The sequence below is a fragment of the Negativicutes bacterium genome (genome assembly GCA_021372785.1).
Classification (GTDB): Bacteria; Bacillota; JAAYKD01; order JAAYKD01; family JAAYKD01; genus JAJFTT01.
In genome coordinates, this window is sequence record JAJFTT010000036.1 from 57,672 (window position 1) to 114,934 (window position 57,263).

General features: G+C 49.3%; 59 protein-coding genes, 1 tRNA gene and 1 pseudogene (2 of these 61 cut by a window edge). 3 read left to right on the forward strand and 58 right to left on the reverse strand.

Annotation, left to right across the window (positions count from 1 at the left end; genetic code table 11):
- The 26 genes from LLG09_04925 to LLG09_05050 all read right to left on the reverse strand — a co-directional run.
- A protein-coding gene (locus tag LLG09_04925) for a DUF4438 domain-containing protein (GenBank protein MCE5196455.1) crosses the window boundary here: on the reverse strand, positions 1-731 show its 5' portion. The gene continues 136 nt to the left of window position 1, outside the view; only the first 731 of its 867 coding nucleotides appear in the window; it begins with the start codon at positions 729-731; the stop codon falls past the left edge of the window.
- Positions 732-888: 157 nt separating this feature from the next.
- Positions 889-1,530 carry an RNA polymerase sporulation sigma factor SigH gene (gene sigH / locus LLG09_04930; GenBank protein ID MCE5196456.1) on the reverse strand — a complete coding sequence of 214 codons (642 nt, stop codon included), beginning with the start codon at positions 1,528-1,530 and terminating at the stop codon, positions 889-891.
- 374 nt (positions 1,531-1,904) lie between these two features.
- Positions 1,905-1,981, reverse strand: a tRNA-Pro gene (locus tag LLG09_04935).
- Positions 1,982-2,134: 153 nt separating this feature from the next.
- On the reverse strand, positions 2,135-3,853 hold the full coding sequence (recN, locus tag LLG09_04940; protein ID MCE5196457.1) for a DNA repair protein RecN: 1,719 nt from the start codon (positions 3,851-3,853) through the stop codon (positions 2,135-2,137).
- Positions 3,854-3,856: 3 nt separating this feature from the next.
- Complete coding sequence (argR, locus tag LLG09_04945; protein ID MCE5196458.1) at positions 3,857-4,315, reverse strand: arginine repressor; 459 nt, start codon at positions 4,313-4,315, stop codon at positions 3,857-3,859.
- 15 nt (positions 4,316-4,330) lie between these two features.
- On the reverse strand, positions 4,331-6,220 hold the full coding sequence (gene dxs, locus LLG09_04950) for a 1-deoxy-D-xylulose-5-phosphate synthase (GenBank protein MCE5196459.1): 1,890 nt from the start codon (positions 6,218-6,220) through the stop codon (positions 4,331-4,333).
- A gap of 10 nt (positions 6,221-6,230) precedes the next feature.
- Positions 6,231-6,671, reverse strand: coding sequence for a divergent PAP2 family protein (locus LLG09_04955; protein MCE5196460.1), 441 nt, complete (start codon positions 6,669-6,671; stop codon positions 6,231-6,233).
- Between the two features lie 26 nt (positions 6,672-6,697).
- On the reverse strand, positions 6,698-7,582 hold the full coding sequence (locus LLG09_04960; GenBank protein MCE5196461.1) for a polyprenyl synthetase family protein: 885 nt from the start codon (positions 7,580-7,582) through the stop codon (positions 6,698-6,700).
- Positions 7,563-7,826, reverse strand: a complete 264-nt coding sequence (gene xseB, locus LLG09_04965) for an exodeoxyribonuclease VII small subunit (protein MCE5196462.1) — start codon at positions 7,824-7,826, stop codon at positions 7,563-7,565. Before xseB ends, LLG09_04960 begins: the two co-directional genes overlap by 20 nt.
- Positions 7,795-9,054 carry an exodeoxyribonuclease VII large subunit gene (gene xseA, locus LLG09_04970; protein MCE5196463.1) on the reverse strand — a complete coding sequence of 420 codons (1,260 nt, stop codon included), beginning with the start codon at positions 9,052-9,054 and terminating at the stop codon, positions 7,795-7,797. The genes xseB and xseA overlap by 32 nt, the downstream gene beginning before the upstream one ends.
- Before the next feature lie 14 nt (positions 9,055-9,068).
- Complete coding sequence (locus LLG09_04975; GenBank protein MCE5196464.1) at positions 9,069-10,034, reverse strand: O-sialoglycoprotein endopeptidase; 966 nt, start codon at positions 10,032-10,034, stop codon at positions 9,069-9,071.
- The gene (gene nusB, locus LLG09_04980; GenBank protein MCE5196465.1) at positions 10,027-10,485 is read right to left on the reverse strand and encodes a transcription antitermination factor NusB; all 459 of its coding nucleotides are present in this window, start codon (positions 10,483-10,485) and stop codon (positions 10,027-10,029) included. The genes LLG09_04975 and nusB overlap by 8 nt, the downstream gene beginning before the upstream one ends.
- A gap of 255 nt (positions 10,486-10,740) precedes the next feature.
- On the reverse strand, positions 10,741-11,298 hold the full coding sequence (efp, locus tag LLG09_04985) for an elongation factor P (GenBank protein MCE5196466.1): 558 nt from the start codon (positions 11,296-11,298) through the stop codon (positions 10,741-10,743).
- A 33-nt stretch (positions 11,299-11,331) separates the two neighbouring features.
- Positions 11,332-12,411 carry a Xaa-Pro peptidase family protein gene (locus LLG09_04990; protein ID MCE5196467.1) on the reverse strand — a complete coding sequence of 360 codons (1,080 nt, stop codon included), beginning with the start codon at positions 12,409-12,411 and terminating at the stop codon, positions 11,332-11,334.
- Positions 12,412-12,528: 117 nt separating this feature from the next.
- Positions 12,529-13,014, reverse strand: coding sequence for a prepilin-type N-terminal cleavage/methylation domain-containing protein (locus tag LLG09_04995; GenBank protein ID MCE5196468.1), 486 nt, complete (start codon positions 13,012-13,014; stop codon positions 12,529-12,531).
- Positions 12,953-13,597, reverse strand: a complete 645-nt coding sequence (locus LLG09_05000; GenBank protein MCE5196469.1) for a hypothetical protein — start codon at positions 13,595-13,597, stop codon at positions 12,953-12,955. The genes LLG09_04995 and LLG09_05000 overlap by 62 nt, the downstream gene beginning before the upstream one ends.
- Complete coding sequence (locus LLG09_05005) at positions 13,594-14,142, reverse strand: PilN domain-containing protein (GenBank protein ID MCE5196470.1); 549 nt, start codon at positions 14,140-14,142, stop codon at positions 13,594-13,596. The genes LLG09_05000 and LLG09_05005 overlap by 4 nt, the downstream gene beginning before the upstream one ends.
- Entirely contained in the window at positions 14,139-15,116 is a 978-nt protein-coding gene (locus LLG09_05010; protein ID MCE5196471.1) for a hypothetical protein, read from the reverse strand. The genes LLG09_05005 and LLG09_05010 overlap by 4 nt, the downstream gene beginning before the upstream one ends.
- A 4-nt stretch (positions 15,117-15,120) precedes the next feature.
- A complete protein-coding gene (locus tag LLG09_05015; protein ID MCE5196472.1) occupies positions 15,121-15,657 on the reverse strand; it encodes a prepilin-type N-terminal cleavage/methylation domain-containing protein in 537 nt (178 codons plus the stop codon).
- A complete protein-coding gene (locus LLG09_05020; GenBank protein MCE5196473.1) occupies positions 15,620-16,021 on the reverse strand; it encodes a hypothetical protein in 402 nt (133 codons plus the stop codon). Before LLG09_05020 ends, LLG09_05015 begins: the two co-directional genes overlap by 38 nt.
- On the reverse strand, positions 16,018-17,100 hold the full coding sequence (locus LLG09_05025; GenBank protein ID MCE5196474.1) for a hypothetical protein: 1,083 nt from the start codon (positions 17,098-17,100) through the stop codon (positions 16,018-16,020). The genes LLG09_05020 and LLG09_05025 overlap by 4 nt, the downstream gene beginning before the upstream one ends.
- The gene (locus tag LLG09_05030) at positions 17,097-17,477 is read right to left on the reverse strand and encodes a prepilin peptidase (GenBank protein ID MCE5196475.1); all 381 of its coding nucleotides are present in this window, start codon (positions 17,475-17,477) and stop codon (positions 17,097-17,099) included. The genes LLG09_05025 and LLG09_05030 overlap by 4 nt, the downstream gene beginning before the upstream one ends.
- Positions 17,474-17,851, reverse strand: coding sequence for a type II secretion system GspH family protein (locus LLG09_05035; GenBank protein ID MCE5196476.1), 378 nt, complete (start codon positions 17,849-17,851; stop codon positions 17,474-17,476). The genes LLG09_05030 and LLG09_05035 overlap by 4 nt, the downstream gene beginning before the upstream one ends.
- Before the next feature lie 20 nt (positions 17,852-17,871).
- Positions 17,872-18,969: a type II secretion system F family protein gene (locus LLG09_05040; GenBank protein MCE5196477.1), complete on the reverse strand. Its 1,098-nt coding sequence runs from the start codon at positions 18,967-18,969 to the stop codon at positions 17,872-17,874.
- Between the two features lie 140 nt (positions 18,970-19,109).
- The gene (locus tag LLG09_05045; protein MCE5196478.1) at positions 19,110-20,783 is read right to left on the reverse strand and encodes a GspE/PulE family protein; all 1,674 of its coding nucleotides are present in this window, start codon (positions 20,781-20,783) and stop codon (positions 19,110-19,112) included.
- Positions 20,784-20,805: 22 nt separating this feature from the next.
- Positions 20,806-21,183, reverse strand: coding sequence for a hypothetical protein (locus tag LLG09_05050; GenBank protein ID MCE5196479.1), 378 nt, complete (start codon positions 21,181-21,183; stop codon positions 20,806-20,808).
- Positions 21,184-22,229: 1,046 nt separating this feature from the next.
- Here LLG09_05050 and LLG09_05055 point away from each other — a divergent pair.
- The gene (locus LLG09_05055) at positions 22,230-22,943 is read left to right on the forward strand and encodes an ABC transporter ATP-binding protein (protein ID MCE5196480.1); all 714 of its coding nucleotides are present in this window, start codon (positions 22,230-22,232) and stop codon (positions 22,941-22,943) included.
- Complete coding sequence (locus tag LLG09_05060; GenBank protein ID MCE5196481.1) at positions 22,936-24,540, forward strand: hypothetical protein; 1,605 nt, start codon at positions 22,936-22,938, stop codon at positions 24,538-24,540. The genes LLG09_05055 and LLG09_05060 overlap by 8 nt, the downstream gene beginning before the upstream one ends.
- A gap of 203 nt (positions 24,541-24,743) precedes the next feature.
- Here the strand turns inward: LLG09_05060 and LLG09_05065 are convergent, their stop codons facing one another.
- From LLG09_05065 to LLG09_05195, 27 genes and pseudogenes are all read right to left on the reverse strand, one after another.
- Positions 24,744-25,958 carry a U32 family peptidase gene (locus tag LLG09_05065; protein MCE5196482.1) on the reverse strand — a complete coding sequence of 405 codons (1,215 nt, stop codon included), beginning with the start codon at positions 25,956-25,958 and terminating at the stop codon, positions 24,744-24,746.
- A gap of 7 nt (positions 25,959-25,965) precedes the next feature.
- Complete coding sequence (gene mltG, locus LLG09_05070; GenBank protein ID MCE5196483.1) at positions 25,966-26,964, reverse strand: endolytic transglycosylase MltG; 999 nt, start codon at positions 26,962-26,964, stop codon at positions 25,966-25,968.
- A gap of 155 nt (positions 26,965-27,119) precedes the next feature.
- Positions 27,120-27,530 (reverse strand): DUF1292 domain-containing protein, encoded by a 411-nt coding sequence (locus LLG09_05075; protein MCE5196484.1) that lies wholly within the window; start codon positions 27,528-27,530, stop codon positions 27,120-27,122.
- Between the two features lie 152 nt (positions 27,531-27,682).
- Complete coding sequence (ruvX, locus tag LLG09_05080; protein ID MCE5196485.1) at positions 27,683-28,102, reverse strand: Holliday junction resolvase RuvX; 420 nt, start codon at positions 28,100-28,102, stop codon at positions 27,683-27,685.
- Positions 28,099-28,389 (reverse strand): IreB family regulatory phosphoprotein, encoded by a 291-nt coding sequence (locus LLG09_05085; GenBank protein ID MCE5196486.1) that lies wholly within the window; start codon positions 28,387-28,389, stop codon positions 28,099-28,101. The genes ruvX and LLG09_05085 overlap by 4 nt, the downstream gene beginning before the upstream one ends.
- Positions 28,390-28,479: 90 nt before the next feature.
- Positions 28,480-29,724, reverse strand: a complete 1,245-nt coding sequence (locus LLG09_05090) for a methionine gamma-lyase family protein (protein MCE5196487.1) — start codon at positions 29,722-29,724, stop codon at positions 28,480-28,482.
- On the reverse strand, positions 29,717-31,009 hold the full coding sequence (gene hflX / locus LLG09_05095; GenBank protein MCE5196488.1) for a GTPase HflX: 1,293 nt from the start codon (positions 31,007-31,009) through the stop codon (positions 29,717-29,719). Before hflX ends, LLG09_05090 begins: the two co-directional genes overlap by 8 nt.
- 442 nt (positions 31,010-31,451) lie before the next feature.
- Positions 31,452-32,879, reverse strand: coding sequence for an MATE family efflux transporter (locus tag LLG09_05100; GenBank protein MCE5196489.1), 1,428 nt, complete (start codon positions 32,877-32,879; stop codon positions 31,452-31,454).
- Positions 32,880-33,065: 186 nt separating this feature from the next.
- A complete protein-coding gene (locus tag LLG09_05105; protein ID MCE5196490.1) occupies positions 33,066-34,010 on the reverse strand; it encodes a DUF1177 domain-containing protein in 945 nt (314 codons plus the stop codon).
- Between the two features lie 80 nt (positions 34,011-34,090).
- A pseudogene (locus tag LLG09_05110) lies at positions 34,091-34,666 on the reverse strand (ribonuclease HII).
- A gap of 62 nt (positions 34,667-34,728) precedes the next feature.
- A complete protein-coding gene (gene ylqF / locus LLG09_05115) occupies positions 34,729-35,601 on the reverse strand; it encodes a ribosome biogenesis GTPase YlqF (GenBank protein ID MCE5196491.1) in 873 nt (290 codons plus the stop codon).
- A gap of 23 nt (positions 35,602-35,624) precedes the next feature.
- Complete coding sequence (gene lepB, locus LLG09_05120; GenBank protein MCE5196492.1) at positions 35,625-36,140, reverse strand: signal peptidase I; 516 nt, start codon at positions 36,138-36,140, stop codon at positions 35,625-35,627.
- Positions 36,141-36,253: 113 nt separating this feature from the next.
- Positions 36,254-36,601 carry a 50S ribosomal protein L19 gene (gene rplS / locus LLG09_05125; GenBank protein MCE5196493.1) on the reverse strand — a complete coding sequence of 116 codons (348 nt, stop codon included), beginning with the start codon at positions 36,599-36,601 and terminating at the stop codon, positions 36,254-36,256.
- An 81-nt stretch (positions 36,602-36,682) separates the two neighbouring features.
- Entirely contained in the window at positions 36,683-37,471 is a 789-nt protein-coding gene (gene trmD / locus LLG09_05130) for a tRNA (guanosine(37)-N1)-methyltransferase TrmD (GenBank protein MCE5196494.1), read from the reverse strand.
- A 9-nt stretch (positions 37,472-37,480) separates the two neighbouring features.
- The gene (gene rimM / locus LLG09_05135; protein MCE5196495.1) at positions 37,481-38,023 is read right to left on the reverse strand and encodes a ribosome maturation factor RimM; all 543 of its coding nucleotides are present in this window, start codon (positions 38,021-38,023) and stop codon (positions 37,481-37,483) included.
- 337 nt (positions 38,024-38,360) lie between these two features.
- Entirely contained in the window at positions 38,361-38,606 is a 246-nt protein-coding gene (locus LLG09_05140) for a KH domain-containing protein (protein MCE5196496.1), read from the reverse strand.
- A gap of 24 nt (positions 38,607-38,630) precedes the next feature.
- Positions 38,631-38,873 (reverse strand): 30S ribosomal protein S16, encoded by a 243-nt coding sequence (gene rpsP / locus LLG09_05145; protein ID MCE5196497.1) that lies wholly within the window; start codon positions 38,871-38,873, stop codon positions 38,631-38,633.
- A 58-nt stretch (positions 38,874-38,931) separates the two neighbouring features.
- A complete protein-coding gene (gene ffh / locus LLG09_05150) occupies positions 38,932-40,284 on the reverse strand; it encodes a signal recognition particle protein (GenBank protein MCE5196498.1) in 1,353 nt (450 codons plus the stop codon).
- Between the two features lie 16 nt (positions 40,285-40,300).
- Positions 40,301-40,654, reverse strand: coding sequence for a DNA-binding protein (locus LLG09_05155; protein MCE5196499.1), 354 nt, complete (start codon positions 40,652-40,654; stop codon positions 40,301-40,303).
- 194 nt (positions 40,655-40,848) lie between these two features.
- A complete protein-coding gene (gene ade / locus LLG09_05160) occupies positions 40,849-42,645 on the reverse strand; it encodes an adenine deaminase (GenBank protein ID MCE5196500.1) in 1,797 nt (598 codons plus the stop codon).
- Between the two features lie 112 nt (positions 42,646-42,757).
- Positions 42,758-44,083, reverse strand: a complete 1,326-nt coding sequence (locus tag LLG09_05165) for an alpha/beta fold hydrolase (protein ID MCE5196501.1) — start codon at positions 44,081-44,083, stop codon at positions 42,758-42,760.
- A 108-nt stretch (positions 44,084-44,191) separates the two neighbouring features.
- Positions 44,192-44,911 carry a M48 family metallopeptidase gene (locus LLG09_05170; protein ID MCE5196502.1) on the reverse strand — a complete coding sequence of 240 codons (720 nt, stop codon included), beginning with the start codon at positions 44,909-44,911 and terminating at the stop codon, positions 44,192-44,194.
- Positions 44,908-46,506 (reverse strand): NUDIX domain-containing protein, encoded by a 1,599-nt coding sequence (locus tag LLG09_05175; GenBank protein MCE5196503.1) that lies wholly within the window; start codon positions 46,504-46,506, stop codon positions 44,908-44,910. The genes LLG09_05170 and LLG09_05175 overlap by 4 nt, the downstream gene beginning before the upstream one ends.
- Before the next feature lie 233 nt (positions 46,507-46,739).
- Positions 46,740-46,943: a hypothetical protein gene (locus LLG09_05180; GenBank protein MCE5196504.1), complete on the reverse strand. Its 204-nt coding sequence runs from the start codon at positions 46,941-46,943 to the stop codon at positions 46,740-46,742.
- 20 nt (positions 46,944-46,963) lie between these two features.
- A complete protein-coding gene (locus LLG09_05185; protein MCE5196505.1) occupies positions 46,964-48,553 on the reverse strand; it encodes an L-lactate permease in 1,590 nt (529 codons plus the stop codon).
- Positions 48,554-48,913: 360 nt separating this feature from the next.
- On the reverse strand, positions 48,914-49,711 hold the full coding sequence (locus tag LLG09_05190) for a tryptophan-rich sensory protein (protein ID MCE5196506.1): 798 nt from the start codon (positions 49,709-49,711) through the stop codon (positions 48,914-48,916).
- Between the two features lie 303 nt (positions 49,712-50,014).
- Complete coding sequence (locus LLG09_05195) at positions 50,015-51,862, reverse strand: DUF4153 domain-containing protein (protein MCE5196507.1); 1,848 nt, start codon at positions 51,860-51,862, stop codon at positions 50,015-50,017.
- 484 nt (positions 51,863-52,346) lie between these two features.
- Between LLG09_05195 and LLG09_05200 the strand changes: the two genes are divergently transcribed.
- Positions 52,347-52,994 (forward strand): hypothetical protein, encoded by a 648-nt coding sequence (locus LLG09_05200; GenBank protein ID MCE5196508.1) that lies wholly within the window; start codon positions 52,347-52,349, stop codon positions 52,992-52,994.
- 125 nt (positions 52,995-53,119) lie between these two features.
- Here the strand turns inward: LLG09_05200 and LLG09_05205 are convergent, their stop codons facing one another.
- The 5 genes from LLG09_05205 to LLG09_05225 form a co-directional block, all read right to left on the reverse strand.
- On the reverse strand, positions 53,120-54,061 hold the full coding sequence (locus tag LLG09_05205; protein ID MCE5196509.1) for an alpha/beta hydrolase: 942 nt from the start codon (positions 54,059-54,061) through the stop codon (positions 53,120-53,122).
- 82 nt (positions 54,062-54,143) lie between these two features.
- Positions 54,144-54,821 carry a CDGSH iron-sulfur domain-containing protein gene (locus LLG09_05210; protein ID MCE5196510.1) on the reverse strand — a complete coding sequence of 226 codons (678 nt, stop codon included), beginning with the start codon at positions 54,819-54,821 and terminating at the stop codon, positions 54,144-54,146.
- Between the two features lie 28 nt (positions 54,822-54,849).
- Positions 54,850-55,488, reverse strand: coding sequence for an HAD family hydrolase (locus LLG09_05215; protein MCE5196511.1), 639 nt, complete (start codon positions 55,486-55,488; stop codon positions 54,850-54,852).
- A 413-nt stretch (positions 55,489-55,901) separates the two neighbouring features.
- Positions 55,902-56,414 (reverse strand): DUF340 domain-containing protein, encoded by a 513-nt coding sequence (locus tag LLG09_05220; protein MCE5196512.1) that lies wholly within the window; start codon positions 56,412-56,414, stop codon positions 55,902-55,904.
- 27 nt (positions 56,415-56,441) lie between these two features.
- On the reverse strand, positions 56,442-57,263 hold the 3' portion of the coding sequence (locus LLG09_05225; GenBank protein ID MCE5196513.1) for a DUF3100 domain-containing protein. Its footprint extends 66 nt past the window's final position; the window shows 822 of its 888 coding nt (coding positions 67-888); its start codon lies off the right edge, out of view; it ends in the stop codon at positions 56,442-56,444.

The window sequence follows — 57,263 nt, forward strand, 5'->3', positions numbered from 1 at the left end:
ACCACAACGCCGACGGTCACCGCACCTTTGAGATAACCGCGTCCATAACTGGTATCGCAGTCACGCAGAAGCACCAAATCGCCGAAGCGCAGCTTCGCCAGACCGAATTGTTGGAATGATTCCGGATCGGCCGTCATAATGTCGTAATCACCCGTGTCTGCCGTAGAGGAACCGATGCCGGAACCCATCAAATAGGCCGGAACTTCCGTCACTACCGGAATCTGCAGCACACCATCCACGAGCCGGAGATCCATTTTTTCCAAAAGATCCGGGTCGCAGTTTTTAACCATGACATCCGGCGCATCTTCGATTTTCAAGCCTAAGCCGATGCTTTTCACCATAATTTTGTCGCCGATCACCATTTTTTCCAGATCCTCCGGTTTAAACCAGACCAAGGTATGCTCAATGCCGCCATGGAAACCGGTGACATAACCAAGAGCACCCTTCGCGTCACCGGTCACTGCTTTGGCCGTATTGCCAACACAGGAAAAAGCGTTGAGACCGCTGTTTTTGTCCGGATCGTCCAGCTTCATACTGACACCCGGCTCCACATGATCGGCGACCAGGTCCATGCAAGAGTCACCGATCGCAAAATTATAGGTGATTCCGCCGGTTCCCGGCAGGGGAATCGCCTGTCCGGTGGTGGCGATGCGATAAACATTGGGTTTCTTTGGCTGAGAAATTTCTCCAATCACACCAATCATAGGTAATTTTTCCCGATTTGTTTTCATTCTTTAACGCCTCCTCACATTGAATATAATTCAATTCTTGCATTGCAGACAGTACTCCTTCCCTTTCTGCAAGGAATCATCTATTTTCCTACATCAATCGAGGACATAAAAAAAAACCGGCCGCAGTATCTGCAGTCGGATTTGTTTTAGTAAGAAGTTAATCGGATACGGACGGTTTCATCTTTAAGCCGATTTTGCGTTTGATCCGGCAGAGCGCATTGTCTACCGCTTTGGTGGAGGTTTTGAGTTGATGCGCAATTTCCTGATAGGAAGCCTTTTTTAAATAAAGCAAGAAAACATTGTATTCAAACTTACTGAGGGTATCCATCAGCTGGTTCTTGATGGAGGTCAACTCTTCCCGATTCATCACAACTTCTTCCGGGTCGGTCATCCGCGTACTGGGAATCATATCGATCAACGTACGGTCGGTTCCGTCATCATAAACGGGTTTGTTCAAAGAAATATAGGAATTCAGGGGTGAGTGTTTTAAGCGGGTTGATGTTTTTACAGCCGTAATAATCTGACGTGAAACGCATAATTCGGCAAAATGCTTAAACGGAATCCCTTTTTCATATTGGAAATCGCGAATTGCCTTATGTAAACCAATCCAGCCTTCCTGCAAAATATCTTCTTGATCCGCTCCGGTGAGGAAATAGGGTTTGGCTTTACTGCGAATGATATGCCTGTATTTATGCAGCAGATATTCGGAGGCATATTCCTGACCTTGTTGTGCCAATAGAACGACTTCTTCATCCTTCATCGTTTTTAAAACCTGATTTTGAGAAAGGTGTGCAAACATAGCGTATCCTCCATTCGTACCCTTTTGCTTATCATAAAGAGAAAGGCTTAAGAAGTCAAGTAAACGACACTATTTAACATAATGTTACATTTAAATAGAAAGGTATTCAGCAGAGGAATGTCGACTAAAAAGAAAAACCGCTGTCCCGGCGGTTCCAAAGCAACGATTTCAAGTTTTCCAAATCACTTCTATAATATACCCGATCTGCCCGTCAAAGTCAAGGAAGAAAGCAGCCAAAAACCAGAATTCACGGCTGATTTTTTCTGAATTTTCTGTTGCGGCCTGTCGGGGGAAAAGAGAAGTACAACTTGTCAGAACCTGCCGGTCAACAAAAAAGGAAGCGAAGTCTATCGACTCTGCTTCCTCTTAACATCTGGTCGGGCTGCCGCGATTCGAACGCGGGGCCTCTTGAACCCCATTCAAGCGCGCTACCAAACTGCGCTACAGCCCGTTGAAAAGAACAACGTTATTATACCGAACTGAAGCGAAAAAAGCAAGTGCAATTTGCAAAGAGTTTCGTAGGATTTCCCTGGAAAACGAGCGGGTCTGATCGTTTTATTGCCATAATTTAGAAAGACGACGTTTTTTTGCTTGGAATATTCCATTATGTCAGGATGCGTTTCCAGTTTTTAGCTCGGTTGATCAAATCCTGCGCCAAGTTTTGCGCGGAAGCATTCTCCGGATCTCCTGCCATTAAGCGTGTCAGCTCCCGGAGAACTTCAGCATTGCTTAAGGTTTTCAAAATAGTATAGGTACGGTTATCAGCTTCTTCTTTCCGGATCAGGATGTGCTGATCCGCCATTGCGGCAACCACCGGCTGATGGGTCACTAAGAGCAGTTGATAATTTCGGGCCAAACGGGCGAGCTTCTCAGCTACTTTTTGCACCGTCTCACCGCTGATACCGGTATCGATCTCGTCAAAAATCACAAGGGGAATCTCCTCGTTCAGCATCACACAGCGCAGTGCCAGCATAATACGGGACAGTTCACCCCCGGATGCGATTTTCAGCAAGGGTTTGAGCGGCTCGCCAAGGTTCGTGGAAATCATGAATTCGCAGCCTTCGCTGCCCTCCGCGCTAAAACGGACTTGATCATCGGCTTCCGTTTCGCGTATGAATTGAACAACAAAGCGGCACTTCGGCATGGAGAGATCAGCCAGTTGGACCATGACGGAACGGCTTAATTGATCGGCCAGACGCTGCCGGGAAAGATTCAGGTCTGCCGCCAGTTTTGTCAGCTGTCCGCGATTCGTTTCCAGTTCGGCACGATATTTTTCTATTTTCTCTGCGTTTTTGTCCGCTTCGCTTAAGCGTTGGCAGATCGTTTGCTCATACGTTAAAATATCGGCAATCGAGTTGCCATACTTGCGTTTCAGCTGAGCAATTTGGCTCAAGCGTCCTTCCGTTGCTTCCAAACGCTGAGGATCGTCTTCCAAAGCATCTTTATATTGCTCAATTTCCGCGGCAATTTCCTGCAGCAAATAAAAACAGGAGGCCAACTGTTCGCTGCTGCTTTGCAGCGTACGATCGGATTGTAAAATAGATTCCAATTCGCGCATGGCAATGCGCAGAGCGGAAATTGCAGCATAGCACCCGGGTTTATCTTCCTGCAACAGTCCGTAGATCTTTTCGAAACCCGCGCGATTGCGCTGAGCATGCTGCAGGCGTCTTCTTTCCTGAAAGAGGCTTTCTTCTTCCTCCGGCTGCAGCTTGGCTATCGCAATTTCATTTTGCTGATACAGCCAGAGCTCTTTCATCTGTAAACTCTCACGTTCCCCGTTTTGCAGTGTCTGCAGCTGATGCAGATTGTCCCGCCATTGACGGTACACCTGCCTGTATTGCTGCAGAAGCAGGCGGTGCTCATGATCACCGGTCTGGTCGAGAAAGATCAGGTGATTTTTTGGATTAAATAATTGCTGATAACCATGCTGACCGTTGATTTCAATCAGAAAATCCGATAATTGGCGCAGAATATTCAGGCTGGCCGGCTTGCCATTGATGCGAATTTGACCTTTGCCTTTGTCATTCAGTTCACGCCAAATGCTGAGCAGATCACCGTCGTCATCCTCCAGATCCTGCTCCCGCAAAATGACAGCCAGGCGGCTGCCTGCGCTGACCGTAAAATAACCGGTCACAGTCATTTTTGTCTTGCCGGTGCGGATGGCCCCGCTGTCGCCGCGGGAACCCAGCAGAAAGGCAATGGCATCAAATAGAATCGATTTGCCGGCTCCTGTCTCTCCGGTAAAAACGGTTAAACCTTCGGCAAGATCCAGCTCCAGCTCTTCGATCAGGGCAAAATTTTGTATGATCAATTTTTGCAGCATTTTTTACTCCATGATTTCATAGATGCGCGCGATAAAAGGTTCAATCTGTTCCGGCAGGCGCATAATTACCAGAATGGTATCGTCGCCGGCCAAGGTTCCCACTACATTTTCCCAACCCATAGCGTCAAAAAGGGCGGCGATGCTATGGGCATTGCCCGGCATTGTTCTCAGAATGATCATATTGCCGGCGTAATCGATGGAAACCAGGTTATCCAGCAAGGCTCGTTTCACCTTTTCCAGAGGGGGTGTAATTTGACCGGCAACACCCGGTAAGGCATAGCGGGAATGTCCGTTGTCCATTGTGACCTTCAGTAAACCAATTTCTTTGATATCACGGCTGATCGTCGCCTGTGTCACGACCATCCCATGCTTTTCACGCAGCAGATCAACCAGTTCCTCCTGAGTCTCAACAGAAATGGTTTTAACTATTTGTCTGATCAGTGTGAGTCGTTTTCCTTTCATTGAAGCCACCTCCATTTATTCCTGCTCTGTTTGAAAGAACACTTTGAAACACTGCGCTAAACTGTCTGCATCCAGTTGTAAGGATTGATAGAGCTGCTCGGTGCTTCCCTGTTGGATGAAACGATCCGGAATGCCAAAGAGCCTGCATTTTGGATAAATATGATTTGCCTGACAGAATTCCAGGATTGCCGAACCAAAACCGCCGCAGGTTGTGTTATCTTCCACGACGGCGATTTCTGTCGCTGCAAAGAGCAAGGTTAAGAGCGGCTCTGTCGGCAGTGGTTTGATCATACGCAGATTGATTAAACCGATCCGCTGACCATCCTCTTGTTTTAAGTTCCGTAAAGCGGCTTCGGCCGTGAAAGTGATCGGTCCGCAGGCGATAACCAATTTCTTCTCTGCGGCGATGAATACCTGCGGCAGAGCGACTTCTGCCGGTAATAAAGGGTGCTCCGCTTCTGCTGCGGCTTCCTTGTCAAAAGCGCCCTTCGGGAACCGCAGGGCGACCGGTGCGTGCAGCTGTAAAGCGTAGCGCAGCATTGCCGTCAGATCCGATGGTTTGAGCGCAACCAGCAGCGTCATGTTCGGGATCAGACGCAGATAGGATAAATCAAAGACACCATGATGAGTCTCGCCATCCTCCCCCACCAAACCGGCACGGTCCAGCACCAAGACAACGGGCAGATTCTGCATGGCAACATCTTCAATGATTTGATCGAAGGCACGCTGCAAAAAGGTGGAATAAATAGCGACGATCGGCTTTAATCCCTGCACAGCCAGACCGGCGGCAAAAGTCACGGCATGCTGTTCCGCAATCGCAACATCAAAAAATCGAGTTGGATAGCGTTCGGCAAAGCTACTCAAACCGGTTCCATCCGGCATCGCTGCTGTGATTGCCACCACACTGGCATCTTCTTCCGCAACTTCCAGCAGACTCAGGGCAAAAGCATCGGTAAATCCCGGTTTGGCAGGCACAGTATTCCTGCCGCTGACCAGGTCGAAGGGTCCGGTGCCATGAAAACGCCGCGGTGATTTTTCCGCCGGCGGATAGCCTTTGCCTTTGGTTGTGATCACATGCAGCAAAACAGGCGACTCCGAGCGTTTGGCTAATTCCATGGCTTCCAGCAACTGACCGATGTGATGACCGTTGATTGGTCCCAGATAAGTAAAACCCATTTCTTCAAACAGCATACCGGGAACGAAAAATTGCTTGACCGATTCCTTGACACGGTCGATCAATTCAATTGCCGGCTGGCCGATTGCGGGAATCCGTTCCAAAATTCGTTTGGCATCATCCTTCGTGCGGTAATAACGCGGCGCGGTGCGGATATTGTTCAGATATTCCGATAAAGCGCCTACATTCTGTGCAATTGACATTTCATTGTCGTTCAGAATCACAATCAGCTTCGTATGATTTCGGCCGGCGTGATTCATCGCCTCCCAGGCCATACCGCCGGTCATGGAACCGTCCCCGATCACAGCGACTACCTGAAAGTCCTTTTTTTGGACATCGCGGGCCAAAGCGATTCCCAGAGCGGCCGAAATTGAAGTGGAACTGTGACCGGCATTGAAGATGTCATGGACGCTCTCCGAACGTTTGGGATATCCGCTGAGACCACCGAATTGCCGCAGAGTGGGAAAGTCAGCATAACGCCCGGTCAGCAGTTTATGCACATAGCTTTGATGTCCGACATCCCAAATGATTTTGTCGGTTGGCGATTGGAATGCTTTATGCAGCGCAATCGTCAGTTCGACGACACCCAAATTGGAAGCCAGATGGCCGCCGGTTTTACTGACGGTTTCTAAAAGATAATTTCTGATTTCTTTTGCCAGCAGGTTCAGATCGCTCGTGCTGAGCATTTTCATTTTTCTGGGTGAGATTGTGGGCAGCAGTTTATATTTCATAGTTGTGACCTCATACCAAAAATCCAATGATGATTCCCAAAATACCGCCTGCAAGAACTTCAATTGGCGTGTGACCAAGAATTTCTTTCAATTGCTTGATCTGCAGATCCTGCAGATCCGGGATTGTATAGATAATGGAATTAAGCAGTTTCGCCTGATCTCCGGCGGCGCGCCGCACACCGGAGGCATCATACATCACAACAATCGAGAACACGGTGGAGACAGCAAACAGAACGCTGTCAACCCCTTGATATCGTCCGATCGTGGTCGTTAAAGCAACTACCGCTGCCGTGTGAGAACTTGGCATACCACCGGACTTGGAAGCTAACCGCCAATTCCAACGGTGATCCAATAAAAAGTAAACAAAAACTTTCAAAACTTGAGCCAGGATACTCCCGATGAAAGCAGCGACGATATAACGATTTGTTAACAGCTGATGCCAAACGTTCATTTCATTCACCACATATTTTCATAAAATTAGGTCTGCCTCCGGTGCAGCCATTCAAATAACAGCAAAAGCGGCTGCTGCCTGACAGGCAGCGCCTGCAACAGCAGCAGCAGCTTCTCATATTCTTTTTCACACAGGCTTTGCGCCTGAATCAGCCCAAAGCAGCTGACATAAGTAAATTTATCGTTTTTCAAATCGCTGCCAATCGGCTTACCCAGGAGAGCTTCCTCACCGGTCATATCTAAAATATCATCCTGGATTTGAAAAAATAAGCCAAAATGATTGCCTAACTCCTGCCATAGTTTTTCCTCGGCCGCATCGGCTTGCGCCAGGATGGCGCCGGTCAGGAACGCTGTCTTTAGGAGTGCACCGGTCTTCAATTCATGCATCCGGCGCAGATCTGCCGCTTGCCGGAGCTTGGAAGACTGCATATCCAAAACTTGACCGCCGATCATGCCATACCGCCCGGCCGAACAGGCAAAAAGCCGCACCAGACGTAAGGCGGTCGCAGCATCGTAAGCGCTTTGCTGTGCCCCAAACGCCAAAATCTGAAATGCCTCGGTCAAAAGTCCGTCTCCGGCCAGCAACGCCAGCGCATCCCCGAAAACTTTGTGATTGGTCGGCTTGCCCCGACGCAGATCGTCGTTGTCCATACAGGGCAAGTCATCGTGAACCAAAGAATAAGTATGTATACATTCCAAAGCGCAGGCTGGATAAATCGCCCGATGCCAATCATAACCATAGGTATCAAGCACCAAAAGAGGAATCAGCGCCCGCAAGCGTTTGCCGCCCGAGAGCAGACTATAGGACATTGCCGCATCAATCGGCTGCAGATCAGCCGGCGTGTTCTGAAAAGCCCGCTGCAAGGTAAGCTCAATCTCCGCCAGCATTGTTTCAAACGATTTGGGGATCATGATTCTCACCTGTTAAGGCAAAAGGCTGCAGCACCACTTCACCCTGTTCATTCACTGTAATTTTTTCGATTTTTTGCTGGGCTGAATTCAGATCATTCTGACAAAAACGAGACAATTTCACCCCTTCTTCAAAGCATTTCATTGCTTCCTCCAGTGAGAGGTTACCGGTTTCCAATTGGCGGACTATGTTTTCCAATTGCTGCAATGCCTCCTCAAAAGTCAGCTGTTCCTTTTTCTTTGTCATGTTTGCTACCTCCCGTCAATGGTTCATCCATTTCCAAAATCCGTGCGACAGCGCTGCCGTCGGAAAAATGAATCCGAATCTCATCACCCAACACAATTTGCGTCAGAGAAGAAATCACCGTCCGGCTGCCTTCATGCTGACACATGGTGTAGCCGCGTGAAAGAATGCGTAAAGGGCTCAAGGCATCCAGTTTCCCATTCAGCAGGGCAAAGCGAGAATTTTTCTGAGCCAGAAAAACCAGCATGGCGTGCTGTAAACGTTGGCTGGGGCCACGCAGGGCATCTTGTTTTCTGCGCAGCCAGCCGAGAAAGAGTTCCGGTTCCAGTTTATTTTGATAAAACAGCAGTTTTTCCTGCTTTTGCCGGAAGATGCTGTTGACGGCGGACTGCAAACGCCGGTTGAAGTCCGCTACTTCGTCTCTTAAACCGGCCAACTCCGGCACGACCAATTCCGCCGCTGCCGAAGGAGTAGGGGCGCGCAAGTCAGCGGCAAAATCGGCTAGGGTAAAATCCGTTTCGTGTCCGACTGCGGAAACGATGGGAATTTGCGATGCCGCGATGGCGCGTGCCACCACTTCCTCATTGAAAGCCCATAATTCTTCCAGAGAACCGCCACCGCGTCCGACAATCAAAACATCGGCTAATTGCCGGTGATTAAAAAGCTGAATCGCTGCCGCGATTTGCTCCGCGGCACCGGGTCCTTGCACTAAAACCGGTGCCAATAAAATATTGACTCCGGGGCAGCGCCGCGTGATCACGTTGACAACATCGCGAAAAGCGGCGCCGGTAGGGGATGTGACAACGCCGACCCGTTTGGGCAAGAAGGGCAAAGGTTTTTTTCGATTTGCGTCAAATAAACCCTCCGCAGTCAACCGCTGCTTCCTTTGTTCCAAAGCCAGTGCCAGAGAACCCATGCACAACGGTTCCATCTGGGTGGCGTAGAGCTGATATTGACCGTCTCTTTCATACAATGAAACAGATCCGCGCAGAAGGACTTTCATGGCGTTATCCGGTCGGAAGCGCAGCAAGCGTGCTCTGCTACTGAACATCACGCAGCGGATGCTGGACTGAGCGTCTTTTAACGAAAAATACAGATGACCGGAATTCTGCAATTTAAAATTGGAAATTTCACCTTCCACCCAAATATCTTGCAGAATCGGAACCTCATCGAGCAGAGACTTCACAAATTGATTCAGCTGTGAAACAGTGAGGTGTTCTCTTGCTTCCATGCCATTCTCCTTCCTTATTCCCGTAAGCCGCCGGTCGAAAACGCCTCTGCCGCCAAAAAAGCGATGCCAACGGCATTATCGCTGCTCAATTCCGGTGATGCAAAATAAAGATGCGCACTGACAGCAGGATGTTCCAGTTTATGACGCAGCCGATCCCGCAGATAACGATTCGCCGTGACGCCGCCCACCAGCAGGACATCTTTGATTTTTGTTGTTTCGATCGCGCTGCGGATCATTTTCTCCAGAGATTTCACCACGCAGTTTTCAACGGCGCGGGCGATTTCGGCAGGTTCTGCCGCAGACTGCAGCAGGCGCATCGCCTGGCTTTCCGCACCGGAAAAGCTGAGTTTGCCCTGATGATAAGCGGCCGGAATAACGCTCAGGTTTTCATGGGAGGTTTGCGCCAGTTTCTCCAGGGCAGGTCCGGCCGGAAACGGAAGCCCCATGGCGACTCCAATCCGATCGATCAGCTGTCCGGCGCTGATATCGTCAGTCGCGGCAAGAATTGTTTCCCTGAAGTGATGCTCCTCTTGCTTTACCAGCAGAAGTTCGGTCGTTCCGCCGGAAAGATGCACCGACAGAAATTGCGGCAGGTCAGGTTCACCGGCACTGAATAAACCGGCTTTGATGTGTCCTTCCTGATGACTGTAGGTGTAGAGCGGAATCTTCAGCATCTGACTCAAGACAGCGGCGAATTGATTACCCACCAAAAAGACAGGCATATAGGAACCGGGCAGTGAGCGCGGCTGATTGCTGACACCAATGGCAACCGGCGGATAATCCGGCCTTTCCAACTGCAAAAACTGCTGGCTGATACTGCGCAAATGAGCAAAGACCGCTTCCGATTGCCGCAATCCACGTTCACCCATGGCCACGGAAAGTAATTGTCTTTGCTGATGCAGCAACTGATGATCCAAAGTAACAGCAGCCAAAGAAGTTGTATAGTTGCTGGTATCAATCCCCAAAACCCATTCATTCATTTTCTGCTCCGTCAGGTTTTGTTTCTTCCCCGGGCTTGTTCTGCAATACTTGCATATGCTGAATCACATTGCCCAGAATACCGTTAATGAAACGGGAAGCCTCCTGCGTACTATAAATTTTAGTAATTTCAATTGCCTCATTCACCGTCACACCGACCGGTACATCATCCATAAACATCAGCTCAAACAAAGCAAAGCGCAGAATAGAACGTTCCAGTTTTGCGATACGGTCCATTTTCCAATCTACCGCAAATTCATTCAAGGTATCATCCAGCTGAGACTGATGCGCAATGACACCGTCGATCAGTTGATGAGCGAAAATCAGATCGTTCTCGGTCAGTTCAGCCGCATCTTCTAAGGCTAATGGTAAAGCTTCTTCCGGCGAAATATCATGAAATTCTCTTTGGAACAAGGTCTTCACCGCTGTTTCACGGGCAACACGTCTGGACATAAAACACTCTCCTTAAACGCCGCCATAGCAGAATTTTGTGGCTGCGGCGGTCATTAATAATTTATTATAGCAAATTCCATTTTGGAAAGCAACTGAATCCAACTCGATTTTTCAAATATCTTCTGAATATGCATAAAGATACAGATTTTTTAAGCCAGGGAAAACAGGAAGCTGCGGCGCCTGTCGGATTGATTTCGACAGAAAAACGGTCACCGTTGCAAACGATGACCGTCAGTTTCAGGAAAACAGCAGCTGTTATACTCTGGAAAGATACTCGCCGGTACGAGTATCTATGCGAATTTTATCCCCCTCGTTGATAAAGAAGGGAACCCGCACCGCAGCACCGGTTTCCAATTTAGCCGGTTTGCTGCCGCCGGTAGCGGTATCGCCTTTGACACCGGGTTCACACTCTGCAATCTTCAGCTCGACAATATTCGGCATTTCCACACCAATAACCGTCCCGTCATAAATTTGAACCATCAAATTCATATTTTCGATTAAATACTTGATGCCATCGCCAATTTGCTCGGCTGTCAGTTCCATCTGTTCGTAAGTGGTGGTATCCATAAAGGTATAAAAATCACCGGAGGCATAGAGATATTGCATTTCATGCGTATCGATTCTGGCTTTGTTCAATTTTTCCCCGGCATTAAACGTTTTCTCCTGTACGGCGCCTGTTTTGACGTTTTTCATTTTTGTCCGTACAAAGGCAGCGCCTTTTCCCGGCTTCACGTGCTGAAACTCCACAACAGACCATACACTGCCATCAATTTCTACGGTTACACCATTTCTTAAATCGTTTGTACTGATCATTGGCTTCTCCTCCGCTTCCTAATTGGTTTATTATCAGTCTGTTGAATCCGAAAGACAAATCAAGGCCTTGCTGGTGTGGTTGAAATTCCGGTATCCTGTATTGGTCACCATTACCATGTCTTCAATACGAACCCCACCCCATTGAGGAATATAAATCCCCGGTTCAATCGTAATCACATGTCCCGCCTGTAAAACAACATTGCCTGTTTTGCCGCAGCTGGGTGCTTCATGCACATTTCTGCCAACGCCATGACCCAAACCGTGACCGAAATAATCTCCATAGCCTGCTTTTGTAATCACAGAACGGGCAATCTGATCGAGCTCTTTGCCCATCAGACCGGGTTGTACGGCAGCCAATGTCTGCATGTGGGCATCCAGAACGATCTGATAGATTTTTTCCTGCTCCCGGCTGGCGGTTCCGATTAGCACGGTGCGCGTCATATCGGAACAATAACCTTGATATTTGGCGCCAAAATCCAATGTCAGGAAATCGCCGTTTTGCAAGATCCGATCGGTCGGCTGACCATGCGGCAAGGAAGACCGCGGGCCGGAAGCAGCTATGATCTCAAAAGCTAAACCATCGGCTCCCTGCTCCCGCATAAAGCGTTCCATTTCCAAAGCAACTTCGCGTTCTGAGAGTCCGGCATGCAGGTAAGCAAGCAGGTGCAAAAAGGTTTGTTCACTGATATCAGTGGCAGTCTGCATTTTAGCCAACTCATCTGCCGTTTTCACCATACGAAGATTTTCGATATAACCGGTGAGTGGAATAAAAACAGACTGCGGGTTTTGTTTGATCATAGAGGTTGCCTGTGCATAGGTTAGGTTTTCTTGTTCAAAACCAACCTGAGCGATCTTTTCCTGCAGCAATAATTCTTTTACAGTGTTTTCCAGTGATTCATTTTGACGAATCAACTCAAAATCCGGCGCCTGCAGCGCTGCTTGCTCATAATACCGAAAGTCCGTGATCAGAAAGCTGTGTTCCGCCGTGATCAGCAGCCAGCCGGATGTACCGTTAAAGTTGCTCAGGTATGCGCGGTTTTCCGGGTGAGTAACGAGAACCGCTTCATAACCATCCCGCTGCATCGCTTGCCGCAGCTGCGATAAAAAGCTCATAATGATCCTCCTTCTCTGCAGTTTTCAAATCAAAGCTAATTTTACCATATTCTTGCTTGGGCTTCAACCGGAAAATTAAGATAGTAAAGCAGGAAGATTGTCAGATTATGTGGAGAATCAACTTTCTCTGATCACAACCCGTCCGGTCACCGGCTGAATGACAATTTGCAGCGTCTCACCCAGGCGGTTGCGCAGCGTGATACTGCCACCCATATTGATATTGCCATTGGCAAGAAAAGTAAAATCAAGCTTGCTGACCGTCACATCGCTGCGTATTGGGTAAGCAGGCTTGAGCACAAAAACTCCCCGATATCTGGCAAGCCGCTGCCGTCCATCGCTGCCTGTTGAACAGAGGATGCGGATACTGCTATTTTCTTTGAGAGCGATCAGCCTGGTCTGACGGATTTGCGCTGCGATTTCATTTGCCGTGCTTTGCAGATGCAGGGTCGCCGTCAGCCGTTGATAATTTGGCATGGCCAAACCCAGCAGCATGGCGAGCAGCGCCAGGACGAGCATCAATTCAATCAGCGTATAACCTTTTTTAGCGCTGCGCAAAGGGATTCGGTTTGGATAATTCCGAGAAAAAAGCTTCTGTATCCGCATCGGCTAAGCCTCCCTGATCCAGCAGAATTTTACCTTCCGATTCAAACTGAAGCAGCGGCTCCTTTTCTGCCCCAGTCTCTGATTGGGAGATGCTCCAGCTGTCCGAAATAATTAAACGGTCATAAGCGTACCAGCGCCGCAGAAACCGCATTGTCTGCCCATAGCTGCCGACGATTTCCAAATGAAAAGCAATTTCAGGTTTGGCCTGACCAGAATCCGAAGCAGCGGGATCGCTTAATTCAATCAGCCGGATCACCACGCCGCTTTCTTCCGCCTGATCCGAGAAAAATTGCAGGAATGCCGCGCCGGAAAAAGCTGTGTCTGTCCAGAGCTCCGATCTTGACAAAGCTTCCCGCAGCTGCTTAATTTCCGAATTCAATGGTTCCGCTGCTTGCTCTTGATCGAGTCCTGATTCTGCGGCGGTCAGCGCCTTTTGGTATAAGTCCCTGCAGACACGATATTCATCCAGGATCGGCAGATAGAAATGCTCCAGCAGAATCAAACAGAGCAGAAGGAAAAACAATCCGAGCAAAGAACGTTCGCGCCTGGATAAAAGAAGCGGCTTAAGCGGATTCGTGCTCATGACGCGTCCCTGTTTTTCGCCAAACCCAGACGCAATGTAAATTCCCAAATTTGGCTGGCCGGACTGAAATCGTCACTGTTTCTCTGCAGTTTTGTGAAGTTGCAGACAGCGTAAAACGACTGTCGTTCCATGTTTTGCAGCAAGAGCGTAATCTCCTGCAACTGTCTGCTGCTGCCGGACAGTTCAATTTCATTCTCGAAATAATCAACCCGCTGCAAGATCACTGCCGATGGCAGCAATTGCATAATCTGCGCAAGCAGCGGCAACGCATGCCGGTCTGCAGAAACGTCTGCCTGCGCCGCATGAACTGCAAACTCTTGCTGCAGCCGGTCGCGTTCTGCGATCAAAACGCTGAGTTCCTGGCGCGGGGTGCTCTGCAGCAGCAGTTCTGTTTGTTGCTGCAGCTTTTTGCTTTCTTGTCGCAGCAGAAGGCCGCTGCCCAAGAGAAAACAAAGCGCAGCGGCGATCAAACAAATCAACAAGCAAACCCGCCGGGAGTGTTCCGGCTGACGGCGCAAAGACTGCGGCAGAAAATTGATTCTCATCGCACTTCCCCCCGTTCCGAAGATTTCAGCAGTAAGCCATAGGCTGCAATCGCAGCGGAGTTCCATTCGGGGCAGAGCAAACCTTTCGTTTGAGCAAAACGTTCCCGAAAAAGCGCCGCCAGTGATATCACGCGCACAGCATTGCCGTCGGGCAGCAATTGGCGTAATTCTGTCGTTATCGCTGCAAATTGATCTTCCCAGTCCTGCGGCAGCAGCAGATAGAGTTCACTCAGCAGGATATTCTTCGTTTCGCTTCGATAAAAGTTTAAAAAGGCTGCCGCATCCTGCAGGAGCTGCGAAAAAACAACCGGCTGCGGATCGGTCCGGTTGACAGCAGCGGTCAGATTATGCTGTCTGCGCAGAATACCGTCACGAAAAATACTCCATTCGATCGCAGCACAGGAAAAATCCAAAATCGCCTGATAAACAGTCGCCTTTGCAGGTATTACCAAACAGCCATAGAGGGTGTTTGCACGTAGATCCAGCGTTTGCAGCTGCCTGCCGGAGGCATGCAGGCGCAGCAACAAAGCGGAAATCGGCTCTTTGGGCAGCGCATAAACGACCAGTTGAATTTGCTTGTCTGCTTTCCTTTGCTTTTCTTTGGTCGGATAAACCGCAAAATCGCAAAGACATTCTTCTGCAGTCCAACCGAAATATTGTTCGACTTCGTTGGCTGCGACTCTTTTCAGATCGCTGTTTTTCATATAAGGCATCGGCGGCAATTCTTTCAGCCTGATCGGATAACCCGTGCAGCAAAGAGAAATCGTTGCCTGTCTGCCCGGATCAAGCTGATCAAGCTGCCGGCAAAGAGCGGGCAGGCAATCGCTGTCTTCCCATAGATTGAAGGCAGTAGAAAAGGAACGAAGGCAGGCACCCTGTTTTCGCCTTATCTCCCGCAAAACGCCATATTGCTTGGTCCCTCCCAAATCGAGACCAAACTGCAGTAGATTACGCGAAAAATCTAGATTTTTCATGGTTTCACCTCGTTCTTTTAAGACAATTCCGCAGGTAGAAGGATTGCTCTGCCCGGAAGGGACGTTCCGTTGCGGCAGTAAAAACCACCCGCAATAATTGCCTGCCATGACGGCTTACCAGATACGCGCTGAACTCTTCCAAATAAAGCGCAGCCTGGATTTTTCCGGATGTGGAAGCGGTACGAATTTCTTCATAGAAAATCTGCGCAGTCTGGTTCAGATAAAAATCAACCGCTTTGTTCTGCTGATCCGTGCTGTCCCAATAGGACATGCGCAAGATTGGGCTCGACTGCCCGGTTGGCGGCAGAATTTCCGCGCTTTGCGCAAAGGAAGCATAATGGGCAACACGTTTCAGCGCGGCATCGGCTTGTTGCTCCGCCTCGTTGCTCAGGCTCTCCTGCCGCCAGAGCCGCAGGCTGCTGTTTTCCGCATCTGCCAACGTGATGAAGAGCATCGCCGCGATTGCCAAAGCCAAAAGTAGTTCCACCAGTGTAAAACCGTGTTTAGGGCGAGTAGAAAAAATCGAGCGAGGTTTCCGCATCTTCTTGAACGCCTCCGATCTGAGCCACACGCAGCCGCAGGGTTACTAAATTTCCGTCCGCCTCAACCTCCAGGATTTGCCAAATTTTGCGGTATGCTGCCGTAGCGGTAATTTCTGTTTCAATCAGTTGATGTTGCGGGGAAGCATCGATTTGCTGCAAGACGGATGCAGCGGAAAAAGCGTAGAATTCTTCCAAAGCAGACCGTAGGATCCTGTCTGTCTGCTCCGTGCTGAAAGCGGTTCTCAAATCCTGATTGCTCTGATTGTTCAAAAGGAAGATCGGTATCAGCAAGAAACCAACCAGCGCCAGTGACAGGATTGCCTCCAAGAGGGCGATCCCTTTTTTATGCTTTTTCTGTTTCATCTTGATTCAGCTGCCAGCGCGGAAAAAATATGCCGATATTCCGTGCAATAAACAATATTTTGCCAAAACAAGACTTGATCGGTTTTTATTCCGCTTAAATTGAACCAATAAAGCAATTCCGCCAGGACATTCGCATCGGGTGCTGCGCTGAGATTCGCCTGCTGCAGAATCAGCTGGTCGGCATAGAGAAAACCGGTGCAGTGAATGATCTGTTCCGGGCGCGCCAATATGGTCAGCGAGCGCAGGCAATACAGAGAAGGCAGATTAATCTCTGCGCCTGCCGCAGTCAGATCAAGCAGCAGGTTATCTGCAGCCAGCAGGGTGTCCGACGGCTGCTCTAAGTGAAATTCCTGCTCGTTTGCGATATAGAGTAATTGCTTGGCTTGCAGGCCATTCTGCGTTGGAACAAAATAGGTCAGCAGCTGATTTTCTTCCGCTAACGCCTCTGCCATGCCGGAGATGCCCGCCGCCGCTAAAATCGGCTGAAACAAAACTTCTGACGGTTCGATTTCTGTTTTCCGCTGCACGCGGTGGAACAGGGGCGGATAAGCTGCCGCCAGGTTAACTTCGATTGTCGCTGTGTCGGTTGTCAGAATCACACCTTCCTGCAGTGCCGTGTCGGAAGCAAAAAAAGAACCGCTGCCTGTGACAGGATCTGTCACCCAGGCAACCGGCCGCTTAACCTCGGTGGCAGCAAGCAATAAAACACCGTGCAATCGGTAGTAAGTTTGCCGATACTGCCCGATGGTATCAATAACCAATTCTCGGCTGCCCGGATTATAATTTAATTCCGCCTGACAGCTGCCCTCGTTCAGACTGAATTCTGTCACGATGCTTGCCGCACCGCTCCAGCCTTTGGCTTGACAGTTTTGCCTGACGGTCATCATCGCCCACTCCCAGGCACTTTGGGCATTGTAAAGAGCAAAAGTTTCGTCGTGTTGGTTGCGGGCTAGCCAGATTTGCATGCGGTCGTAACCGAAAACTGTGACGGCAAGAAAAATCAGCAAACTGCAAGAAAGCAAAGTCAGAGTAAGAATGCCGCCGCGTTTTTGCTTAGACGGCGCAATGAATCTGCTCATCGCAGCCTCTTTTGTTCCAAAAATAGAACCGCAAAAAACAAAGCCAACGTGATCAGACAAGTTGAGATCAGCAAAGCCAAAGGGGTTGCTGATAAAAACCAGCAGAACGTCCACGCCGCAATGCAACAGACCTCCAGCCAGAAATAGCGCGCTGCGATCGGCTGCCGGCAATAACGACAGCGCCCCTTGAGAAACAACCAGCTAAACACCGGAATCAAATCCAGCGGTGCCAGGAGATGACCGCAGTCGCAGCAATGCGACCGACCCATCAACGATTCGTGACGCGGCAAACGCCAGACCAGCATGTTGAGAAAAGAACCGATACAGGCAGCCAATACGATATAGAAAGGTAAAAAAGGAAAGTAGACGGTATTCATTCTGTAAAATTCACCCTGCTTATTTCAGTTTCTCCATCTTTGATGATGATTTGTTTGGGTTTCGAACTTTTGTCAAGGATATAAGTCAGGCTCAGGTCTTTCACCTCCACCTGGTAGGCGGCAAAGTCAGCCTGATCAAGAGGCCCATTTTCCGGCAGCACATGGCTGATCCCTTTCAATTCATCGATGAGCATAGCCCGTTCCATCGCGGCGATAACCTGATACGCATCCAATTCTGCTTTCGTGATGCGCGCCTCCTGATAAGTAGCAAGCACTCTTGGCACAGCCAAAGTGCAGAGCAGCGCTAGAATTCCTAAAACAACGAGAATCTCAACCAAGGTAAATCCGGACTTTCGTCCTCGCTTTTCTTTCATAACCACCCTTCTTTCTTTCTTTATCCAATCAGACCGATTCCTTGCCACTGATTCAGCATCGGCAGTAAAATCGAGACGGCAATCCAGCCCACAAAAAGAGAAATGATCAGAATCAAAATTGGTTCGATCAGGCGGCTGATCTTTTCAGAGGTCATCCGGATTTCCAAATCGTAATAAGCAGCCGCTTCCTGCAGCAATGGCGCTAAACCGCCGCCGTTCTCTCCTACACGCAGCAGTGAGATGAAACCTGGCGGGAGATAAGGAAACGATGCCAAACCGGCGCTGAGAGATTGACCCAAGCGCACCTGCTGACTCGCAGCGGCAATTCCTTGCCGCAGCAGCAGCGATCCCATTACTGCCGCAGCCAATTCCAATGAAGAAAGCATTTCGTTGCCGCTGTCCAATAACAGAGCCAGCGTGCGCGAAAAATGACTCCACTCCTGTTTACAGACAAGAGCTCCCAAGAGAGGCAAATGATAGAGCATTGCTTCCGTTCTGCAGCGAAAGCTCGCCCGACCCCAGAAGTAACGAAGGGTTAAAGCAAAAAGCAGAAGCAGCAGTAAAAGCAAAGGCCAAAAGGTTTGCAAAAAACCAGAGGTCCGCAACAGCAGCCGTGTGGCCAAAGGCAATGTTTCCGGTGTCGCTGACGAGAAGGCAAGTAAGCTTGGGATTACGAAGGAGATGAGAAAAATACAGACTGCAATTGCTACTGTCAGTAAAACAACCGGATAAAGCAAAGCGTTTTCTACTTTGCGTCTCATTTCGTCTTCCAGTAAATAATAAGCCGCCAGTTGTCGAAAAACACTCTCCCACTGACCGCTTCGCTCTCCCGCTTTCAGCGAACTGACGAAGAATTGCGGTACGCCGGGAACCCAATGCTGCAAGGCTTGCGATAAGCTGTTGCCTCTGTCCAAAGCTGCGATCAGACTGGTATAAAAAGAACGCTGATCCTGCCGCCTGGCTTCCTCATTGAAAATGATCAGAGCATCCCGCAAAGTCACACCCGCCGACAACAAATGAGCCAACTGATTGGCGAATACATGCAGCTCATAAAGCGTGAAAGAATGGCTTCGCTGCCAATGAGCAAGCCATTTCCGCCAGGTCTTGGCCGGATTCACCCGGACGAGATAATTTCGTTCCTGCCGCAGCTGCCCGGCAGCGGTCTTTTGCGAATCGGCCCACAGTGTCCCTTCCTGTGCTGTTCCATCCGGAAGGATAATACGATAACAGAATAATTCCAGCGTCTCCTCACCTTCTCTTACTTTGATTTACTTTGATTCGTCTGCGGCAGCAGCTTGTATACTTCCGTCAGTGTTGTCTCACCATGAAAACACTTTTCCAAAGCATCCAGATAAATCGGCAACATGCCGGCTCGGCGGGAAGCTGCTCTCAAGGTTGTGATATCCGCTTTCCTCAGCGTCAATGCCCGTAATTCATCCGTATAAGCCAGCAATTCAAATACACCGGTCCGGCCGATATAACCTGTGCCGCTACACTTGCTGCAGCCGGTCGCTTCCTGAATCAATCTCGGGGGCAGTTCCCTGCCCGCTGGCAGCAGATGGGCATAGGCACTGCTTTCAGCAGCTGTAAAGACAGAACAATATGGACATGCCAAACGAACCAAGCGCTGCGATAAGATGCCGATCACTGTGGAAGCGATCAGATATGGCTCCAATCCCATTTCCAACAGCCGGGTAATGGCTCCCGGCGCATCGTTGGTGTGCAGGGTGCTGAAGACCAAATGACCGGTTAAAGCAGCTTGCAGGGCAGCCTCCGCCGTCTCTGTGTCTCTGATTTCTCCGACCAAGATAATATTGGGATCTTGACGCAAGACAGACCGCAGACCGCGGGCGAACCCAAATTCAATTTTCGGATTGACTTGTACCTGATTGATGCCGGCCAGGCGATATTCTACCGGATCCTCAATGCTGACAATGTTGTTTTTTTCACGATCCAGCTGCTGCAGGGTAGTGTAAAGAGTTGTTGTCTTCCCACAAGCAGTGGGCCCGCAAACCAGAATGATGCCGTGAGCGGCCCGGATTAATTTCTGAAAGGTGACTGTCACCTGAGCCGACATGCCGAGCTGCTGAAAATTACTGGAGAGGAACTCTCGCCGCAGGAGCCGCACAACTGCCTTTTCACCATGAATTAAAGGTAAAGTGGAAAGGCGCATATCAATTTCTTCCATATGAATGAATCGGCTAAACTGCCCATCCTGCGGCAGCCTGCGTTCTGCAATATTCAACCCGGCCCATAATTTTAACCTGGAAAGAAAAATATATTTATATTGCTCGGCATAGAGACGATGGATATGCAGTTCCCCGTCAACCCGAAAACGAATGCGCAGTCCCTTTTCCAATGGTTCAAAATGAATATCGGTTGCCCGTTCGTTGACGGCAGCCAAAAAAATAGCTGTCAATTCATCCTGTTCTGAATCGGCTGTTGAAAAAGCGGCAGTCGATGCTTGACTTTCAGCGTTTCGCTCAAAAAGCAACGCCGGTGCAGCCTGCTGATATAACTGCTGATAGATTCGCTGCCAATCCTGGCGGGCAATTAAAATCGCCGATACCTGCAGATTGTAACTAAATTGGATCGTCTGAAAAATCTGTAAATTGAATGGATCATCAACCGCGATTTTCAGAACATTACCTTGCAAAGCAAGCGGCAAACAAATCCATTTTGCCGCCATATCCGCATCAATCCAGCGTGCCAGTTTCTCATCGGCAAGAAAATCGCGAAAATAAAACATTTCCAGATGCAGACTCTGGCTGTAGAGTTGTTTGAGGTCTTCTTCTTTCAGTTTCAGCGCCTGCAGCAGATACTGCGTAACGGAACGGCCCTGCTTCTGCGTATCGATTAAATCCTGATGAAACTGTTCGGTCAGCGGGTAGCGGGTCAATAAAAAAGAGAAAAGAGTATCGATTGAAAACATACTCTTCCCTCCTGTCGGCAATTTAGATTTTTGGCTTTTTTACTTTTTTCAGAGGTAGGTCGCTGCTTTTCCCCTCGGTTTTCTGATTCACTTTCGGCTTTTTATCTTCTTTTTTATCTGCCTGCCGATCGCCGATCCGGCTGAATTTACCGGGTTCCCTGGGCATGAACAACAGCATGACGCCAATGGCCAGTGTTTGAACCGCCACCGGCCCCCAGGCGGCATTGATCCAGGCTTTCTCAACCAGATAGGTGCTGACAATATTCACCAGCAAGGTGGAAAGGAACATGCCGCCAAACCAATAAATCCAAGAAGTCATTGGCTTAACGTATTTCCGAAACAAAAGGTTAATGCCGATAGAACCTACCAGCATAATAGAAATTTGTGTGATTGCGTCCATGCGATTCCATCCTTTCAATTGATGCTTCACTCTATACGAAGCAGACTCTTGGCACGTGCTGCAAATTTGTGGAATTACATTCGGAATAATTTCTATTTCGGCATTCCCCCCTCCTCTTCCTTCCATCTTTGGGATTAAATTGTTATATATTTTTATTTATTTTTTTTGCAAGTAAGGGAACGCAGGTTACTGAACTCCGGTCTTTCCAGGCGTTCCGCTCAACCGGCATTACCCTAGATACGTAAGTAAACCATTGTTCAGAAGATTCGACGGCTTCCACAAACGCCGCTGAGTTGAGAACCTTGCAGCGGACTGTCTTTGGCCGGGCACTGTCTGCGGTAGTGCAGGCCAAAGCAAGTTTTGAATCGCCCCTTGCTGCGAACGATACAACAAAGTCCATTATACAGAATCTCCGCGAAAAAGCAATCTGCCCTGCAAGATTTCTCGTTCCACTCTCTTCCGCGCGCAAAACGGCCTCCTGGCGGACTCAGCCTGCATTTGGCTGCTGTTGGTGCGGTAACCTTGCTTCCTTACCGTTGGAAAAGCCTTTTCACCCAGAGAGTACCCGCCCTGCAATCTGCCAGACGACGAAAAGCAAGCGATGATTACCGCCTCAAAACAACTCTGAGCGCTTGCAGCATTTCTGTCCCGCATATTGATTGCTTTGATTAAAACAGAGAACACTACTCTTTCCTGACGGCAGAGCGGGAGGGGCGGTTGCCGCGGACAGTCCGGTCCAAATCTGCAATGGCAGACAGCCGGCAGCACATATACCGTGAAAAAATGGTTTTTCAGGCGGCTTCAGCATGCTGCCGCCGCTGATACCGGTTGTTGCAGCGGCAAAGGCTTGCTTGCGACGGATAGCGCAACCGAATCAAGCCGAATTGATTGAGCATGTAAAAAAGTCTTCTCTTTGTCGGCACAAACTTCTTTCCCGAAAGGGTTTTGTGCTGCTAAAGTGAAATAGAAAGCAATGCAGTGTAATCCGGCTGACATTTTTTTCTGCTGCTGCGGCAAAAAAAAAAAAAAACAAAGGAGTGAACTCAGTGCTGCGCATTGAACAATTGACTAAAATATACAAAGGCGGCAAAAAAGCAGTGGACAATCTCAGCTTACACGTGGAAGCGGGTGATATCTATGGTTTTATCGGTCATAACGGCGCCGGCAAGACCACGACATTGCGGGCCTGTGCCGGAATTATTGAATTTGATCTGGGCAGGATCATGATCAACGGTCATTCCATTGTGGATGAGCCGGTGCTCTGTAAACAGCAAATGGCTTTTATTCCGGACAATCCGGATCTTTATCAATACCTGACCGGCATCCAATACCTAAATTTTATCAGTGATATCTATGCTGTCAGCCAGGAAGAGCGGGAACTGCGCATCAACAATTACAGCCGGCGTCTGGAGCTATATTCTAACTTAGGTGATTTGATCTCTTCTTACTCCCATGGTATGAAACAAAAATTAGCTGTGATTGCGGCTTTGTCGCACAAACCAAAGCTCTTGCTCCTGGACGAGCCTTTTGTTGGTCTCGATCCCAGCGCTTCCTTTATGCTGAAAACAATCATGCAGGAAATCTGTGCCGAAGGCAGCGCCATTTTTTTCTCCACTCATGTTCTGGAAGTGGCTGAAAAACTCTGTAATAAAATAGCCATCATTAAAGACGGCAAACTGATTCGCTCCGGAACGATTGCAGAAGTGCGCGGCGATGAAAGTCTGGAAACCGTTTTCCTGGAGTTGATTGAACATGAATAACATCCTGTCCCTGGTAAAACTTTATTATACCGGTGTCTTCGGCATTAATAAAGTGCTTCACAGCAAAGACAAAAAAGAAAAACGCAATGCCCTCGCTAAGTCGGGTATGATTCTATTCACTATGGTAATCATGATCGTCTATGTGTTTACCTATTGCTTCGGCATCGCGGACAGTTACGGTGTGATCGCCGGTTATCAGGTCATCCTTGCCATGATGATGGCAATGACCAGCGTAATGTGTTTCATCAATACCGCGCTGAAAGGCAGCGGAATGCTGTTTCGTTCTCAGGATGACGATCTTTTGACCTCTCTGCCGATTCCCTTCAGCCAATTGATCGCAGCCAAACTGATTAACCTTTATTTGTACAATCTGTTTTTTTCCGCCTTCCTCATGATTCCGGCTGTGATTGTCTACAGCCTGCGGGTTGCCGTCGGCTTGCCGTTCCTGCTTTTTTCAAGCGTTGGTATTCTTTGCATACCAGTCCTGCCGATGATAACCGCCAGCGGCGCCAGTATTTTAATCGAGCTCTTTTCCAGCCGATTTCGTTATAAAAATCTGCTCAATCTGGTTCTGACCTTTGCTTTTGTCAGCCTGATCATGCTGGGCTCTTTCTCGCTGGAATCAATGAGCATGGAGAAAATCATCACTTTGGCTGATTTTATCATGCAGAAAATCTATGCGCTTTATCCCCTGACCAAACTATTTACCTTGGCTGTCATCCATGGCAATACGCTGTATCTGCTGGCCTTTCTGCTCTCCGCCCTGCTGCCGTTTGCTGCCTTCTCTTGGCTGACGGCCCGCTATCACAACAAGATCAAGGAATTCCTGACACCAATCAGCCGCCATACCGAATACCGTGATCAAACGCTGCAATCCTCTTCTGTGCTGAAGGCGCTTTATCGCAAGGATTTGAAATACTACTTTTCCTGTAATATCTATGTGTTCAATACAATTTTTGCTTCAATTATGATGGTTGGTGCGGCGGTTTATCTCTATCTGCAGCGGACGCAAATTCTCTTAAGCTTAGCTCTTACCCCGCAGCTGATCGACGGTCTCTACGCCTTCGTTCCCATCGCAATCTGTGCCTTCATCGCGATGGCCTGCACGACCTCGGTAGCGCTTTCCTTAGAAGGACCGATGTATCCTTTATTAAAAAGCTTACCGCTGCAGCCAATTCGGGTCTATCTCAGTAAAATTTTGGTTAATTTAACGATCACGCTTCCGGCTGTGCTGATCGCTGTGCCCCTGGTGGCCCTGGCAGTCAGACTATCCCTCTTTCACATCGTGATGAGTTTGCTCATCCCCTGTCTGTTTGCCTTTTTCATGGCGCAGCTGGGTATCCTCGTCAATTTGTCTTTCCCGAAATTCGATTGGACCAGCGAAGTCGTCATGGTCAAGCAAAGTTTGAATGTGATCGTGGCGATGCTGCTGAACTTCCTGACGCTGGCGGCCATGGCGGTCCCTTTGCTGAAAACAGCTTCTAACCTGCATCCAACCTTGCTGCTCGTTGATGCCGGTCTGCTTGTTTTACTCAACGGCGTCCTCTTTCGCGTTCTGCAGGGCTGGGGCAGCAAGCTGTTTTACCAAATCGGCTAAGCCCAAAAAGGGATACAGAGCCGGCTTCCTCGAAAACAAGTGAGTGTGTGAGATGGAAACACTTGCTTCAGCCTGACGAAGCGAATCAGTTGATTCTCCGCCAAAAGCAGAAAACCCGGGGTATGCTGCCGGCGCGTCTGCCGCCCTACAGGCAGCAGGCAGACAGAAGCTTGTCCCGGGTTTCTTTCGTTTGAACATGGATTTTACGATTTCAGCAAACGGAGGAGGCTATTGACCGGAACCGGCTGCACCATCGGTAAGAACACCATCATCTGAGCGTGCGGCGCCGTCGTGATCGGCTGACCTTGCTGATTCAGCAAATCTTTGGCGATGATTTCCAGCCGCTGCATGTCCGGCAGCAAAATTTCCAGTCTGTCCCCTGCTGAAAAATGGTTTCTTTGCTCCAGCCAGACGCCCTGTTCCGTTCTTTTGCGCACGATACCAACGAAGTCGATCGCGCGCTGCAGCGGTTCCCCCGTATAACTTTGCGCTTCGGCGCCCGGTTTGCCAAAATAGAAACCGGTCGTGAAGGCTCTCGTGCCGGTTTTTTCAATTTCCTGCAGCCATTGCGGATCGTATCGATAATGCTCCGGATCGGCGCAATAAAGATCGATGGCGCGGCGATAAACACCTGTTACAGTCGCCACATAGTGCAAACTCTTCATTCTGCCTTCGATTTTCAGGCCATGCACACCGCTGTGGATTAATTCCGGCAGATGTTCAATCATGCAAAGGTCACGGGAATAAAAAATTGTTGTACCGTTCTCATCCTGATTGACCGGAAAGTATTCCCCGGGACGCTTTGCTTCCAGCAGATGATAACGCCAGCGGCAAGGTTGTGTACAGTCACCGGTATTGGCGTTACGGCCGGTCAGAAAATTGGAAATCAGACAACGTCCGGAATAAGACATACACATGGCGCCATGCACAAAACACTCTATCTCGGCACTGCAGTTTTGCCGAATGACAGCGATTTCCTGCAACGAGAGCTCCCGTGCTAAAATCAAGCGGGAAAAGCCCTGCTGCTGCCAGAACTGCGCGCTGCGATAATTGACGGTATTGGCTTGCGTACTGAGATGATAAGCGGTATGGGGAGCGAATTGTTTGGCGATTTGCAGCACACCGGGATCGGAAATGATCAGAGCATCCACTCCAAGACTCTCGAGCTGCTGCAGATAGGCCGGTAAATCGTCAAGCGCTTCGTTGTGCGGCATGCTGTTGACCGTGATATAAATACGCTTGTTTAAGCGATGTGCCAGGCGGACGGCTTCCGTCAGCTCTTCCGCACTGAAATTGCCGGAGCGTTCCCGCAGACCGTAACGCATTCCGCCGCAATAACAGGCATCCGCGCCAAAAGCAAAGGCGATTTTCATTTTCTCCAGATCGCCGGCCGGAGCCAGCAATTCGGGTTTCTGCATGGAATGATCACTCCCCGTAGATTTTATTCGTCCAGTATTGGTGTTCTTCGTAGGTTTTGCTGAAATGATGTTTACCGTCGGTATCCGCGACAAAATAATAATAATCACTGACTGCCGGATGCAACACCGCTTCAATGGCAGCGAGACCCGGATTCGCCACCGGCCCCGGCGGTAAACCGCTATACAGGTAGGTATTATAAGGCGAATCGATTTCAGTATCGGCGATACTGAGAACATCCTTATGCTCTTTCAGGATATACTGCACCGTAGCGCAGGATTGCAAAGGCATATCGATGGCCAGACGATTGAAAAAGACGCTGGCAACCAACGCGCGCTCTTCTGCATCTTGCGATTCTTTTTCAATGATGGAAGCCAGGGTAATAATCTCATCGCGGTTGAGCGGGCAGTCCGCTGGAATCACGACTTCCTGCATGACTTTATCGAATTGCGCCCGCAATAAATCGATGATGTCTGCCGCAGTCATATATTTCGCCAAATAATAAGTTTCCGGATAAAGATAACCTTCCAATTCATAGATGACCTCCGGCGAGGCATCCGTCCGATGATAGGTCGGGATGGCATCCAGAAACTGAGTCTTTGTCACCACACCGGTCTTCTCTACCAGGACAGCCACTTCATCGATGGTGGTTCCCTCGGGAATCGTCAGAGCGTAGGCATTCAAGATCATATCTCCCGTCACTATTTTATTGAGGATGGTATTGGCCGACATGTCAGCCCTGATTTCATAACTCCCTGCTCTGATACGGCTGCTTTTTCCGCTCAAATGGGCATGGATGGTAAAAGCAGTGCTGCTGCGAATCAAATCAGCATTTTTCAAAGCCGCCGCGATCTCACGGACGGTATCCTGCGGCTTTACTTCAAAGACCTCTTCTGTCGCATTGTTGCTGGGTGAAAGCAAAAATCCAAAGATTCCAAATAACAAGAGCAAGAAAATCAAGAGCGAAAAAATCGCCCTGTTTCTTTTTCGATCGGCAGCAAATTTCATTTTTCCACGTTCCTTATCCTTGCAGTATCGGTAACAGTTTTTAATTGCACAGTGAGCGTCCGGAATCCTCTATTCTTTGTAAAATCATACGAAGAAAAACCCGATTTGCATGATAATTCATACAAACCGGGTTCCCGCCAGCCATTGACCGAAGATTATTTCTTCTCTTCTTCTTCGTCTTCTTCTTCTTCGTCTTCTTCTTCGTCTTCTTCTTCGTCTTCTTCTTCGTCTTCTTCTTCTTCGTCTTCTTCGGCAACTAATTCTTCCCAGGCAGCGACCACTTTGTTCCATTCGTCTTCATCGGTAATATCAACCAGGACGTCTTCGTCGTTTTCGTCGGTTTCAATACGAAGGATCACTGCTTCATCATCATCGTCACTTTCCAACGGGAAAAGAACAGCATATTCCTGTTCTTCGATTTCAATGATTTCCACCAATTCAAATTCGTGTTCTTCGCCGTCATCGTCGACTAACGTAACAACTTCCATATCTTCGTCTTCGTGTTCGCAATTGCATCCAGCTTCTTCACAGCCGCAGGAGCAAGCAGGTTTTTTCTCATCGGGCATTTTGTGCACCTTCCATTTCTGAATTTTTTTGTAAATTTCAACTTCACTTTAATCGGCAAAGTAAAACAGTAGATTTCTATTTTGAGCTTTACTGACTGCATCATTTTACCATAGTAAATTCAGGTTGTCAATGCAAAAAAACCGCTGATCGACTAAAGTGAGTCCATATAGGACTGCAAGATCAGCGCGGCAGCCAGCTTATCAATTACCTGCTTGCGTTTTTTGCGGGAGACATCGGCGGAAATCAAAAATTGCCGGGCGCTCTTGGTGGTCAATCGTTCGTCCCAAAAAAGCACGGGCAGAGCAAACCTTTCCGCCAGCTGCGCAGCAAATTCCTGGGTGAACACGCCTTGCGGTCCGATGCTGTTATCCATATTTTTGGGCAGACCTACCACAAACGCCGTGACGGCAAACTGCTCAACCAGTTCCTGCAGACGCTTAAAATCCTGTTCCGGGTCGCTGCGGCGGATGACTTCCACCCCTTGCGCCGTAATCCCCAGTAAGTCGGATACTGCCACGCCAATCGTGTGGCTGCCAACGTCAAGACCCATCAAACGATTTGCAAAGGTCATACTTTCTCATTGTCCTCCGGTGAGTCCAATGGTTTTTGTTTTAAATAGAAGCGTACCAATTCCTCCAAAACCTCATCCCGGTTGACGGTTCGGATTAAATTTCTGGCGCCTTTATGGCTCGTGATATAGGCCGGATCACCGGAAAGAATATAACCAACAATTTGATCAATTGGATTATAATTTTTTTCCTTTAAAGCCTGATTTACCTCGGCTAAAATAGTGTGAATGCTTTTTTCTTCATTCTCCATTCCTTTGAAGCGCATGGTTTGATTATGAATGTCACTCATTGTATCAACCTCCCCTTCTTTCGTTTCGCTTTTGCAAGGCGCGATTCCTCTTGAATCCAATTGAGCTAGAAATGAAATTTCAGCCTAGCCTTATCTCTCGCTCTGTAAATGCAGCGCGATTTCCAAAATGGCCAGTTTGATATGTTCGTAGGTTAAGCCGCCCTGAACATAGGCCGTATACGGCGCCCGCAGCGGTGCATCCGCGCTGAGTTCAATGGAAGCCCCCTGCACAAAGGTGCCGGCTGCCATAATTACCGGATGGCTGTAGCCTGGCATATCCCAAGGTTCCGGCAGCACATGCGCGTCGACCGGAGAAGCCCGCTGCACCGCCCGACAGAATTCAATCAGCGGTTTGCTGTCGGAAAAACGAATCGCCTGAATGATATCATTGCGGCTCGCTTGCCAGGCCGGCGATACGTCATAACCGAGCTCCTGCATGACAAATCCCAGCAGGTGCATCCCTTTTACAGCCTGCGCGACTGTATGCGGGGCCAAAAATAAACCCTGAAACATCAGACGCTGGCTGTCACCAAAGCTGGAGCCCATCTCCAAACCCAAGCCGGGCATGCTGTAACGGGCAGCGGCCGCTGCAATCAATTCCTGGCTGCCGGCCAGATAACCGCCGCCGGGTGCCAAACCGCCGCCTGGATTCTTGATCAGCGATCCCGCAATCAGATCCGCACCGACATCCGTTGGCTCCAGAAAATCGGTAAATTCACCGTAACAGTTGTCTATAATCACTCGGGCGCTCGGCTGCAGTGCTTTGACCGTCTGGATCGCACGCTTGATCTCGGCAATGCTGAAGGCATTGCGCCATTCATAGCCGCGGGAACGCTGAATCAAAACCGCTTTGACATCCGGCGTCAGGACGGCGGCGATGCCAGCAAGATCGATCTGTTGCTGCGCATCCAGGTCCAGCTGCTTGTAACCGATGCCGTACATTTTAAGATTCCCCGCAGCAGAACCCTCCAGACCGATAACCTGCCGCATGGTGTCATAAGGCAGCCCGGTCAGCGAAAGCAAACTGTCTCCCGGACGCAACGCCGCAAAAAGCGCCGTGCCAACCGCGTGCGTACCGGAAACAAATTGCCCCCGCACCAAAGCGGCTTCGGTATGAAAAACCTTGGCATAGACCTGATCCAATACTTCTCTGCCAGGATTACCGTAACCATAACCGGTAGCCGGCTGCAGATGTAAATCGGAAACCCGGCACATCCGCATCGCCTGCAGGACCTTGCTTTGATTCTGCAAAGCAATCCGCTCCATCCGCAGAAACTGAGGTTTTAAACACTCTTCGCCTTGTTCTATGATTGCCTCTATGCTTTTCTCAGTCATGCTCTGTTTCCTTGCTCTGCTGTAAACGGCTGAGAAGCCGTTCCTGAAACGCTTCGCTGCTCTCCAGCAAAAGATGCATGCCGTCTTCTTCGGCCGTGCGCTGCAAAATTGTTGCATTTTCATGGATTAAATTCAGCAGTTCTCCCTCCTGATAGGAGATGATCACCGCATAAACCGGCCGCTGACTGGCGAAATAATCCTGAATTGCCTGCAGCAGCTGCTCTTTCCCCCGATTCTCCCGCACCGATACGGCTACCGCGTTGGGATACTCTGCCATGACTTTTTCTAAGACCGAAGGCGTGGTCAGCGCATCAATTTTATTGAAGACAGGGATGACGGTCTGCGTTACTTTCAGCTCTTTCAGAAGATCGAGGCAGGTCTGCATTTGTTCTTCGTAATTATTGTCGCTGATATCGATCACATGCAGCAACAGATCGGCATACTGCAGTTCATCCAACGTAGAGCGGAAAGCCGCAATTAATTGATGCGGCAGATCATGAATGAAACCGACGGTATCGGAAAGCAGAATTTCCCGCTTGTTGTTCAGACTGAACGTCCGTGTGACGGAATCCAGGGTAGCGAACAATTTATTTTCCGCTAAGACATTACTGTCACAAAGCCAATTTAAAATGCTGCTCTTGCCGGCGTTGGTATAACCAACCAAAGCGACAACCGACATGCCGCTGCGTTGACGCGCCCCCTTTGAGACCTGCCGGCGCTTGCCGACTTCGTCGATCTCCTTCTGCAGAAAATTGATGCGGTCGCGGATGATCCGTCTGTCCTGTTCCAGCTTGCTTTCACCGGGACCGCGGGTGCCGATACCGCCGCCCAAGCGTGATAAGGAGCTGCCCAGACCGGCCAAACGGGGTAAGCTGTAATTCAGCTGTGCCAATTCCACCTGCAGTTTCCCTTCGCTGCTTTGCGCACGCTGGGCGAAGATATCCAGAATCAGCTGGTTGCGGTCGATTACACGGCAGTTTATTACCCCGCTGATGTTTCTTAATTGAGAAGGGCTCAGTTCATCGTTAAAAATCACCAGATCTGCCTGCATTTCCTCCGCATAGAGACCGATTTCTTCGGCTTTGCCTTTGCCGATGTAAAAAGCACTGTCCGGGTGCGGCAGCCTTTGAATAAATGTCTGCAATACTTCGGCACCGGCCGTATCCGCCAGCGCAGCCAATTCCTTGATGCTTTCGCTGATATCCCAATTTTGCTTCGGCAGCTGCAAAGCAACTAAAATGGCCAGTTCTTTTTTATTTTCTGCTGTGTCTTGCGTTGTTTTCATAAATTCCTTTCCTGCGGTCGGGGTCTCTTCCCGTCCTGAAAAATTTTGCCGACAAACACCCTGATCCTACGATTCTATTATTCGACTCCTTGAGCTCAAATTCCTTTTCGAACGGATCAGGCAGATTATCGAGTAAAGCCGTAAAACCCCTTGTTTTAGCTATGGGGAGTGTCAAGACTTGAGATCTTTACCTTTACTGAATTCCGCTCTGAACCCTCTGGGATTCCTCTGAAGACTTGCGCTGTGATCACGTTAAAACAAGATTACCTTAAGCATTTCAGAGAAGTGCAGTCAAAAAAAACCGCGGGCATCCTGCAGCGAAGCTTCACCCTTTCAGGTGGAGCCGGCATCAGGATGCCCGGCGGTTTTATCAAGGCTGCTTCAGCCGAAAAGAGCGACAACTCCGGGGATGCGGCAGAATCAGGATGCATCCCGGTAGTTTCTAGACACGAACGTGCTTCCATTTGTTCGATCTGAAACGGTATTGAATGACCAAAGAGCGTACTGCCTGATCGACCGCCATGGCGATCCAGGCGCCGATTAAGCCCATATGCAAATATTGCACCAAAACAAGCGCCAATCCAAGACGGAAGAACCAAACACCAATGATGGTGGAATACAGCGGCCACTTGGTGTCGCCCGCTCCGCGCAGAGCACCGGCCAAAACAAATTGGATCGACTGCAGCGGCTGCACCAAAGCGATGATCTTCAAAGCAATCGCCGAGCTGGCAATCACGGAAGCATCATCGGTATAGAGCAAAGCAACTTTATCCCCTGCAAAGAAAAGCAGCGCAGCGACGCCGAGAGAAACAAACATTGACATATTGGAAGTTGCCTTGGCAAATTTCTCCGCCATATCCGGCTTTTTCGCTCCCAAACAGCGGCCGACCAAGGAAGTGGCAGACATACCGAAACCCTGTCCGGTTGTAAACGACAAACTGTTGATATTGATCGCAACCTGATGCGCAGCATAGACGACGGTACCCAAACCGGAAACCGTACGGGTAAAAAGAATCATTCCGATCCGCATGACAAATTGCTCGGCGGCAGCGGGCATACCAACTTTGGCCACACGCTTGATCAAATCCCAGTTAAAATGATAGCCGCCTTTAAAAGAAACGGTAATCCGCTTCCCCGGTAGCAAGACGAGCGAAAGAGCCATGATACAGCCAACCAAGCGGGAAAAAGCGGTTGCTACTGCCGCACCGGTAACACCCATCCTGGGGAAAAACCAGATGCCGTTGATCAGGAGAAAATTAAAAACAACGTTGATCAGGTTGACAGCCGTATTATTGATCATCGGCGCTTTGGTATCACCGGCGCCGCGGACCATGGAATTGACGCACATCTGAATCGTGTTAAAAACCATGCTGACGGAAACAATTTGGAAATATTTCACGCCATAAAACATAGCGTCTGCTTCCGCACCCATAAACAACAGCACCGGTTTGGCGATTAAAAACATCACGGCGCCAACAAGGAGACCCAACAGGGTGACAATAATCAGAGACTGACGGGCGGTTTCATTGGCACTTTTGATATCGTGAGCGCCGATAAAACGAGCAACCACAGCCGTCGTGCCGACGTTGATCGCCATAAAAATTGCCATCGCGAACATCATCGGCTGGTTGGTTAAACCAACCGCGGTAATTGCGGCAGGTCCGATCCGGCTGACCTGAATCATATCGATCATACCAACCAAAGCCATCAAGAGCTGCTCCGCCACAGCCGGTCCGGCCAGCTTAAGGACAACCTTATTCGCTTCCGCGGCAGTAAGTTCATCCTTAAGCAAGAAGCTCTGATCATACTTTTCATGCTCTGCGGGGGAATCCGCCGAAACCGCTTCCTTTTTCCCTATTTCCTCGCTCATACAAAAACTCCCATTCTATAAGAAATATTATAAGCTAACATTTCTATACCCGTAACAATTTTCCTGCTTGAAAAGTCTGAAACTTTTCCTGCTTTTCTGTTCCATCATAAAGATTAGTGAGAAACTCTGTTGGATAGAAAAGGCCGCCTGAACTCTTTTGGTTCAGGCGGCTATTTCCCAGCTGAGTTATTTGCGGAGTGGGTTGATAGCCCGCAAATGCGACATCGAACCATAACCGCTGAGCAGGGCAGCATATTCCGTCTGATTATAGAAGGAACATTGATTTTCACCGTAGTATTTGGCCACCTCGATGCAGAAACGTGCGGTTTCTTCGATATCAATTTCATGAGAAGCTCCCGTTGCACAGCCAGGTACGGCTGTTTCTGTCGTGATGGCTACCCCCACCAGAGCGGCATCGGTCACGACGGAGGGCTGCAGGATGCTGTTGAGATGATAAAGATCATTACCATACGGTGTGATATCCTGCATGGTAACCGGCAGCACCCTGGCTGGTTGGCCGGTAGTCCATTCCATAATCGAAAGCAGGTCTTCACTGATGCGCAGAATCCAGCCATCCTTGATCGTTGGCGTAATGGCAAAGCCACGCGCATTGAAAATCCGATTGCCCTTGGTGGTATCAACCGATAAAATAGCATCAGCGGAAGCATCTACTTCATACTGATTCATGACTGCGATATCCACCGGAGAACCCATAAAAGGTACCGGCTCGTGCGGCGAGGTCGGCGAAAAAGGAGCAATATGCGTTGAGACAATCACATCGCCGGCTAAAGTATCGCCATTTTTCTGCATATCAACCAGTTTCAAGGCGACGGCCATGGCTGTGATCGCGCCGTCTCCATCAGAAACCAAACCAATACGTTCCGGTCTGGCTCCAACCCCTCCCAGACGTCCGATAATACCTAAAGTTGGGGCGCTGCCTCCGCATAATTTACCATGCTTCCCTTTGAGCAAAACATGGATGAAGTCTGTGCTGCCCTGCTCGCCCATCACGGTCAGCCAATGACACTGTTCCGCCGGCAGCCCTCTGGCAATCAATAATTCTTTTATTTTTGCGCCGCTGGCAAACGAACTATCCAGCAGCTCATGGATTTCCATTACTTGTTTGAGCATGTCGCCGTTCTCCTTTTTGTATGAATCATGCAATGATTTCTCCGGGCTGAGGGCAATATCCTGCTGCTCAGCAAGCAATTTCACTCCGCCGCAGCCGGGGGAATGTGTCTCTTTTTTAAAAAAGACAGCCGATGCACAGGGCTATAGCCAAACCGCTCCAAAGCAGCATAATGTGCTGCGGTCGGATAACCTTTATGCTGTGCAAAACCATACTGCGGATAATTACGGTCCAATTCCAGCATAATATGGTCGCGCGTGACTTTGGCAATTATAGAAGCGGCGGCAATGGAACGTACAAAAGCATCGCCTGCAATAATACCCATTTGGTTCTCATTCCAGAAGGCAAGAACCCAGGCGTCAATCAAAAGAAAATCCGGTTTGGGCTGCAGGGTTTCCAGCGCTCGCTGCATAGCCAAAAAATCCGCCTGACGAATATTCAGCCGGTCAATTTCCGCTGCCGTTGCCTGACCGACACTATAACAGACTTCCGCAGTCAATTGAGCGAACAAAGCTTCCCGTTTTGCTGCAGTCAGCTTTTTGGAGTCGTCCAGGCCGGCCAATTGATAAAAAGGCGGCAGGATGACGGCGGCCGCTACGACCGGACCCGCCAGGGGACCGCAGCCTGCCTCATCAATCCCGGCAATGGCTGAAAATCCTTTTTGTGCGAGGTTTTCTTCCCATGGCAGCCAGATTTTTGCAGATTTTGCTTTCGGCATCGCTATTGCCCCGCTTTTTGACCGACAGGTGGCAGTTCCAGTGAGATACGTCCGATTTTACCCGAACGAAAGTCGTCCAAAAGCATCTGTGCAGTGCGGTTAAGATCGACCAGATTGCCCGCAACCAAACATCCTTTATTGCGCCCGATTTGTGCCAGCAAAAGCTCTCCATCCCCGGGCAGCGGCACCGTCAGACAATAACGTTCGGTCAGCAATTTGGGATAAGCTGCAGCCAGCCAGGCGGCTAAGAAGCGGCCGACTTCTTCCAGGTTGTATACTTCGTCCGAGATTGCGCCGGTCGCGGCCAATTTCATGCCGACCGTCTGATCGTTGATTTTGGGCATCAGAATACCCGGCATATCCAGAAGATCCAGGTCACCGCGGATCCGGACCCATTGAATTTGTCGTGTCAAGCCGGGACGGTTGGCTGCCGCTGCTTTTCGGCTGCCGATCAATTGATTGATCAAAGAAGATTTTCCCACATTGGGGATACCAACCATCATTAAACGGGCCGCTCTGGGCTTCCTGCCTTTATTGACCCATTTTTGCAGCGCTTCTGCCGCCAAAGGCTGAACCGCCGCAGGCAGGCGATTGAGATTTTCACCTGTGCTGCTGGAAAGGGCAATCGCGATTTCTCCTTGCCCTGAAAACCATTGCAGCCAGAGTTTGGTCTGGAGCGGATCGGCCAAATCAGATTTATTCAGTATAATAATCCGCGGCTTTCGCTCGGTCAGCGATTTAATATCCGGATTGCGGCTGGCTAAAGGTAATCTGGCATCCACCAATTCCATGATTACATCTACCAAAGCAAGATTTTCTTCCACTAAGCGCTTCCCCTTGACCATATGTCCCGGGTACCATTGAATTGTCGCCATCTGCCTCACCTGTTTTCCCAAAACTACCGGATGATTCTGATCTGCCGTAACGGCCAATAAACTGCGATTGCTTTACCGCGGATATTTTTTCCGGGGATGGTTCCCATCACCGAATCCCTGCTGTCCAAACTGACGGCACGGTTATCACCCATCACAAAATAATGATCTTCCGGAATGATCAGCGCAGCCATTGTCTGCTCAGAAGAAACCGAACCCAGATAAGTCTCCGGTAAAAGAGTGCCGTTGATATAAACCTGACCGCCGGCAATGGAAATTTCCTCACCGGGCAGGCCGACCACACGTTTGACAAAATAACGTCGGGGATCGGCAGGCAGCTGAAAGACAATAATGTCTCCTCTTGCCGCTTCACCCATTTTCAAGCTGATGATTCGTTCGCCGCTTTCCAGGGTCGGCCGCATTGTGGAACCGTCTGCCCGTAGGAATTCTGCCACATAAATCCGAAAAAGCAAAGCTGCGACTGCCGCGATCAACAAGGCCACAACCCACTCGATCATTTCTTTTCGTCTTTTCTCTTCCATACTACGCCCTCTGAATAAAAAAACCGCTTCATTCGATTCGCCTTGTTCGATTTTCTTGTTCAGCACAAGTACTATCGAGGATAAGGAGTTGATCTATGAAGCAGTTTTTGTGATTAGCGAATTTCCTTCACGCGAGTAGCGGCTTTACCAACCAGTTTGCGCAGATAATACAGGCGTGCGCGACGGACAAGACCACGCTTCAATACCTCTATCTTGGCGATTCTGGGTGACTGCACCGGAAAGGTTCTCTCGACTCCGACGCCGTAAGAGATTTTACGGACCGTAAAATTTTCTCTCAAGCCATCACCGGAACGAACAATTACCAATCCTTCAAAAATCTGGATCCGTTCTTTTTCGCCTTCTACGACCTTGGCATGCACACGCACTGTATCTCCAACTTTAAAAGCCGGTAAATCAGAACGCATCATCCCTTTTTCAAGTTCCACGATTGTGGGATGCATAATATGATTCCCCTTTCATCTTAAGTGTTCATACGCATCTGGAATGCCAGCGGAGCACTCGTATATAACATACGGATTATATCATAGATCGTCTTTGTTCACAAGTGGTGCAATCGAGAGAGTTTTGTATGATAAATTACTTTCCGCAAGGATTTCGGCGAGAAGAATCCTATCCTCCCGATCTAGACGCGCTTTTGCCAACAGATCGGGACGAACCCGCCAGGTTTTTAAAAGTGACTGTTTCCTGCGCCAGACGGCGATTTTTTGATGATTACCCTGCAATAAAATCGCCGGTACCCCGGCACCTTCATAGACGGCTGGGCGGGTATACTGCGGATATTCCAGCAAACCGTCACGAAAACTCTCATCGTCACTCGATTCATCGTGTCCCAGCACACCGGGCAGCAAACGGACTAAACCATCCGTTAAAACCATGGCGGGCAATTCGCCGCCGGTTAAGACATAATCTCCGATGGATAATTCCTCATCTGCCAGCTGATCGATAATTCTTTGATCAATTCCCTCATAATGGCCGCAAAGCAGCGCAATCTGCGGCTTTTGCGCCAACCTTTGCAAATCTGTTTGCTGCAACTGCTTGCCGGAGGGGCTGAGGTAGATCAGATAGGGCGGCTGCGTTAAAGCAGCGCAGAGCGATTGCCAGGCCGCAAAGACCGGCTCCGGGCGCATCAGCATACCGACACCACCGCCAAAGGGATATTCATCCACTTGATGATGTTTTTCCAGAGAATAAGCGCGCAGTTGGTGCAGCACGATTTCCACCAAACCTTTTTTTTGCGCCCGTTCGAGGATGCTGGTATGCAGGGGACCTTCAAACATTTCCGGAAATAAGGTCAGGATATCGATACGCATCGCTCCCACCTACAGCAAACCGGCCAGCAACTTGACGGTGATGCGTTTGTTCAGCAGATCGGTAGCGAGAATTACCTCATCAATCACCGGCAGCAGCAGTTCGGTCTGTTCTTCCGTCGCAAGAGCACGCCCTTCTTCGCTCAGCTCCACAACGTACACATCGTTGGAACCGGGAGACAGTACATCCTTGACTTTACCTAAAAAGAGACCGTCCTCCAGATAAACAGCCATACCAAGGATCTGATAAATATAATATCTGCCCTCCGGCAGCGGCATCAATTCACTTTCTGCAATGGTCAGCACCGACTGCAGCCAGGGGGTTGCTTCGTTCACGTCCCGGAATTCCGCAACTTTTAGAATGATAAAGCCTTTATGCAGGCGTGCAGCCAGCGGATGCAGCCAGATTTCTTTCCCATTGGCAGACTGGGCCAGCATTTGTTTGGTTTGGTCAAAACGTTCCGGAAAATCCGTCAGCGGGAATACTTTGATCTCCCCTTTTAAGCCATGCGTTCCGGTGATTTTACCAATTTGAAAGCGTTTTTCTTCCGACATTCGATGCACCCCTTTCCATGGAGAATATCTGCAACGACCTCATCTTGCAGGATCAATACCTGGCTGTTATTCTCAGGCCGGAGGCCGCCGACTGCCGCTTGGCTGCTGCCACTGCTTTTTATGTGCGGCCGGCAAGCGGCTGCGCTGAGCGCCGGTCTCCGAAGAGCAAGCGGGTAAGAAAGATTCGGTAACAATTAGCTTGACGCGGACAGGATCATGGATTCGCATGGGTTTGCCTGCCTTGCTGCGAGAGTGTAAACCTAAAAAACAGCAAATAGGGAACTGCTTGGCAGGCGCATCGCCGGCTTCTGCAGTTCCCTAACGATTGATTTCAGTGCTATTCCGCCGTCACCTTGTCAATAATATCCAGATTGATACGCTTTTGTTCTTTTCCGGCAGCTGCTTTCAAAACAGTCCGCATCGCTTTGGCAATTTTTCCTTGACGACCGATGATTTTCCCCATATCTTCCGGTGCAACCGAAAGCTCATAAGTTATCTCAGTTTCCGTCTCGGTTTCCTTAATTACGATTTGTTCGGGCTGATCTACCAACGCTCTTGCCATTACTTCCACCAAAGCTTTCATCACTTTTCTCCTATCACGAATTGCTTAGAGAAGACCGGCCTTTTGAAAAAGAATGCGAACCCGGTCAGAAAGCTGAACTCCTGTCGCCAGCCATGCTTTTGCTCTTTCCTCTTGAATTTTCAGAGTAGCGGGTTGGGTTGTCGGATCGTAATAACCAATCTCCTCAATGAATTTACCATCGCGCGGTGCATGGGTATCTGCAACAACCACACGATAGAACGGTGCTTTTTTAGCCCCTAAACGACGTAAACGAATTTTTGTAGCCACTTAAAACACCTCCTTTCCGGAATTTATTCTATGAAACCGCTCCCGGTGTTTGTAGAAATTAAAATTTGATTCTACCAAACGGGTTCAGCGAATTCCCCCTGTTTTGATTTGTCTTTTGCATTTTACCGCTCGCCCTGGTCATCTGCTGCATCATCTTTTTGGTCTCTTCAAAGTCTTTCAGCATACGGTTGACATCCTGCACCCTGGTGCCGCTGCCGGCTGCAATACGCTTTCTGCGGCTGGCATTGAGCAACTCCGGTTTGCGGCGTTCCTGCAGGGTCATCGATTGAATGATCGCTTCCATCTTCTTCAAACCGGACTGATCCAGATCTTCTTCTTTGATATCGGGCAGCCCCGGTATCATTTTCATCAATTGGCTCAAAGGACCCATTTTTTTGATCTGCTGCATATTTTTTAAGAAATCATCCAGATCGAGTTCATTCTTGCGCAGTTTTGCTTCCATCGCTTTCGCCTGCTCCAGGTCGACGTTTTCCTGCGCTTTTTCAATCAACGTCATCACATCGCCCATGCCGAGGATGCGGGAAGCTAAACGGTCGGGATAAAACGGTTCCAATGTATCCATTTTTTCACCGGAACTGATGAATTTAATCGGTTTGCCGGTGACCGTCTTGATGGATAAGGCAGCGCCGCCGCGGGTATCGCCGTCCATCTTGGTCAGAATCACCCCGTCAATGCCAATCTGATCGCTGAAGCTGCCGGCTACATTCACCGCATCCTGACCGGTCATCGCATCGACGATAAGCAGGATTTCATGCGGATGTAGACTGGCTTTGATTCGTTTCAGCTCATCCATCATGTTTTCATCCACATGCAGACGGCCGGCTGTGTCGAGCAGCACCGTATCGCGGCCCTGCGAAAGCGCCACGCCAATGCTAAGTTTGGCGATATCTACCGGATCACCCTGACCCTGGTCATAAACGGGAATACCGAGTTGTTTGCCTAGCACATGCAGCTGTTCGATGGCAGCCGGGCGATAGACGTCACAGGCTACAAGCAGCGGTTTTTTTCCTTGTTTGCGCAGGTAATTGGCCAATTTGCCGGCAGCAGTCGTTTTACCGGCACCCTGCAGACCCACAAGCATGATAATGGTGGGAAGTTTGGAAGAGACAGTCAGTTTCGACTGGGTGCCGCCGATCATCTCCACCAGTTCGTCATAAACGATTTTTACCACTTGCTGACCGGGTGTTAAAGACTCCAGGATTTCAGCGCCCATGGCTTTTTCCTTGATGCGGCCGACAAAATCGCGCACCACTTTAAAATTGACATCGGCTTCCAGCAAAGCAACGCGCACTTCGCGCATCGCTTCGTTAATATCAGCTTCGGTCAGCCTGCCTTTGCCGCGCAGACGTTTTAAAGTGTTCTGCAGTTTTTCCGATAAGTTTTCAAACAAAGTGCCGGGCTCCTTTCTATATCAAGCGGATTTTTTCCAACAAGCAGCGCAAAGCCGCTGTTTCATCTTCATTCAATTTAGCGGTAAGCGAATCCAACACCAACTGAAACTCTTTCGCCAGCTTGTCGGCAGCTTGATTGCGCTGCAAAAGCTGCAATACAGCTTCGTATTGCTCCAAATGCGCAACCAGGCGCTGTACCTGATCGTGCACTGCCTGGCGTGAGACGTCAAACGCCGCCGCCACTTCAGCCAGCGTGTAATCATCGGAATAGTACATACTGAGCATCTGTTGCTGCCTGTCTGTAAAAAGCCCGGCATAACAATCGATCAGCTGATTGATCGTTTCGGTTTGCTGCAGTTTGTCCTCCATCGCATTCACCTTTTGCTTTAGTCAACTTATTTCCTTGACATCATAGCATGTCAGGCGAGTCCTGTCAAGTAGTTTTATTGACAAGACATTTTAGAACTTATTTACCAAAATTGATGATTGGTTTTTCAATGATTGAAGATCCTGACGAAGGAAGCTTCCCGAAATGAAATTTCTTGCGGGTTTGGATCTACTTTCTATGCTTGCACAATCAAGGTCACAAATTCAAACTGATTGCAGTCAACCAAACCGCGGTCGGTTAACCGCAGTTCCGGAATACAGGGCAGGGAAATCATCGCCATCGTCATAAACGGTGATGCCAGATTACAACCGATCTCTCTCCAGGCGGCAGCTAAAGCTGCCACTTGCTTTGACATGGCTGCCGCCGATAGGTCATTCATTAAACCGGCGATCGGCAGAGCAACCAGACCAAGCACTTTGCCGTCCGCCACCACAACCATACCGCCGTTGCTTTGAATCAGTGTGTTTGCAGCCAGCGCCATATCCTGATCATTGGTGCCGATCACTAGCAAATTGTGCGCGTCATGCGCTACCGTGGAAGCCATGGCGCCTTTTTTAATTTGAAATCCTTGCACAAAACCATAACCGACTTTGCCGGTGGCATGATGGCGCTCAAAAACAGCTGCTTTGAGCAGATCCCGCCGGCAATCCGCCTCCAATAATCCGTTATGGCTCTGCATCGTTACTTCTTTCCCGGTTGTGCCGATCTGGGCGGCATGCACTTCGATGACACGCACCAAAGCCTGCAACCGGTCGCATGGAATGCCAAATGAAGCAGCCGTGATCTGCTGCTTGATCTGCATGGAATGCGTCGCCGCAGCCGGATACGTGTAATTCTTTCTCTCCTGCAGCATCACACCGTTTTCAGCGACCGGTATCCCATCAATAATCACCCGGAAAACATCAATTTTCTGTAAATCATGGAAAAACACCAGATCCGCCGCTTTGCTGGGAGCAATCGAACCGATTTCCGCATCCATGCGGAAGCATTGCGCGCAATTAATCGTTACCATCTGAATTGCCGTCAGCGGATCCACGCCTTCTTCAATGGCGCGGCGCAGCAGCCGGTCGACATGACCTTCGGTCACCAGTGTGTGCGGATGCGCATCGTCCGTCACCAGAACCGCCATTCTTGTGTCCACTTTATGCTCTGTGATGGCTTTGATCGTCGCTTTCAGATCCTGCCAGGCAGAACCCTCGCGGATCATGGCATACATGCCCAAGCGCATTTTGGCTAACGCTTCTTCTGCCCGGGTGGACTCATGACAACAGCGGATACCGGCGGCAATAAAAGCGTTTAAGCCTTTGCCGGTCTCCGGTATCGCATAATGACCGGTGGCGATTTTGCCTGCGCGGTAAGTTTCCGCCAGTTCGGCATGCGGTTCTGCGGCGCTGGCCAGAATGCCCGGATAATTCATCATTTCGCCAAGACCTACGATTCCCGGCCAGGTCATGCTCTCTTTGATATCCTGCGCATCAATGGCCGCGCCGGTATCTTCAAAACCCGGTACGGATGGAACACAGGATGGCATGGTCGTCATGGTTTTTAAAGGAGTGTTTTGCGCATCTTCCATCATATAGCGCACTCCCTCAGCGCCCAAGACATTGCAGATTTCATGCGGATCCATATAGATGCCGGTGGTGCCATGGGGAACCACCGCTTTGGCGAATTCTCCGACGGTGAGCATGGAGGATTCGACGTGAATATGGCCGTCGAGAAAACCGGGAGCGACATAACAGCCGGCCGCATCGATAATTTTGGTTGCGGCACCGATGCAATGCCGGGCATCGCCAACCAGGGCGATCCTGCCGGCCGCAATGGCAATGTCGGTCTGCGGCAGGATTTCCGCGGTATGCACATTGATCAGTTTGGCATTGCGAATGACCAGATCGGCCGCTTGAGCACCCATCGCGACCGCAGACAACAGTTGGGTCAGTTGATCGAGCGGTTTGGTTGCAAAACAGTTAAACATCAAGAGGACCTGCCTTTCTTTGAATTTGAACCTGCGCTATGCTTCGGAGGAAAAAACAAATCTCCCGGCTACCTCAGCGTAAAGGTGCCAAACCGCAGCAACTGCGCCTCGCTTAGCGGCTGTTGATCCAAACGGCGAGATCATCGATGACCGTCTGGGCAACATGAGCGCCGATTGTATAATCGCTGACGTCTTTTGCTCCCGTGGTTGGCAGAAAAAGATGATTCAAACCGGGATATACTTTGAATTGTACATTGTCGTGTCCCGCCAGGCACTGCTGCCAGGCTGCCAAATCCGTTTCGACTTTGATTTGAAAATCGGCATCTCCCTGCAGAATCAGCATCGGAATCTGCAAATCGGCAGCCAGCTGCGCCGTATCAATGGCGTTCAGGCTCAGCCAATAAGAGGCCGGCTGTCCGGCAATGGTCGATGCAAGGTCCGCTTTGGTCAAAGCTTTGATTTTCGCTGTTTGGGCTTGGCTTTGCGCCAATAGATCCGCTTTTTCTGCCTCGCTGTATTCCGTGGAGGCTGCTAAGGCGTCGATTGTCTGATCCAACATCACATCTTCCAATTTGCGCGGTGTACCGGCCAGGCTCACGATACCCTTGACCTGGGGGTTCTTGCTGGCGATATAAGGCGCCAGCATACCGCCCATACTGTGACCGATGATATAAAGGTCCGAATCCGGCAGCCTTGCTTCGGCCAATTGAATCGCAGCTGCTACATCGTCGGTGATTTCCTGCTGCACGGTCAGATTGGCGAGAACTGCCGCATCGGCAGGCGGATATTGATAAAAACGCTTATTGAAGCGAAGAGAGGCAATTCCCTTCTCTGCCAAGCCGTGGGCGAGATCGAGGAACGGTTTATTGCCGCCGCTGCTTTCGTTCAGATCCGATTGACCGGAACCCTGTACGAGGATGACCACCGCCGGCTGCTCGATGCCCAACGGCATAGTAAAAATTCCGTCGAGCGGTTGATTTTCGATGGTGTTAATCTGAATCTTGCTTTCTGCAAAGCTGCTGTTGACAACCAGAGGCAGATCGATGGTGTAATAATTCAGCCAAAGACCGGCGATTTTATAATCAGCTTCAAAAGTAAATTTAATCTGCAAACCGCTTGCTTCGTATTGCAAAATCACCAGAACGACGGCATAATCGCTACTGTAACTGACTGAGGTTTCATAGACAGACTGATAAGCGCCAAGCGATCCAACCACAGAGTTCCAGGAAGCTGCCAAGGCTTCCTGCGATAAACTTTTGGCAACCGTAGCATCAAAAGCTTTCACCACCGGAGCGAAATCTTGCTTTACCATGCTGCCGGCATAACTTTGGCTGAGTTCCAGGAGTTTTGCCTCGTCATAAACCGGCGGTTTGCTGCCGCAGCCTGTCAAAGACAAACTAAGACTTAGCATGAGTAAGACCATGGTTGTTTTTTTCATGAATTTCTCCTTTCAATCGGTTACATTTTCATCGTTCTTGGAAAAACAAAGGACCGCAGGGTAGTTGCCGCGGCGCAGTCAAACTCCTACCGAACAGATCGCCTGTTTTTAGGGAAGAAAATTACCGCTGATTTTGCTTAATTGCCGCTTGCGTTTGAGATAGTCAGGCAAGACTGCGGCAACTACCTGCCAAAACTGCGCGGAATGATTCATCACCCTGAGATGAGCCAGTTCATGTACCACCACGTACTCGGATAGTTCCGGCGGTAAGAACAGCAATTTCCAGTTTAAATTCAAGTTGCCTTTGCTGCTGCAGCTGCCCCAGCGCGTCTTTTGCGCTTTCATCGTAATCTTTTGATAGCTTACCTGCAGAATGGGAGCATAAAGCGCCGCAGTGTGGCTGAATTCGCGCAAAGCAATCTGCCGCAGCTGTTTTTCGGCTTCGCGTTGCACCTGTTGCGGCTCGCTTGATTTGACACGCAGAATCATTGTTCCCGCCCCGGTCAGTTGCTGCAGTTCACTCTGAGTAACCTCCGGGCCTAAAATCAGCAGTTTTTGGCCCAAGCAGGAGTAGCTTTGCTTGCAGCATAATTGAAATTGCGATTTTTGTTCCGGTATTCGCTGCAGGGCAATTAGCCGTTTTTGTGCAATCCAGGCTTTCTTACTCTCAACAAAGCGTATAATCTGGGCGTCTTTCGCCTGTTTCGGCGCTCGAATCAACACTTCGCCATTTGCTTTTATCTCAATCGCCAATGTTTTTCTGGCGCTGTAAAGCAGCCTGCATTCCAGCGTTTGCTGCGGCAGCTGCAGGAAATAACTGCTTTTCATCTTGCTATCCTCAAGGCAGTTTCAATTTGCCGCCGCAGAAGCTGTAATCGCAGGGCGACCGGAGCGGCCAATACCCCGCTGGCTATCAGCTGATCCAACTCCGGCAGCGTCACCCATTTTGCCTGCTCTGTCTCCCCCGGTTGCAGCCTGATTTCCTGCAGTGTAATCTCTTTTTGCACCAGAAAGCTATCCATAAAACAACCTTCTTCTTTGTGGCTGCCTAAATAGTGTAATTCTTCCGGCTGAACACGGATGCCTGTTTCTTCCTGCAGCTCACGCCCGGCCGCTTGCCGCGCCGTTTCCCCGCTGCGGGCTGCTCCGGCAGTGTTTTCCCAGAAGCCGCCATATTCTTTCTTCTGCAGGCTGCGCAGCGTCAGTAAAATTTGTGCTTGTTTGTTGATAGTCCATACTTCCACCACCTGATGATATACCCCTGCGGGCAGCGGCAAGCCACGAAATTGTTTCTTGTGCAAGGGCCGGCGCTGTTCATCAAGAAGGTCAAAAATCTCCAAATCATCCAGTGTCCAGATAGTATAAAGCAGCGCACATTTTTCACCGGCAGCTTGCTTTTGATAATATGCCGTCAGAATGCTGCCATCCTGACGCTCAACCGAGGACGGATAACCCAAGTCGCCATCCGGCGCTCCGGCAAAAAGAATATATTCCTTCAGCCAGGTTTCACCATCATCGCAGCTGAGCATGGCGCGTTCTCCGTAAGGTGCTTCGCGGTGACCGTAAACACAAACGATAATCCCGCTGGAATGGCGCAGAAGATGCGGCGGCGCGCCGGCTGTGTCCAAACAGACAGGCAAACTCCAGGTTCTGCCGCCATCGTAAGAATCGGTCTGAAAGAGTGTGAAGGAACCGGATTGTTTTGCATCGGCGGCAGAATCGCTCTCCTGATAACGCAGCATGCCGATAATTTTCCCGCTTGGCAATTCCAAAGCGTGCGGCTCAAAGAAATGATCCCAACTGACAGCTGGCGGCAGCTCAGGGCCTCCCAAGCAGGACCAACTTTCACCACCATCAGTACTTTCATAAGCCAGAATTCGGTTCCCGGCTGGACTGTTGATCCCCTTGCCCAGATAGAGGATGCTGCCATTCTGTTTTAGAATCGGACCGTGCGGTGCTGTGACCGCTACTTTTAATTTTTCACCCCAGGTCAAACCACCGTCTCTGCTCAGACGCAAAAAAGATCCCCAGTCGTCTTTTCGGTTACGAATCAGCGCAGTATAGTCCTGAATCAGATTATATTCGGCCGGAGAAAGGCAGCTGCGCAGCCGCTGATCGTAAGCTTCGATGTAATGATAAGAATTGCTGAACCAGCTCAGCAACAGCCTCCCCTTACCAAGGTTGAGCAGCCCCGCATCGCGGTCATCCATATATGTATCGTTGACAAAGATAGGCCGGCTCCAGGTGAGACCGTCATCTTTACTGAGAAAGAGTAACGTTTTGCCGAAGGGGCAGATATGATACAGCCGGTGACCGGAGCAGACGAAGGCCAAAGTAGCGGCATCCAGTCTGGCCAGCGTTCCCCAGCCATAATAGCCAAAAACATCCTGATTGGAATTGACAATCACACCATATTGCAGCATACAAATACCTCGCCCAACTGAGCCGCCTGGCTCTCGTTTCACTAATAATCAAACAAGAATTTACAAAGGGACTATTCTCCAAAGCGAAGAATAGTCCCTTTTTTTACTCAGAATTTCGGAAAGTGCGGATGGGACGAGGCAACGCTTCGCTCGGAATCTGTGCCAACACCCCCGTCCCCATGGCTCTGTAAAAAAACGATAGCACAGCGTTACAGCATGGCTATCGTTTCAAGTTATTTTTTCACCAGGATGGAAAGTACAGCAGCTATGGTAAAAAGTGCAAAGGAACCAGCGATATAAGCAGGCTGATTATTCACACCGCCCAGATAAGCGAAAGCGAAACCAGGCCAAAACAAAACAAATGCGATCCGCAAAAACAAGACACGGTATCTTTTCCGCCAACTGACGGGAAGGGATTTCTTCTCTTTCTCAGACATGATTTTTCTCCTTTTTGTCGCTATATGTAGAAAATATTGGATAGAATCAAGACGAAGATGCCAACGATCAGCGTATTGATCAGACAGTATTTCATCGTTACATTCATAATTTCATTCTCTTTGCCATTCATGCCAACATTGGCAGCTCCGGTCATGATGGTGGAGGGTGACATCGAGACGCCCAGTGAACCGCCGACGGATTGCGCTGCTGCCATGAGGACTGCGCTCTTGCCAAGCACCAGTGCGGTTTCTTTTTGCAGGACACCAAACATGACATTGGAATTGGTATTGCTGCCGGTAATGAAGGAACCCAGGACACCGATAAAAGGTGCCATCACCGGATAAAACGCGCCGAAAACCGTTGCCACTCCGCGGGCAATCATATTGGTCATGCCGGAATCACTCATAATCAAGGCCATCATCACCATCGTGGCGATTCCCACACCGGAAGGGACGTTTTTTTCCACGGTTTTTTTCAGAGAAATCTTCATGATGTTGGGGTTTGCCCCGGTTTTCAGGACATAAATGACATAACCGAGCAAGGCTGAGAAGAGTAAAATCGGTGCCGGGTGGGAGAAAAACTGAATTTTGGAATATTTACTGGTTGCAGTTACAACATAACCCAGGGCTGTCTGCACTTCCGGATAATTCAAGCCCCAATTATAAGCAGACAAGGCGGTTTTGATCGGCTTGAGCTGCGAAAGAACGGAGATCAGGATCAAAGCGTAATACGGTGAGAAGGCAACGGTAAAACTCATTTTTTGTTTTTCTGCCGCAGCGTTTATTTTGACCTTTCCGGTATCCTTTTTACCGAGATAAGCCCAGATCATCATTACAACACAGCCTGCCAACCCTGCCATCAGCGTCGCCAGCTGCGGTGTGCCGATATAGACAGTCAGCCAGAGTGTAAAGGACATCACAGCACCGGTGCTCAAAATTTGCGGCACACTCTTTTTCACAGCAGACCAGCCGCCGAAAATATGCGCCACACAGAAACCGGTAGCGAAAATCGCTGCACTGAAGATAATCGCCATCCAGGGACCAATTACTTCACCCGGAATATTCGTCACCAGTTGTATTGAATTATAAGAAGAAGCCATGGAACCGAAAGAAATCGACCAGGAATGACCGACCAGACAAGCAGCGACTGCCACCAAGGGCGAAAAACCCATGACGACCATGATCGGCGCCACGACGGCCACCGGAATACCGAACCCGGCCAGACCTTGCAGCACAGGCGCAAAACACCAGGCCAATAAAAGGCACTGCAAACGTTGATCATCGGAAATACCGGCGATTTTCTTTCCGATCACCTGAATGGCACCGGCTCCGTCGGCAATATTATACATAAAAACGGCTCCCCAGATGATCAGCAGGACATATAAGGAAAGACTCATTCCCTTGCTGTTGGCCAAGGCCATCAAGCGGAAATCCGTGCCAAAAAAGAAATAAGCATCTGCTACGGCAACCAGCCAGGAAATGGCGCCTACTTTGGCTGCTTCCCATTGAAAAACTAAAATTCCTGTTACCAAAACCAAGACCGGCAAAATGGCCAGGAACCAATTTGCCAGTGTCAAAGGCATGTTCACGATCGTTTCAATCCCTTTCACTGTATTTCAACTGCTCCATTATAATAGGAATCGCCCTGTTATGCAAGCTTTTCGCCTTGCGAAGAAAGGCTTTCTTACGTGATAACAGGGCGTTTTTCGTTATTTTAAGTATTCTGTTTTGGGATAATCCGCAAGTCACAAACGGCGCAGCGGAAGGCAGGCGGCAATCTGCTCCGCATTCATTGCACGCATCGATCACCGCTTCCGTTGCCGATCCGTGAGGGATTCAAACCCTTTCTCTTCGGTTTTTCTGTGGAAAAGCAGCGGCTGGCCATTGCTTGACAAGCCCGTTATCGTTTCCCGGCCAAATCAGCCAACAGAGAGATCTGTCCGGCGGCTCAGGTGATTCAACCTCAAATTTTATCTTTCTCTGATCTTTTTTATGATCAAATAGATTTCGGCCAGCACAAATACGGCAATACAACCCAGTGTTACAGAAACAACCAGCGGGTAACGGCCGGCAAAGCCGGTTTCACCGGTATGTTTCAGCCAAATGCCAAGATAAGCCCAAATCATCACCAGGCCATAAGTAAAATCCTGATGCAGCAGCATGGTGAGAACACCAAGCAGCGTGCCGACCGCAAGAAGGATTGCCGTCCATACCGTCTCTGTCAGACCAAACCCATTCCAGCCTTTGCTGACCAGCAACGTCGTCGCATTGGCGATGGTTGCCACAGTGATCCAGCCAAAATAGACACTGAACGGTATTTGTATAAAAAATCGTTCTTTTGGGCTCAGTTCTCTTTGCAGGATCATGCGGTTGATCGCAATCAGGCAGCTCAAAATAACCAGCATCAGGATCATCGCCGGTGTTATTTGATGATAATGCCAGGCAAAAATCCAGGCGGCGTTCGCCAGCGACGACAAAGAAAAAATAAAGCCGATTTTACCCAGAAAATTCGCTTGTTCCCTGTTTAAACTATCTTGCAGAAGCCCAAGTTGATAGAGCGTATAGGCTGCCAATAAAAGATAAATCACTCCCCAAATAGCAAAGGTAACCGCGGCCGGAGCAAAAAGATTGGGGTAAGCATTAGCAACATCACCGGTTGTCTGACCGTTGAATTTCATGATATTTGCCAGGGCGTTGATTACAATCATCAGCAGAAACGTCGTGCCGACCAAGATACGAATATAACCTTTCACTTTATAATCTCTCATCTCATATCGCTCCTCTGCTTGTTTGCTGCCCTGCCTGTATTCTTTTTGATTCCATTTTTTACTAAATGATTGGATTACAGTTCTTATTCTCTTCCAAAACTTGTTTTCCTTCCATAGATTTCAAAAAACATACGAACCTCTGCAAGTTCTGCCAAAGGCACACCACAAGCTTCGCTTCCTGCCGCTGCGGCTACCCCGCCCTAAAATGATTCAAAATCAATCCCGGCAAGCGAGAAAACAGACCTCCGCAGCGCAGTGGGAGGTCTGTCGGAAAAGTCTTGCCTACCGTTGGCAACGGCGCCGTTAAGCTTTTTCCGCCAGGTAGATCGTGTTGATTTCCAGCCGGTACGTCATAGTGTCCGTACTGAGATCCAGATTGATGTTGATAAAACGGAAAACGAGCAGGATATTCACTTCCGGTGTTTCCAAAACCAAACACATATCCGCGATGGGAGGAAACACCGGATCGGTTTGACCCGGCGGATAAGCGGCAAGCAAGCGAGCCAGGTAGGTGTTCAGTTTATCTTCCAGAATTAAATTATCATTCAGTTTGATGCGAAAAACCGGCATGCCGGTTTTTGGTTCGGGACTCCATTGGATGAAGTAATTGCCCCGATCCCCGCTGACGGCAGCCGTCATATTGTCTTTGCCTTCCGACTGCATCAAAATCGCCCAACGATAGGCACTGACATCCAAAGCTTCGTTTGGCATAATCAGCGACGTACTGAGATAAGTGACCGGCGGAAAAACTGGTCCCTCGCTGACAAAGGCAGGTTCAAAACCTAACTTCTGTTTAAAAACAGCGCTGTCGCCGAGATCCCTCGCAAACCATGCCGGCAATTGATCGCTGTTGGTATAGGCAAGAAAATTCACCGCATCGGTAATGGCTTGACGCACTTTCATTTCCGGTAAACTGACTGCCGCCACCAATTCGCCGTTTTGTAATAGATCTTCCTGCAGCAAAAGCTTTTCCAAACGGTTGACTTGGGCACTGACCGGCAAGTCGAGATAACCAACCTTCGGCAGGACGGAAAACACAGCGAGAGCACACAGCAGCACGGCAATGAAATTATGTGAATTCTCTTTTTTCCAGAACAATAAAATAGCTGCAATCGCTGAAAAAATCCAGGTGACGGCAAAGGCATACTCTTCCACTTTTAAGCCACTTTCGTTCAAACGCAGGAGCAAAGCCCAGAGTTCAAAAATCAAAATGAGCAGAGCGGCAAGCGGATAGAATTTCCTGTAAAATTTGGCTATAGCAGATTGCTGACGGGTTACCATGAGATGCAGCCAGATGCCAAAAACAGCATAACCGGTGGCAATCCCGGCAAGCATACTGAATGACGGCCATGCTCTGGTGAAAATAATCCGCCCGATCCAGGCAAACAGCACTACAGTCAAAGCCATTACAATGGGGATCATGATTCCGCCGAAGAGCAGTTCGATGAAACGGGGCTGTTTCTCTGCGATGGTCCGCTGTTCATCCTGCCGATCTTTGCGGAAATCCGGGAAATAACCGGTAAAAATGCTAAAGGTCAAAAACCCTGCCAGTGTCAGAATATACTGATAAACTTTACCGCTCATTCCCTGATATAAAAGCGCCTGAAAAGCGCGGACGACACCAAAAGCGCCGGCCAGAATCACCAATCCGTATAGTAAAGCGATAAAGAAAGCTTTTTCCGTCATAAATAAAGCGCGGTCAAAGCCGGATTTTTCCGGCGGCAAGCCGGCTGTGATGATAAAACCGACGAGACTGAGCAGGATTCCTGCCGAGACACGGGCGGCAGCCAGCGATGTGATCGTAGCATACCGGGTACCGGCAACTTGCGCTCCGAAAAAATAGAGCATGAGAAAGCAAAACAACGTAACGGCAGCGCCGGCTAAATTTGCAGACAGGAACGCTTTGCCGGTATTGAAACGGTTTTGCGCCGCCGTGATCGCCGCTAAACTAAAAACAGCACCGCATGCAAACGCCCAGTGCAGACAATTGAACAGCAAGTTGTAAGCTTCCTGCGCCGGCCAGTCCAACTGAATGCGGATCATGGTAACCACGGCAAATCCCAGCGCAGCCAGATTGGCTGCCGGGAAGGTTTTGCAAGCTCTCAGGGCATTACGGAAGACTTGGCTGCCTGATTTCCTGAAAGTATTCATCGTGTACCTCCTTTTTTAAGTTGATTCTTAGGATATTGTTGGTTTTTCAGTGCTTCGATTTGAGGATCGGCTTGAGCTTCCGCCAAATAAGTGCATGTTTGCCTGCCGTCTTAAAATGCCGTGACGTCACCCTGCTCGGCACAGCAGAGACAGACACCAACACGGTGACGTTCCCAAGTGAAATCTTCAGAACGATTCAGCTTCTTTTTCGTCGTTCCTTTTCCGGTTTTGTTTCGAGCAAAAGGAGCAAGCGGATTCGCTTCGAAAAAGAGATCCTGATCAGTAATTTCGCATTTCCGCTGAGAATCCTGCCAATCGCAGACTTTATTTTGCTGCCAACCGTTGCAGTAAACAGCGATCCGGCAGCAAGCAGAGCAAGTCTCTTGACTTTAAGCTTAAAAAAGCTATAATCAACCTGAATCATACCGTCTACTGAGCTGTTCTTGAATTGGCGCCAAATCTGATTTTTCAAAGGAGATCATGAATGAAAAATTATCCCGTTCGTTTGCTGCGTCTGGCTTTTGGTTTATTTCTTTACGCGCTCGGCATCGTAGTCACGATGAAAGGCAACATTGGTTATGCACCATGGGATGTTTTTCACGCCGGCATTGCCAAAACAACCGGCATCAGCATCGGTACCGCTTCGATTTTAGTTGGCATACTGATCGGTGTGCTTACCGCTCTGCTGGGAGAGAAATTAGGACTTGTTACTCTCGGTAATATGGTTCTCATTGGTTTGATGATGGATCTTTTGCTTGATTGGAACCTGATACCCTTGGCCAACAGTTTCTTCCCCGGGCTTTTGATGATGATCGCCGGTTTGTTTATTATTGCTTTGGCTTCCTACTTTTACATCGGTTCCGGCTTCGGCGCCGGTCCCAGAGACAGTCTGATGGTGGCGCTGACGCGGAAAACACAGCTTCCGGTTGGCCTTTGCCGTGCCTCCATCGAATTGCTCGTCCTTCTGATTGGTTGGAAATTGGGTGGTCTGATAGGACTCGGCACCGTTATTTCCGCTCTCACCGCCGGATTCTGCGTACAAATCACCTTCCACCTGCTCCGGTTTAATGTGGTGACAGTCCGGCATGAAACACTTTCACAAACCTTTACGGCACTGTTTGGCGGTAAGTAAGACCGGCAAAGCAAGCCGGGTACAAACGAAAACACGAAAAACAAACGGCCGGCTGTCTTGACAATGTGCATACATCAGTCAAGCAGTCGGTCGTTTGTTGATCGATCCTACAGGCGGCAAGCGGATTAATCCTGCGGATGTTCCGCCAAAACCCGCTCGAGGAAATCCAGTTTTCTTTTACCATATTGTTCTCTGGCAATCCAGGAAGCGTTGCCATGACCGGCAGCATCCACTGCCCAGAATTCTTTCGGTGCGCTGCAGTTGTCATAGAGTTTTTGCGCCAGTGCCATCGGCACAAAATTGTCCGCACTGCCATGAATCAATAAGGTGGGTGTCTTCGATTTTGCCACTTGCTCAAAAGGCGTATCCTGCGTGAACGAATAATGGCAGAGCAGCTGACACCATCTTTCCAGCAGCCAAAGATGCATAACTTTGATGTAACCTTTTTTAAATTTCAGCATTCCCGGCAATAATTCCTGAACCGAAGGATAGGCGCTGTCGCTGATGATGGCTTTCACTTCCGCCGGAAAATCGGCATCCCCGCTCAAAGCGAGCGCGGTGGCAGCGCCCATGGAAAGTCCGTCCAAGACAAAAACATTCTTACCGGGATCTTTCTTCATCAGAAATCGGATCCAACCAAGAATATCTTTTCTGTCGACACAGCCCATGCCAATATACTTGCCCTGGCTTTTGCCATGAGAACGCAGATCCGGCAGGAAAACCGTATATCCGCTGCGATAATAAGTCAAAGCATCCTTCATCATTGCCTGTGCTTCATCCCGCCAGCCGTGCAGCAGGATAATTGTCACCGGTTTAGCGGAAGCGAGATAATAACCATGCAGTTTAAAACCATCGCTTTTAATTTCTAATTCTTCCGGCTGCAGCTGCATAAAATCATTGATCCCTTCTACATAATACTGAGCCATTGCTTTCGTTTGTTCCGGCGTTTTGGCCAGATTGATATGTTTATGCGGATTGAGAAACACAGAAGCAAAAATACGGGATGAAAAATAGATCGTCAAAATAGCCGCCGCCACCAGAATAAAGCTAAACAAGTACCACAGCATAGGATAATCCTCCTTAATCGTATGGTTCTTCGTAAAAATGAATCCGCTTGGATTTTTCTATTGAGGTTTTCCTGCTGGTAATTTATTGATCTTTATAGGCTGCATTGATGTGAGAGGCATCGCAGAATGGTTTGATGTCCGATTCACCGCAGCGGCATAAAGCGACCCGGTTTCGCACTTCGTAAGGCACTCCATCAGCCGATTCAATCGGGATGCGGCCAACAACCGCAATGGGACCGCTGACTTTTTTCTGGGGGTCCTGCAAAATGAAAATGGCAGGGACGTATTCTTTCTCAATTTGATTGCCTTCTTTATCAAACGCCACCAATCTGCCGGAGGGGCATTCGGAAGCGGCGATCACGGCTTCTTTTTTCAAGGCAGGATCATCGGAATTGGCGATCAATTCCCAGACACTGCCGGCATTGCGGTGACAAAACCGTGCAAAGGCACAGCGTCCGTCATCCAACAAGTCAAGCTCCGGACCCTGCTGCACATCCACCAACCGGTCCAGGTAATTTGCCCGGGAGGCAGTTTCTTCGCCATCAAAATGCGTATGCAGATGGGAGCCGTCACAAAAAGGCGGCGTCTTGGTTTTGCCGCAGCGACATAAGGCATAACTTTCTGCCTGAGGCAGCGGACGGCCTTCTTTCAGTTCATACTGCCTGCCATTGGCGGTAATGATCTTTTCCGAAACCGGCACGTCGCCTGTAACCAGATAGGGACCGTTTTTGACAATTACAATTTTCGCTTGCTTCACCATAGCAACCACCCCTCCTGTATTATTTTTTTCAGATCGTAAAAAACATCTTTACGGTTTGCGGTAGCTCCGACAGCTGAGCAATGCTTACCTCCTTACTGTCGATCCGGCCATAACCATAGGCAGCGTGTATAAAGGGAATGGCCGCCAACCGTGCCGCCTTGAGATCCCCTTCCGTATCACCGACATAGACAGCACGCTCAATTTGATTTCTGGCCATGACCAGCTTAATATTTTCCCCCTTGGACAAGCCGGTTCGGCCGGCGCACTCAGTGTCGGTGAAATACTCCGTCAATTTGTGGAATTCCAGAAAAGATTCAATATAACCGTCCTGACAGTTGCTGACAATAAAAAGCAGATAGTTTTTTTTCAAAGAAGCGAGCATCTCCTCCAGATGAGGATAAAGCACACCCCCATGTTCACGCAAATAAAGCTGTTCTTCCACGGCACATTCATCCATAATTTTCAGGCTTTGCACCAGTGGCAATTCCGGCAGCATGATCTGCGCAATATCCGCAATGGTTTTCCCCATATAACTGTGCAGATCCGCTATGGTGATCTGACGGTTCACTTCAGAATGCCGTTGCAGCACTCTGTTCCAAGCCGGCAGCACTTGCCGGGAGACATCCCACAAGGTGCCGTCCAAATCGAAAATAATCGCATTTTTCATTTCTGCCTCATCTCATCCCGTTCGTATTTTCGTCAATCAAAAGATGGATACTACCATCAATTCCTGCACCGAAGCGGTTTTTCCTGCTGTCAACTCAAAAAACACCTGCCGTTGACGCCGGCAACTGCCCGGACATCCGCTTAACCATCCGTCATCCGCTGCAAATCTAAAAATCGTGATTGAATCTGCGCAAGCGTTGACCTGTAGAAAAGGTTTCGGCTCTCCTGCTCTGCCGTCAGCTTTCCTTGCTCAATCAAGAACGCGGTCTTATTTACCGGCAACTCATTTCACTCTGTTTTCTTGCTGCAGCAGCCGTTTTGCGGATCCGGTTTGCCTGGCGTTTCAGAGCTTGCATTATAAAAACCGCTCGCAGCTTTTAAAAGGCGAGCGGTTTTTGCTACTCAATAAGGAAATTAGATTTGTCCGGTTGCTTTCAAAGCGATTTGAGCAATGATAGCGGAAGCCACATAGGTTCCGATAAAGGTAAACAAGGCGGTAACCACAATAGCGACACCTTGCTTTCTGAAAGCGGGCAGATCTTTCCCGATGGAAATACCGGCATATGAAAGAATTGGTGTGCAAAGCGGCAGGAGTCCGATTTTGTTGAATTCAGTGGACATCCAGCCGGCAATCGGAGAAAGGCCAGGAATACCAAGTAAAACAGCGATCATGGAAATAAACAGAACACTCGGCAGATCGGTCTTCGGCCATTTCTTCGCGACCCAGTCGGTGATGATTAAACCAACCACACAAATGGCTACCATCAATAACAACGCCGGCCAAACATCCCAAGGCATATAGACTTTTACTTTATCGGGGGTCAGTGATCTGGATTTGGTCACCCAGGTATTGATCGTGTTACCGATAGAAGCAAACAAAATTGAAAAAAACAAAACTTTTAAGCGTGTTCCCCATTTTTCTGACATGGTTTTCCCTCCTTATGCTATTTGGCTTTATGAACCGGTAACTTTTGCTTTATGAACCGGTAACAATTCCGCTTCAGAAATTCCGGGGTTTCTGATCTTTTTCAATTTCCGATAGAACCAATTGGTAAAGGGAATGGCAACGAATAAGTTAATATATAAGCCATCGACACCGGTCAAAATCTGGCTGCCGGCGGCATAGGCCTGCATTTGTGCGACCATTTCCGGTACGGTAAGCATTTTGCCGGCCACATTGGTCATTAAACTTGGATCTACGGAGAATTTATCAATCAAAGGAGCCAATGCCGCGGTCATCATGGAAGCGGAACCGGTGCCGCAAGCCATAGCCATAGCAAAGGGATGGAAAAGTCCGCTGGCTAAAGCAGCAGAAGACATTAAGCTATTGAAAATCGTGCCAAGCAGGGTGCCGGTGACATAACCGCCCATAACGCCGCGCCCTTCCGCTGAATCCAAACCATATAAATCGCCGACAACGGCAAGGGAACCTTCACGGGAAATCGAGAAGGTAACACCAACGGCTTCACGACCCATGTTGAAGACAAAAATCGCAATCGGCATCGAGAAAAGGATCGGACCCAAGTTACCGATTTCCTGCAGCAATAAAGCAGGACCCGCTTTGATCACCTGCTCTAAATTCGGGCCGATGGTAGAACCGACTTTGCAGGTTAACAAAGTAACACTGATACCGATATAGGGAGAAGCGGTCGTCATCATATCCATATCAATCACTTTAACGATCGAAAGAATGGCACCGATCACCAAAGCATAGAGCATCGGAAATAAAGTAAAACTTAAGATACCCTGAGCAAATTTAAAGTTGCCGATCAGCTC

Excerpts from the sequence above, each read along its gene's own strand:
- xseA (MCE5196463.1), bottom strand. The coding sequence starts at position 9,054 with ATGGAAGCAAGAGAACACCTCACTGTTTCACAGCTGAATCAATTTGTG.
- LLG09_04960 (MCE5196461.1), bottom strand. The coding sequence starts at position 7,582 with ATGATCCCCAAATCGTTTGAAACAATGCTGGCGGAGATTGAGCTTACC.
- rplS (MCE5196493.1), bottom strand. The coding sequence starts at position 36,601 with ATGCATCCCACAATCGTGGAACTTGAAAAAGGGATGATGCGTTCTGAT.
- LLG09_05180 (MCE5196504.1), bottom strand. The coding sequence starts at position 46,943 with ATGTCTGAGAAAGAGAAGAAATCCCTTCCCGTCAGTTGGCGGAAAAGA.
- ade (MCE5196500.1), bottom strand. The coding sequence starts at position 42,645 with ATGTTTAACTGTTTTGCAACCAAACCGCTCGATCAACTGACCCAACTG.
- LLG09_05155 (MCE5196499.1), bottom strand. The coding sequence starts at position 40,654 with ATGGAGGACAAACTGCAGCAAACCGAAACGATCAATCAGCTGATCGAT.
- LLG09_05140 (MCE5196496.1), bottom strand. The coding sequence starts at position 38,606 with ATGAAAGCTTTGGTGGAAGTAATGGCAAGAGCGTTGGTAGATCAGCCC.
- LLG09_05210 (MCE5196510.1), bottom strand. The coding sequence starts at position 54,821 with ATGGTGAAGCAAGCGAAAATTGTAATTGTCAAAAACGGTCCCTATCTG.
- LLG09_05065 (MCE5196482.1), bottom strand. The coding sequence starts at position 25,958 with ATGCAGAAACCCGAATTGCTGGCTCCGGCCGGCGATCTGGAGAAAATG.
- LLG09_05020 (MCE5196473.1), bottom strand. The coding sequence starts at position 16,021 with ATGAAACAGAAAAAGCATAAAAAAGGGATCGCCCTCTTGGAGGCAATC.
- LLG09_05190 (MCE5196506.1), bottom strand. The coding sequence starts at position 49,711 with ATGAGAGATTATAAAGTGAAAGGTTATATTCGTATCTTGGTCGGCACG.
- efp (MCE5196466.1), bottom strand. The coding sequence starts at position 11,298 with ATGATCAGTACAAACGATTTAAGAAATGGTGTAACCGTAGAAATTGAT.
- LLG09_05105 (MCE5196490.1), bottom strand. The coding sequence starts at position 34,010 with ATGCTCAAACAAGTAATGGAAATCCATGAGCTGCTGGATAGTTCGTTT.
- lepB (MCE5196492.1), bottom strand. The coding sequence starts at position 36,140 with ATGGAAGAGAAAAGACGAAAAGAAATGATCGAGTGGGTTGTGGCCTTG.
- trmD (MCE5196494.1), bottom strand. The coding sequence starts at position 37,471 with ATGCGTATCGATATCCTGACCTTATTTCCGGAAATGTTTGAAGGTCCC.
- LLG09_05060 (MCE5196481.1), top strand. The coding sequence starts at position 22,936 with ATGAATAACATCCTGTCCCTGGTAAAACTTTATTATACCGGTGTCTTC.
- LLG09_05035 (MCE5196476.1), bottom strand. The coding sequence starts at position 17,851 with ATGAAAGAAAAGCGAGGACGAAAGTCCGGATTTACCTTGGTTGAGATT.
- LLG09_04975 (MCE5196464.1), bottom strand. The coding sequence starts at position 10,034 with ATGAATGAATGGGTTTTGGGGATTGATACCAGCAACTATACAACTTCT.
- LLG09_05215 (MCE5196511.1), bottom strand. The coding sequence starts at position 55,488 with ATGAAAAATGCGATTATTTTCGATTTGGACGGCACCTTGTGGGATGTC.
- LLG09_04955 (MCE5196460.1), bottom strand. The coding sequence starts at position 6,671 with ATGAACGTTTGGCATCAGCTGTTAACAAATCGTTATATCGTCGCTGCT.
- dxs (MCE5196459.1), bottom strand. The coding sequence starts at position 6,220 with ATGAAATATAAACTGCTGCCCACAATCTCACCCAGAAAAATGAAAATG.
- LLG09_05015 (MCE5196472.1), bottom strand. The coding sequence starts at position 15,657 with ATGCGGAAACCTCGCTCGATTTTTTCTACTCGCCCTAAACACGGTTTT.
- LLG09_04990 (MCE5196467.1), bottom strand. The coding sequence starts at position 12,411 with ATGAGCTTTTTATCGCAGCTGCGGCAAGCGATGCAGCGGGATGGTTAT.
- recN (MCE5196457.1), bottom strand. The coding sequence starts at position 3,853 with ATGCTGCAAAAATTGATCATACAAAATTTTGCCCTGATCGAAGAGCTG.
- LLG09_05205 (MCE5196509.1), bottom strand. The coding sequence starts at position 54,061 with ATGCTGTGGTACTTGTTTAGCTTTATTCTGGTGGCGGCGGCTATTTTG.
- LLG09_05220 (MCE5196512.1), bottom strand. The coding sequence starts at position 56,414 with ATGTCAGAAAAATGGGGAACACGCTTAAAAGTTTTGTTTTTTTCAATT.
- ruvX (MCE5196485.1), bottom strand. The coding sequence starts at position 28,102 with ATGACCTTTGCAAATCGTTTGATGGGTCTTGACGTTGGCAGCCACACG.
- LLG09_05075 (MCE5196484.1), bottom strand. The coding sequence starts at position 27,530 with ATGCCCGATGAGAAAAAACCTGCTTGCTCCTGCGGCTGTGAAGAAGCT.
- LLG09_04995 (MCE5196468.1), bottom strand. The coding sequence starts at position 13,014 with ATGCGGATACAGAAGCTTTTTTCTCGGAATTATCCAAACCGAATCCCT.
- xseB (MCE5196462.1), bottom strand. The coding sequence starts at position 7,826 with ATGACAAAGAAAAAGGAACAGCTGACTTTTGAGGAGGCATTGCAGCAA.
- LLG09_05000 (MCE5196469.1), bottom strand. The coding sequence starts at position 13,597 with ATGAGCACGAATCCGCTTAAGCCGCTTCTTTTATCCAGGCGCGAACGT.
- argR (MCE5196458.1), bottom strand. The coding sequence starts at position 4,315 with ATGAAAGGAAAACGACTCACACTGATCAGACAAATAGTTAAAACCATT.
- LLG09_05010 (MCE5196471.1), bottom strand. The coding sequence starts at position 15,116 with ATGAAAAATCTAGATTTTTCGCGTAATCTACTGCAGTTTGGTCTCGAT.
- sigH (MCE5196456.1), bottom strand. The coding sequence starts at position 1,530 with ATGTTTGCACACCTTTCTCAAAATCAGGTTTTAAAAACGATGAAGGAT.
- LLG09_05050 (MCE5196479.1), bottom strand. The coding sequence starts at position 21,183 with ATGGACGCAATCACACAAATTTCTATTATGCTGGTAGGTTCTATCGGC.
- LLG09_05175 (MCE5196503.1), bottom strand. The coding sequence starts at position 46,506 with ATGCTGCAATATGGTGTGATTGTCAATTCCAATCAGGATGTTTTTGGC.
- hflX (MCE5196488.1), bottom strand. The coding sequence starts at position 31,009 with ATGAAAACAACGCAAGACACAGCAGAAAATAAAAAAGAACTGGCCATT.
- nusB (MCE5196465.1), bottom strand. The coding sequence starts at position 10,485 with ATGTCCAGACGTGTTGCCCGTGAAACAGCGGTGAAGACCTTGTTCCAA.
- mltG (MCE5196483.1), bottom strand. The coding sequence starts at position 26,964 with ATGAAATTTGCTGCCGATCGAAAAAGAAACAGGGCGATTTTTTCGCTC.
- LLG09_05085 (MCE5196486.1), bottom strand. The coding sequence starts at position 28,389 with ATGAGTGACATTCATAATCAAACCATGCGCTTCAAAGGAATGGAGAAT.
- LLG09_05045 (MCE5196478.1), bottom strand. The coding sequence starts at position 20,783 with ATGTTTTCAATCGATACTCTTTTCTCTTTTTTATTGACCCGCTACCCG.
- LLG09_05030 (MCE5196475.1), bottom strand. The coding sequence starts at position 17,477 with ATGAATACCGTCTACTTTCCTTTTTTACCTTTCTATATCGTATTGGCT.
- LLG09_05200 (MCE5196508.1), top strand. The coding sequence starts at position 52,347 with ATGAAAAATTATCCCGTTCGTTTGCTGCGTCTGGCTTTTGGTTTATTT.
- LLG09_05090 (MCE5196487.1), bottom strand. The coding sequence starts at position 29,724 with ATGACTGAGAAAAGCATAGAGGCAATCATAGAACAAGGCGAAGAGTGT.
- rimM (MCE5196495.1), bottom strand. The coding sequence starts at position 38,023 with ATGTCGGAAGAAAAACGCTTTCAAATTGGTAAAATCACCGGAACGCAT.
- LLG09_05195 (MCE5196507.1), bottom strand. The coding sequence starts at position 51,862 with ATGAATACTTTCAGGAAATCAGGCAGCCAAGTCTTCCGTAATGCCCTG.
- LLG09_05005 (MCE5196470.1), bottom strand. The coding sequence starts at position 14,142 with ATGAGAATCAATTTTCTGCCGCAGTCTTTGCGCCGTCAGCCGGAACAC.
- LLG09_05165 (MCE5196501.1), bottom strand. The coding sequence starts at position 44,083 with ATGAAAAAAACAACCATGGTCTTACTCATGCTAAGTCTTAGTTTGTCT.
- LLG09_05170 (MCE5196502.1), bottom strand. The coding sequence starts at position 44,911 with ATGAAAAGCAGTTATTTCCTGCAGCTGCCGCAGCAAACGCTGGAATGC.
- ylqF (MCE5196491.1), bottom strand. The coding sequence starts at position 35,601 with ATGGCGACAATTCAATGGTACCCGGGACATATGGTCAAGGGGAAGCGC.
- LLG09_05100 (MCE5196489.1), bottom strand. The coding sequence starts at position 32,879 with ATGAGCGAGGAAATAGGGAAAAAGGAAGCGGTTTCGGCGGATTCCCCC.
- LLG09_05025 (MCE5196474.1), bottom strand. The coding sequence starts at position 17,100 with ATGAGCAGATTCATTGCGCCGTCTAAGCAAAAACGCGGCGGCATTCTT.